This is a genomic window from Serratia sp. 2C06, from assembly GCF_050037615.1.
Classification (GTDB): Bacteria; Pseudomonadota; Gammaproteobacteria; order Enterobacterales; family Enterobacteriaceae; genus Serratia; species Serratia ureilytica.
Genome location: NZ_CP188299.1, coordinates 1,882,501 through 1,939,214, shown reverse-complemented (window position 1 = coordinate 1,939,214; position 56,714 = coordinate 1,882,501). Strand labels below are relative to the sequence as shown.

Below are 56,714 nucleotides of genomic sequence, written 5' to 3'. Positions count from 1 at the left end.
TGACAGCAATATCAGTGATATATCCAAAATACCCTTTACATCGTAGCCGAGCTTTTGCCACTTCCCAGTTTCTGCGATGTAAAGGCGCCGCCGGCCGATCCCTGAACGCCAGGTCATCTCCCGCCGGAGCATCAAAACGCGCGCCAATGCTAACCACATTGGCGTCACCGCACCATAAGACAACTACGTAGAAAGGCCAATTCTAGTGAAAATTAGCCTGATTGGAACGAGAAAACCTTATCCGCACGTGATGAAAGTGCAACAGATTTTTCAGACGGTCGAAAAATCAGACAATCGCTAGGCCAATTCGCCTTTCACCAGCGGCACAAAGCGCACCGCCTCTACCGCGTCGACCACGAAATCGTTGCCATGGCGCTGAATGCGTTTGAGGGTTTGGGCATGCTCGCCCACCGGCAACACCAAAATGCCGCCGTCGTCCAACTGCTCAACCAGCGCCTGCGGGATCTCCGGCGGCGCGGCAGTGACGATGATCGCATCGAACGGGCCGCGCGACGCCCAGCCCTGCCAGCCGTCGCCGTGGCGAGTGGAAACATTATGAAGGTCGAGCTGCTTCAGGCGGCGCTTGGCCTGCCACTGCAGCCCCTTGATGCGCTCGACGGAACAAACGTGTTGCACCAGATGCGCCAGGATGGCGGTTTGATAACCGGAACCGGTGCCGATCTCAAGCACCCGTGAAGTAGGCTTCAGATTCAGCAGCTCGGTCATCCGCGCCACCATATAGGGCTGAGAAATGGTCTGACCGGAACCGATCGGTAATGCAGTGTTTTCGTAGGCTTTGTGATCAAGCGCTTCGTCGACAAAACGCTCGCGCGGCACCGCTTCGATCGCTCGCAGCAGCTTTTCGTCCCGGATCCCTTGCTGACGCAGCTGCGTCAGCAATGTTTGCATACGCTTGTTCACCATTCCCCGCTAACCTCTGCCTTGGTTAACCATGTTTTCACGACTTCCTGCGCCGCGTAGGCGGTCAGATCCACCTGTAGCGGCGTGATCGCCACATAGCCTTGTTCCACCGCCGCAAAGTCGGTATCCGGCCCGACATCAAATTTATCACCAGGCGGCCCGATCCAGTAGAGATTTTGTCCACGCGGATCCTGCTGGCAGAAGACCTTATCGGCGGGATGGCGGCTGCCACAGCGAGTGACGCGCAGGCCTTTGATCTCCACCAGCGGCAAATCCGGCACGTTGATATTCAGGATTTTTCCGGTGCGTAACGGTTCACGTTGCAGCGCACGCAAGATGCGGCAGGTAATGGCCGCTGCAGTCGCGTAGTGTTGGTGACCGTTCAGCGACACCGCCAGCGCGGGCAGCCCCAGGTGCCGGCCCTCCATCGCCGCCGCGACGGTGCCGGAATAGATGACGTCATCGCCTAAATTCGGTCCGGCGTTAATGCCGGAGACCACTATATCCGGCGCAGGGCGCATCAATGCGTTGACGCCAAGATAAACGCAGTCGGTCGGCGTCCCCTGCAGCACCGCGATATCGCCGTTGGCCAGCGTCTGCGTGCGCAGCGGCGACTCCAGCGTCAGGGCATTGGAAGAACCGCTGCGGTTACGATCCGGCGCCACGACCTGCACCTCGGCAAACTCCCGCAGCGCCGCCGCCAGCACCTGAATGCCCGGGGCGCTGACGCCGTCATCGTTACTCAGCAATATCCGCATCACTGTTATCCTGCTGCATGATTTCGCGAACCACGCTGGTAGCAAAGCTGCCTGCCGGCAACCAGAAGCGCAGTTCCACGGTAACGTCATCCCACCAGTTCCACTGCAAATTTTGCGGCTGCAACAGCAGGGCCCGGCGAGCGGGTTCGACACGCTCGCGCTTTAAAAGCGTAAGCAATTCCGGTTGTTCCGCCAAGCATTGTTGTTCAAAAGCCAAGGCTTGGCTGGCGGTGCCTGGCTCTCCGTCGCCCGGCAAGGAGGCCGTGATCGCCAGCTCGCCGGCATCCAGCCGCTGTTGCAACGTCTCCAGCTCATCGGCTTTGGCGACGAACCAGCTACCGCGGCCGCTCAACTGCAGGGCATCCCCTTCCAGCACGGTGCGCTGCAGGCCGTCGGCCAGGCGCCGGCCGGCTATCAGATTGAACAGCGCACTGCGGCTGGCGGAAAGGTAGAAGCTGCGCTTGCTGCGCTCTTTAACGCGGATTTCGTCGTTCGCCCAGCGGCGTGCCATCACCAGATTGTTGCCGCCGCGGCCGAAGCGTTGGCTGCCGAAATAGTTTGGCACGCCCTGCGCGGCGATAGCCTGCAGGCGGCGCTCAACGTCCTGACGATCGGAAATCTGGCGCAGCACCAGCGTAAAGTGGTTGCCCTTCAGATTGCCGATGCGCATTTTGCGCAGGTGGCGGGCGAACGAGAGCACCTCGCAGCCTTCCAGCGCAAACTGTGAGAAATCCGGCGTGTCTTTGCCCGGCATATGCAGGCAGAACCACTGTTCGGTCACCGCGTGGCGATCCTTCAAGCCCGCATAGCTGACGGAACGGGCGTGAATACCGGCGAAGCGCGCCAGATAGTCGGCCACGAACTGGGTATTGCAGCCGTTTTTACGGATGTTCACCAGCACATGCTCGCCTTCGCCGTCCGGCGCAAAGCCCAGGTCTTCCACCACCACGAAGTCTTCCGGATTGGCTTTCAACACCCCGGTGCTCTGCGGCTGGCCATGCAGCCAGGTCAGATTCGCCATATCCATGCGGTTATTCCTTGATCAGCAAGGCGACCGCTTCGCAGGCGATGCCCTCGCCGCGCCCGGTGAAGCCGAGCTGCTCGGTGGTCGTGGCCTTCACGTTGACGTCATCCATATGGCACTGCAGATCTTCCGCCAGGAAGACGCGCATCTGCGGGATGTGCGGCGCCATTTTCGGCGCCTGGGCAATAATCGTGATGTCGAGGTTGCCGAGGCGGTACCCTTTGGCGCGGATGCGCTTCCAGGCTTCGCGCAGCAGCTCGCGGCTGTCCGCGCCCTTGAAGGCCGGATCGGTATCGGGGAACAGCTTGCCGATATCGCCCAGCGCCGCCGCGCCCAGCAAGGCGTCGGTCGCGGCGTGCAGCGCAACGTCGCCGTCGGAGTGGGCCAACAAGCCTTTGTCGTAAGGGATGCGAACACCGCCGATCACCAACGGGCCTTCGCCGCCGAATTTATGTACGTCAAAACCGTGACCGATACGCATGGTGCGCTCCTTAATTGTCCAACTGAGTCAAATAGAACGCCGCCAGCGCCAAATCCTCCGGCCGCGTTACTTTAATGTTATCCGCCCGGCCGGCGATCAGCAGCGGATGATAACCGCAATGCTCCAGCGCCGAGGCTTCGTCGGTGACGTTTGCGCCTTCATCCAGCGCGCGCTGCAGGCACTGCTTGAGCAGCGGCAGCGGAAACAGCTGCGGCGTCAGCGCATGCCACAGATCCTGTCGTTCAACGGTGTGGGCGATGGTGTCGCGGCCAGGTTCGGCGCGCTTCATGGTGTCGCGCACCGGCGCGGCGAGAATGCCGCCCACCTTGCTGTGTGCGGTGATCGCCAGCAGACGCTCGAGATCGTCGGCGTACAGGCAGGGGCGCGCGGCGTCGTGCACCAGCACCCAGTCCGCATCACCCGCGAGCTTCAGCCCGGCCATCACCGAATCGGCGCGCTGTTTGCCGCCCTCGGTGACGGTCACCCGCGGATCCTGAGCGATGGGCAGCCGTTCGAACTGACGATCTTCCGGGCCGATCGCCACGATCACCCGTTCAATGCGCGGGTGACGCAACAGGGCATGGATAGCGTGTTCGACGATGCTGTGCCGGCCGATGGTTAAATATTGCTTCGGGCATTCCGCCTGCATGCGGCTGCCGATACCGGCAGCGGGCAGGACGGCAATCACCGAGGGAAAGGTGCCTGCGGAGTGATTCATGCGTTATTTTTGTGCGTTATTTTGCGAGGAAGACGCCGCGTTGCGTCTGGATTGGTCAGGAACCAGACGATAGAAAGTCTCACCGGGCTTGATCATGCCCAGCTCATTACGCGCTCGCTCTTCGATCGCTTCCTGACCGCCGTTCAAATCATCGATTTCGGCAAACAGCTGATCGTTACGCGCTTTCAACTTCGCGTTGTTGCCCTGTTGGACCGCAACGTCTTCATTGACCCGCACGTAATCGTGAATACCATTTTTGCCCAGCCACAGTGAATACTGTAACCAACCGAGCAATGCCAGCAATAGCAGCGTAAGTTTTCCCATCTCCGCCCCCTGAAAAACCGACCAATCATCCCACAACTTCTCGTTGGACTCCACACTGAGAGCGGCATTTCAACGCCAAATTCAGAATACGGATGAAGGATTCCCATGTTCAGCGCCTAATTCCGCTGCGAAAGCGGCAAAAAAAGCCGCTTTAGTCCGGCGCGCGCGCCGCGTTTTCCGCTGATACACACACTGCCCTTCCCCCATTATGCAGCAAGAATCACTGCACCATCGCATCCTGACCCGTCGCTTACGCCAAGGCAAAGCAAGAAGTGAATATTTAACACCATAGAAAGAATAATCCTCATGCAGTGGTTGCACTTTCATTCATTGAAGCTTATTTTTATGCACTCATAGTGCATAAATAATTCCAATATATAACCATTCATTATCGGGGATCGCGATGTTAAAACGTTTAGTTCTGATCGGCGCCTGCCTGGCCGCCACCTTCTCCACCGCCGCGCTGGCGGCTGAACCTACCTACGTCGTCGGCTCCGGCGGCACCTATCGGCCGTTCGAGTTTGAAAACAGCCAAAAGCAGCTGGAAGGTTTCGACATCGACATTATCAAAGCGGTAGCCAAGGCCGAAGGTTTCCAGATAAAACTGATCAATACGCCGTGGGAAGGGATCTTCGCCACGCTGAATTCCGGCGATCGCGATATCATCATCTCCGGCATCACCATCACCGATAAACGCAAACAAATGGTTGATTTCTCTGCGCCTTACTTCCCGGCAGAGCAGGCCATCGTGGTGCCGCAAGACTCGAAGGTAGACTCCATTGCCGCGTTGAAAGCGCTGAAGGTCGGCGTGGTGAACTCCAGCACCGGCGACATCGTGGTGTCCGACGCGCTGGGCAAAAACAGCACCGCCATCAAACGCTTCGACAATACCCCGCTGATGCTGCAAGAGCTGTATGAAGACGGCATCGGCGCGGCGGTCGGCGACGTCGGCGTGGCCAAGTTCTACATCAAAACCCACCCTGAGAAAGCCTTCAAGCTGGTGCCCGACGCCAAGTTCGAACGTCAGTATTTCGGCATCGCCGTCGCCAAAGGCAACGATGAGCTGCGCAACAAAATCAACGCCGGCCTGAAGAAAATCATCGCCGACGGCACCTACGCCAAGATCTACCAAGCCTGGTTCGACAGCAACGTACCGACGTTGCCGGCGGAATAATGCCCTGCCGCCGGCGCCCGCAAGGCCGTCGGCGCGCCACCGTTTCAGCATACCAAGAAGGAATACCCTTTGAACTTCCGCTGGGAGATCATCCAGGAATACGCGCCGCTGTTTATGGAAGGTGCCTGGATGACCATCAAATGCACCATTATCTGCGTGCTGCTGGGCACCACCTGGGGATTGATCCTCGGTCTGGGGCGCTTGGCGCAGGCGCCGCACGGCATCTGGAAACCCATCCTGCATTACGGCGTTCAGTGGCCGGTACGTATCTACATCAGCGCCTTTCGCGGCACCCCGCTGTTCGTGCAGATCATGGTGGTGCACTTTGCGCTGGTGCCGCTGTTCATCAACCCGCGCGACGGCCTGCTGGTCACCAGCGGCCTGATGAGCGTCGACTTCGCCCGCGCGCTGCGCGCCGACTACGGCGCCTTTCTCTCCTGCGTGGTGGCGATCACGCTCAACGCCGGCGCCTATGTGTCGGAGATCTTCCGCGCCGGGATCCAATCGATCGACCGCGGCCAGATGGAAGCATCGCGCTCGTTGGGCATGAGCTACGGCAAGACCATGCGCCAGGTTATCTTGCCGCAAGCCTTCCGGCGCATGCTGCCGCCGCTGGGCAACAACGCCATCGCCATCGTCAAGGATTCGTCGCTGGCCTCCGCCATCGGCCTGGCGGATCTGGCCTATGCCGCCCGCACCGTCTCCGGCGCCTACGCCACCTATTGGGAGCCCTACCTGACCATTTCGCTGGTCTATTGGGTCATCACCTTCCTGCTCTCGCTGCTGGTGCAACACATGGAAAAGAGGTTCGGTAAAAGTGATTCGCGTACATAACCTGCAAAAACAGTTCGGTGAAAGCCACGTGCTGCGCGGCATTTCCTGCCGGATCGCCGCCAACGAAGTGGTGTGCGTCATCGGCCCCTCCGGCTCCGGTAAAAGCACCTTCCTGCGCTGCATCAACGCGCTGGAAACGCTCTCCGGCGGCGAGATAGAGGTGAATGGCTTCGCCGTCCACGATCAGAAAACCGACCTGAACAAGATGCGTGAAAGCGTGGGCATGGTGTTCCAGCGCTTTAACCTGTTCCCGCACATGACGGTGTTGGAAAACATCATCATGGCGCCGGTAAGCGTGAAAAAACTGCCGCGCGCCGAAGCCATCGCGCAAGCGGAACAGCTGCTGCGCAAGGTCGGCCTGCTCGACAAAATCGACGCCTATCCCAACAGCCTGTCCGGCGGCCAGCAGCAGCGGGTAGCGATCGCCCGCGCGCTGGCGATGGAGCCGAAAATCATGCTGTTCGACGAACCGACCTCTGCGCTCGATCCGGAGCTGGTGGGCGAAGTGTTGGCGGTGATGAAATCGCTGGCCCATGAGGGCATGACCATGGTGGTCGTCACGCATGAGATGGGCTTTGCCCGCGAGGTGGCCGACCGGGTACTGTTTATCGATCAGGGGATCATTCAGGAAGAGGGGCAGCCGCAGCAGATCTTCAGTCACCCGTCCAATCCGCGCACTCAGGCATTTTTGAGCAAAGTTTTGTAACCTTCGGCACGGCTTTGCAATCCTGCGGGCGCCGGTCTCGGCGCCCACTCTCTCACCACCCGGTCAGGAAGCTGAACACCAGCCAGAACAGGCACAGCACAACGGCGCCGGTCAGCAGCAGCGTCAAGATCAGACGGCCGCGCAGCAGCATGCTGAGGGTGATGCCGATCAGCACCGACAACGGCATTAGCGCCAGGAAGAATGGCCAGGTATAAAGCAGGAAAAACAGCGTGTTGGAACCGTAAACCAAAAACGGCAACGCGAACGCCAGCCAGTAGAAAACAAAGCCGCTGACGCCGCCCAGGAAAGAATAAGAAGGCTCCTCTTTCTCCTGTTTTGACTGCTTGGAGTCGATCAAGATAGGCGTGACATTTTGCATAGTGATCCCTGGTTATTCGGCTCGCTCTGCGGCGGCTTAGAGTAAAAAGCGCATGGCGAAAAACGCCACACGCTTTTTTTGAATTCAGGGTTTGATAATAGCCTGACCACGCAACACGTCTAACAATTGCGCAATCAAATTTGTTACCAATTGTTGGCCATCAAGGTGGATTTCCGGCTGCTGCGGCGCCTCGTAAACCGCGTCGATACCGGTGAAATTGCGCAGCTCGCCGGCGCGCGCTTTCTTATACAATCCCTTCGGATCGCGCGCCTCGCAGATCGCCAACGGCGTATCGACAAACACCTCGATAAAGCGATCGTCGCCGAGCATCTCACGCACCATCTGCCGTTCGGCGCGGTGCGGCGAAATGAATGCGGTCAGCACCACCAGCCCGGCGTCCACCATCAGCTTGGCCACTTCCCCCACCCGGCGAATGTTCTCGCGCCGATCCTCGTCGGAGAAGCCGAGATCGCGGCACAGGCCGTGGCGCACATTATCGCCGTCCAGCAGGTAGGTGCTGACGCCGAGCCCATGCAGCGCCTGCTCCAGCGCGCCGGCGACGGTGGATTTGCCCGAACCGGACAGCCCGGTAAACCACAGCACCGCGCCGCGATGGCCGTTGCGCGCTTCGCGATCCGCGCGCGTCACCGCGTGCGGATGCCAAACCACGTTCTCATCGTCCGGCCCGGTCGCCCTCAGTTCAGCGGCCACCTTATCGGCCACCGAGCAGATCGCGCGCGCCCCAGTGCGGGAAGTGCTTGCGCACCAGCGCATTCAGCTCCAGCTCGAAGGCGCTGAATTCGCCGCGCGCCGCCGATGCGGCCTGCAGCGTTTCACGCACCAGCCCGGCGCCCACCGTGACGTTGCTCATGCGATCGATGAAGATCAGCCCGCCGGTGTCGTGATTGCTCTGGTAGCTGTCCAGCACCAGCGGTTCGTCGAAGGTCAGCTCCACCAATCCGATGCCGTTGAGCGGCAACGTGTCGGCCGGATGCTGCGCCAGCGTATTGATCTCCACCTGATGACGGATGCTCTCCACGCGCGCGCGGGTCTTTTTACCGGCGATCTTGATGTCGTAGCTCTGGCCCGGCACCAGCGGCTGCTCGGCCATCCATACCACGTCTACCAGCGCGCTCTGCGCCGCCTGCAGACTTTCGCCGGCGTCGACCAGCAGATCGCCCCGGCTGATGTCCACTTCATCCTTCAGCACCAGCGTAATCGCTTCGCCCGGCACCGCCTCAGGCAGATCGCCGTCGAAGGTCACGATGCGCGCCACGCTGGACTCCACGCCGGAAGGCAGCACTTTGATGCGTTGCCCCACACGCACCACGCCGGCGGACAGCGTGCCGGCATAGCCGCGAAAATCGAGGTTCGGGCGGTTGACGTACTGCACCGGGAAGCGCAGCGGCTGGTTTTCTCGCTCGCTGACCACGTCAACGCTCTCCAGCACTTCCAGCAGCGTCGGGCCGCTGTACCACGGCATATGGGCGCTTTCGCTCGCCACGTTGTCGCCGTCCAGCGCCGACAGCGGCACAAACTTGATGTCCAGATCGCCTGGCAGCTGCTGGGCGAAGGTCAGGTAATCCTGTTTGAACTGCTCGAACACCGCTTCCTGATAGTCCACCAGATCCATTTTGTTTACCGCGACCACCAGATGGCGAATGCCCAGCAGGGTAGCGATAAAGCTGTGGCGGCGAGTCTGATCCAGCACCCCTTTACGCGCGTCGATCAGCAGGATCGCCAGATCGCAGGTAGAGGCACCGGTGGCCATGTTGCGGGTGTACTGCTCATGCCCCGGGGTATCGGCGATGATAAACTTGCGTTTTTCGGTCGAGAAGTAGCGATAGGCCACATCGATGGTGATGCCCTGCTCGCGCTCGGCCTGCAGACCGTCCACCAGCAGCGCCAGATCGAGCTTCTCGCCCTGGGTGCCGATGCGTTTGCTGTCGCTGTGCAGCGTCGACAGCTGATCCTCGTAGATCTGGCGGGTATCGTGCAACAGGCGGCCGATCAGGGTGCTTTTGCCGTCGTCGACGCTGCCGCAGGTCAGAAAACGCAGCAGGCTCTTGTGCTGCTGCGCGTGCAGATAGGACTCGACGCCGCCCTGGTCAGCGATTTGTTGTGCAATTGCGTTGTTCATCCGGCGGCTCCTTAGAAATACCCTTGACGCTTTTTCAGCTCCATCGAGCCGGACTGATCGCGATCGATCATCCGCCCCTGGCGTTCACTGGTGGTGGAGACCAACATTTCTTCGATGATCTCCGGCAGGGTTTGCGCCTGCGAGTCCACCGCGCCGGTCAGCGGCCAGCACCCGAGGGTGCGGAAACGCACCATGCGCTGGCTGATCACTTCACCCGGCTGCAGATCGATGCGATCGTCGTCCACCATCATCAGCATGCCGTCGCGCTCCACCACCGGGCGCGGTTTCGCCAGATACAGCGGCACGATGTCGATGTTTTCCAGGAAGATGTACTGCCAGATATCCAGCTCGGTCCAGTTCGACAGCGGGAAGACGCGGATGCTCTCCCCTTTGTTGATCTGGCCGTTGTAGTTGTGCCACAGCTCCGGCCGCTGGTTTTTCGGATCCCAGCGGTGGAAGCGATCGCGGAACGAATAGATGCGCTCTTTGGCGCGCGATTTCTCCTCGTCGCGCCGCGCACCGCCGAAGGCGGCGTCGAAACCGTACTTGTTCAACGCCTGCTTCAGGCCCTCGGTTTTCATGATGTCGGTATGCTTGGCGCTGCCGTGCACGAACGGGTTGATGCCCATCGCCACCCCTTCAGGGTTTTTATGCACCAGCAGCTCGAAGCCGTACTCCTTCGCGGTGCGATCGCGGAATTCGTACATTTCGCGGAATTTCCAGCCGGTATCGACGTGCAGCAGCGGGAATGGCAGCGTGCCGGGGAAGAACGCCTTACGCGCCAGATGCAGCATCACGGAAGAGTCTTTGCCGATGGAATACAGCATCACCGGGTTGGCGAATTCAGCGGCGACTTCACGGATGATATGGATACTCTCCGCCTCCAATTGCCGCAAATGAGTGAGTCGTTTTTCGTCCATAACAGGTCCTTAAAAGCCTTGCCTATGCCAAATTCACGACGGCCGGGCGCGCGGCCCCTTCCGTCTGCGATTGATGCCCGAACCAGGCGATTTGGTGGTGCAGTTCCACCACTTCGCCGATCACCAGCAGCGCCGGCAACGGCGCCCGTTGGGCCAGATATTCCAGTTGTTCCAGCGTGCCGATCTGCACCTGCTGATCGGCGCGCGTGCCGCGGCTGATCACCGCCACCGGCGTCGAGGCGTCGCGACCGTGGGCGATCAGGCGCTGGCTGATGTCCGCCGCCTTCATGGTGCCCATGTAGATAGCCAGCGTCTGCCGCGCCCGGGCCAGATCGGCCCAGTCCAAGCCATCGCCGTCGGGGCGGCAGTGGCCGGTGATAAAGGTCACGCTCTGCGCGTGGTCGCGGTGCGTCAGCGGAATGCCTGCGTAGGCGGTCGCCCCCGCGGCGGCCGTGACGCCCGGCACCACCTGGAACGGAATGCCGGCGGCGGCGGCCACCTGCAGCTCTTCGCCGCCGCGGCCGAAGATGAACGGATCGCCCCCCTTGAGGCGCACCACGCGCTTGCCCTGCTGCGCCAGTTCCACCAGCAGCCTATTGGTCTCTTCCTGGATCACCGAGTGCGCGCCGGCGCGCTTGCCCACGCAGATGCGCTCGGCGTCGCGGCGCACCAGATCGAGGATTTCGCCGCTGACCAGATGGTCATACAGCACCACGTCCGCCTGCTGCATCACCTGCAGCCCGCGCAGGGTCAACAGCCCCACGTCGCCCGGCCCGGCGCCCACCAACGCTATCTCGCCCTGGGTGCCCTCATCGCCTGTGGCGAAGCGGTGTAAATCCTGCTCCAGCTGGCGTTCCGCCTGCGCCGTCTGGCCGTTGGCCACCAGCGTGGCGAAACGGCCGCCGAAGGTGTTTTCCCAGAAACGGCGACGTTCGCCGATCGAAGCCAACCGCTGTTTGACCTGGCCACGCCAGCGGCCCGCCACCTGCGCCATCAGCCCCAAACTGGCGGGCAGCAACGCCTCCAGCTTTTCGCGCAGCAACCGCGCCAGCACCGGCGCCTGGCCGCTGGACGATACGGCCACCACCAGCGGCGAGCGATCGATGATCGACGGGAAGATGAACGAACAGCGCGGCTGATCGTCCACCACGTTGGCCAGCACCCGGCGTTTATCCGCCTCGGCGAACACCGCGGCGTTCAGCGCATTGTCGTCCGTGGCGGCGATCGCCAGAAACACGTCGTCCAGCTGCTGCGGATCAAAGGTTTTCCCCAGCCAGAGCACCCGCCCTTGCTGACGTTGTTGTTCCAGTTCCGGTGAGAGCGACTGCGCAACTATCCGTATTTCAGCCCCGGCGCGCTGAAGCAGGGAGACTTTGCGCGCCGCCACGTCCCCACCGCCAACGACCAGCACCGGACGTTGTTTCAGGTCGGCGAATATTGGTAGATAGTCCACAACAGCCTTTTCATATAACAGAAAGATAGTGTGACTATACGGGCTGAGATTTAGCCTCTGAAATGACGAAAAGGAATGATTAGTTCCTTTATGGAATATAGGCCGCAGCGCAGGAGGCAAACCATGCTCATCGCGACGGCGATTTGCGCGTTCGCGCGAAAATTAAGAGACAGGGAAATTGTGTAATGCCGCCCGTCGTCTCATACTGGGCGCCGAAGAAAAATGATCGGCAGCGCCGATAGCAAAGAAGGATTTTTCGGTATGTTTTCCCGTTTTTACCTGAAGACCAGCCTGCTGGCCCTCGCACTCGGCGGCGTCTTCAGCGTTTGTGCCGCACAGCCCGTAAAAGACGCGCCAATGGGCCGTTTCGCCGCCGAACAGACCCGCCACATCGCCACTTACTTCCCCGGCCGCATGGCGGGCAGCCCGGCAGAATTGCTCACCGCCGACTATCTCAAGCAGCAGTTCGGCAAGATGGGTTACCAAAGCGATATTCGCAGCGTCAACACGCGTTATCTCTACACCAGCAAAGACGGCAAGAAGAACTGGAATAACGTCACCGCCAGCTCGGTGATCGCCGCCCGCAACGGCGACAGCCCGAAACAGGTCGTGATCGTCGCCCACTTCGACACCTATACGCCGCAGAGCGACGAGGATCTGGATAACAATCTCGGCGGCCTGACGCTGCAGGGCGTCGACGACAACGCCTCCGGCATCGGCGTGATGCTGGAGCTGGCGGAACGCCTGAAGGATATCCCCACCGCCTACGGCCTGCGCTTCGTCGCCACCAGCGCTGAAGAGATCGGTTCGCTGGGCGCGCAGAACTACCTGCAGCGCATGAGCGCGGAAGAGAAAAGCAACACCGTGCTGGTGATCAACCTCGACAGCCTGATCACCGGCGATCGTCTGTACTTCAACGCCGGGCGCAACACGCCGCCGCAGATGGCGAAGCGCTCCCGCGATCGCGCGCTGGATATCGCCCACCGCTACGGCATCGCCGCCGCCACCAACCCAGGCAACGCGCAGCATCCGCAAGGCACCGGCTGCTGTTCCGATCAAGAGGTGTTCGACGCCGCAGGCATCCCGGTATTGTCAGTGGAGGCCACCAACTGGTCGCTGGGCGACAAGGACGGTTACCAGCAGCGCGCCGTCAGCCCGCACTTCCCGCAGGGAATCACCTGGCACCGCCCGCAGTACGACAACCTGCAATATCTGGATCGCTACCTGCCGGGGCGGATAGACAAACGCAGCCGCGACAGCGTGCAGATCCTGCTGCCCTTGATCAAAGAGCTGGCGCAGGCGCACCCGCCGAAAGCGCAAAAGAAAAAGTAGCCCGTAAAAAAACAGGGCCCAGCATTGCTGAGCCCTGTGATGTCATTCGCGTCGTTTAGCCTTCGTGCAGACCGCACTCGCGCTTCAGGCCAAAGAAGCGCGTCTCTTCCTCGCTCATGCCCGGCTCCCACTTTTGGGTGGTGTGGGTATCGCCTACCGACAGGTAGCCCTGCTCCCACAACGGGTGGTAGCTCAGCCCGTGTTCGGTCAGATACTGGTAAATCTTGCGGTTGTCCCAGTCGATGATCGGCAGGATCTTGAACACCCCACGCTGCACCGCCAGCACCGGCAGATTGGCGCGGCTGCCGGACTGTTCGCGCCGCAGGCCGGCGAACCAGCTCTGCGCGCCCAGCGTCTCCAGCGCGCGGTTCATCGGCTCGACCTTGTTGATCTGGTTGTATTTTTCAATCCCTTCCACGCCCTGCTCCCACAGTTTGCCGTAGCGCGCCTCTTGCCAGGCGGGAGACTGTTCGGCGCGGAACACCTGCAGATTCAGCTTCAGCTGGTCGGTCAGTTGATCGATAAAGCGGTAGGTTTCCGGGAACAGGTAACCGGTGTCGGTCAGGATCACCGGGATATCCGGCCGGATGCGCGTCACCAGGTGCAGACACACCGCCGCCTGAATGCCGAAACTGGACGAGAGTACGAACTCGCCGGGCAGATGCTCCAGCGCCCATTCGACGCGCTGTTCGGCGCTGAGGCTCTCCAGCTGGCCGTTGACCACCGCCAATGCCAGCGCCTGCCCGGATTTGGGCAACGCGTTCAGCGCCGCCAGATCGAATTCAGCCATGTTGTCTCTCCTGATACTTGAAATTACCTGTGCGGCCCCTCTGCCCAGGGGCCGCCCGGCCTCACTCCCAGAAATCTCGCGCCGGATCCAGCACCGGTTTGACGATGCCCGCGCGCACGGTGAAGTCGCCGAAACCCTCGCCGGCGTTACGCTCCTTCGCCCAGCGCCCCACCAACAGGTCAATCTCGCTCAGGATCTCGTCTTCGTTGATGTTTTCGCGGTACATGCGCGGAATGCGCGTGCCTTCGCGGTTGCCGCCCAAATGCAGGTTATAGCGGCCGACCGCCTTGCCCACCAGCCCCAGCTCCGCCAGCAGCGCGCGGCCGCAGCCGTTCGGGCAGCCGGTGATGCGCAGCACGATATGCTCGTCGCCCATCCCGTGCCGATGCATGATCTCCTCAACCTTGGTGACGAACTGCGGCAGGAAGCGCTCGGCCTCCGCCATCGCCAGCGGGCAGGTCGGGAACGACACACAGGCCATCGAGTTCTTGCGTTGCTCGCTGATCTGGTCGTCGATCAGGCCATGATCGCGCGCCAAGGCGTCGATCTTGGCCTTCTCGCTTTCCGGCACGCCGGCGATGATCACGTTTTGGTTCGCCGTCAGACGGAAGTCGCCTTTATGGATCTTGGCGATCTCCGCCATGCCGGTCTTCAGCGGGCGCCCCGGATAGTCCAGCAGGCGGCCGTTCTCGATAAACAGCGTCAGATGCCACTGATCGTCGATGCCCTTCACCCAACCGATGCGATCGCCACGGCCGGTGAATTCATACGGACGGATCGGCGCGAAGGTGATGCCGGCGCGCTTTTCCACTTCGGCGCGGAAAACGTCCACGCCGACGCGCTCCAGCGTGTATTTGGTCTTGGCGTTCTTGCGGTCGGTGCGGTTGCCCCAGTCGCGCTGCGTGGTGACCACCGCTTCCGCCACCGCCAACGTATGCTCGAGCGGAATGTAGCCGAACTCGCTGGCCTGACGCGCGTAGGTTTTCTTGTTGCCGTGCTCAATGGACAGCCCGCCGCCCACCAGCAGGTTGAAGCCCACCAGCTTGCCGTTTTCGGCGATCGCCACGAAGTTCATGTCGTTGGCGTGCAGATCGACGTCGTTCTGCGGCGGGATCACCACCGTGGTTTTGAATTTGCGCGGCAGGTAGGTCGGCCCCAGAATCGGCTCTTCGTCGGTGGTGGCCACCTTTTCCTGATCCAGCCATACCTCTGCGTAGGCGCGGGTACGCGGCAGCAGGTGTTCAGAGATCTTCTTCGCCCACTCGTAGGCTTCCTGATGCAGCTCGGACTCCACCGGGTTGGAGGTGCACAGCACGTTGCGGTTCACGTCGTTGGCGGTCGCCAGTGCGTCCAGCCCCAGGCGATTCAGCAACTGGTGCACCGGTTTGACGTTGCCTTTCAGGATGCCGTGAAACTGGAACGTCTGGCGGTTGGTGATGCGAATGCTGCCGTACAGCGTGCTCTCCTGCGCGAACTTGTCGATGCCCAGCCACTGCTGCGGGCTGATGACGCCGCCCGGCAGGCGGCAACGCAGCATCATGGCGTGGCGCGGCTCCAGCTTCTGCTCGGCGCGTTCGGCGCGAATGTCGCGGTCATCCTGCTGGTACATGCCGTGAAAACGGATCAGCAGGAAGTTGTCGCCGTTGAAGCCGCCGGTCAGGCCGTCGTTCAAATCTTCGGCGATGGTGCCGCGCAGGAAGTTGCTCTCCTTCTTCATGCGCTCCGCATCGGCCAGTTTGCCTTCGACCACCAAAGGCCCGGGGTGTTTATCACTCATCAGTAAACATCTCGCTGATAACGGCGCTCAAGGCGCAGCTCACTTAAAAATTCATCCGCCTGCTCGGTATCCATGCCACCGTGCTCGGCCACCAGTTCCAGTAATGTGTGTTCCACGTCTTTCGCCATGCGATTGGCATCGCCGCAGACGTAAATGTGCGCGCCTTCCTGAATCCAGCGCCACACTTCCGCGCCCTGTTCGCGCAGTTTGTCTTGTACGTATATTTTATGTTGCTGGTCGCGGGACCAGGCCAGATCGATGCGGGTCAGCAGGCCGTCTTTCACGTAGCGCTGCCATTCAACCTGGTACAGGAAATCTTCGGTAAAGTGCGGGTTGCCGAAGAACAGCCAGTTTTTGCCACCGGCGCCGTCAGCGTCGCGCTGCTGCATAAAGGCGCGGAACGGCGCGATGCCGGTGCCCGGGCCGATCATGATCACCGGCGTTTCCGGGTTGGCCGGCAGACGGAAGTTGTCGTTGTGCTCGATAAACACCCGCACGTCGCCGTCCTCCTCCAGGCGGTCCGCCAGGAAACCGGAGGCGCCGCCGCTGCGAGCGCGCCCGTCGATGTCGTAACGCACGACGCCCACGGTGATGTGCACTTCGTTCTCATTTTCCGCCTGTGAAGAGGCGATGGAGTACAGGCGCGGCGTCAGCGGACGCAGCAGCCCGACCAGCTGTTCGGCGCTCAGATCCGCCGGCGCCTGGCGCACCATGTCGACGATCGGCGTGTTGTGCGCATACTGCTGCAGCGCGGCTTTATCCGCCAACAGACCGATCAGCTTTTCGTCGCGCGACAGCGCGGCGTATTTATCGACGATCGGCGTGGTGTTCTGCGTCAGTTCGAAATGGCTGCGCAGCGCCTGCGCCAGCGGCAGGGTTTGCCCTTCCACCTCGACCGGTTCGTCGCCTTTCAGCCACAATAGCTGCACCAATTCGTCCACCAGCGCCGGATCGTTGTCGAACCATACGCCGAGCGCATCGCCAGGCTGGTAGCGCAGGCCCGAATCGCCCAAATCGATCTCGATATGGCGCACGTCTTTATCGGACGCGCGGCCGGTAATTTTCTGCTTGACCGCCAGTTGGGCGGTGAGCGGTTGTTCCTTGCTGTACGGGCTGCTGTCGATCAGGTCGACCGCGCCGCTGGCCAACGCGCCCGGCGCGGCGCTTTCCGCCGGCGCGCGCGCCTTCAGCACCGACACCACCTGTTTGCGCCAGGCGGCGGCCAGTTCCTGATACTCCACGTCGGCATCCACGCGCTCCACCAGGCGCTCGGCGCCCAGTTCGGCCAACTTGGCGTCGAAATCTTTACCGGACTGACAGAAATTCTCATAAGAGGTGTCGCCCAGCCCGAACACCGCAAACGCGGTGTCACTCAGCTTCGGCGCCTTTTTCGAGAACAGGTATTTATGCAGCGCCACCGCTTCTTCCGCCGGCTCGCCTTCCCCTTGCGTGGAGGCGACGATCACCAGCAGGCGCTCTTGCGCTATCTGTTTGAATTTGTAGTCGCCGGCGCTGATCAGCGTGGCGTTCAGATTGGCGGCCAGCAAATCGTCGCGCAGCTGCTCCGCCAGGCGGCGCGCATTGCCGGTCTGCGAAGCGGAAATGATGGTGATGCCGGCGGCGGCAGGGGCGGCGGGCGCAATGGCCACGGCTCCTGGCTGTTGATTGACCATGCCCCAAAAATAACCGGACAGCCACGCCAGCTGCGTCGGCGAATAGTCGCCGATCGTCGCCTGCAGGCGTGCCAGCTGTTCGGGCGTCAGCGGGAGCAAAGATGTTGGAGGAGCCTGAGTCGTCATTGCTGTACTTATTTCCTATACTTAGCGCCTTTCCTGCCAGGCGCGCGCCAGTGTCAGTCGCTGTCTCTTCGCTGCGTCGGGTGTGCGGAAAAGATCAGGAGAGTTTGTAAGGTTACCGAGCAGAATAGCAACGATTAAATAAGGGATAGCAATAAATCATAACCAAAATGACTAAGCTGTTTTTCTGGTAAGGGATAACGCTTAAACCGTTAAACAAAGTTTTTTATCCAGATGAAAATAAAGCACTTTTTTTCATCATTTTTTCACCGTTCAACATTTCGGCTCATAACCCCAGCCGATAGGTGCCGCAGACACCAAACAAAAAAAGTGTTAACCGGATGCGTTTGCCGTGGCGGTAGACCATAACGGTATAAATGGCAAGCAGACGCGCTTTCCGGTACTATGCGGCGGTTTTTGAGTCAATGAGGCCGTAATAATGGCAACCACGCTGTTTAAAGATTTTCAGTTTGAAGCCGCACACCGTTTGCCGCATGTGCCGGAGGGCCACAAATGCGGCCGTCTGCATGGGCATTCGTTTATGGTGCGTCTGGAAGTGACCGGTGAAGTGGATCCCCACACCGGTTGGGTGATGGATTTCGCCGAGCTCAAGGCTGTGTTTTCCCCGATCTGGGAACGGCTGGATCACCATTATCTGAACGATATTCCAGGATTGGAAAATCCCACCAGCGAAGTGCTCGCCGCCTGGATTTGGCAGCAGCTCAAGCCCCAGTTACCGGAACTGACTGCGGTGATGGTGAAAGAGACCTGTACAGCGGGATGCGTATATAAAGGTTGATGCCGTGAGGGTATGTGCAGATACCCTCACACTACCTCGCCTTGCAGATCCAAGCGCCGCGCCGTCCAGGGCCTTTCCGACAGGCTCAGCGCCATTCCCCCTCGATAGACAAACGTTTTGCTCTCGCCATCCTCAATGAACGCCGTCTCGTTTTCCATCGCCCGATAGCCGGCGCCGGTATAGTACTTTTCGCTTACCGCAAACAGTATGGAATACGCGATCCCTTTACTGCGCAAATAGTCATGCGCCTTCACCAGCATGTTTGCGGCCACGCCGCGGCGCCGATGCGTGTGTGCCACGGCCACCAGCCCGATGATGCCGATCACCTCGGCCTCACCGTCAATCAACACCGGCCGCTCATGCACCGCCAGTTGGCCAACGATCGCCTCGCCTTCCGTGGCGGTCACCAGGCAAGCCGGCACCTGCCGCCGATAAAATCCGTCGGTTATCTCGGGGAAAGCGTCGGACAACAGCGAGCGAATCGACCGCAATTCCGCTTCCGTCACCGCCTCGAATGCACGCGATACAATTTTCACCGTAACTCCCGTCCCGTTCGAAGGCCTGCGGCCAATAAAAAACTCAGGCGATATTCAGATATTTGTGGGTCTGCATCGACAGCCGCCAATTGCGCGCAATGCAGGTTTCGATGCACAGGCGGGTCGCCTCTTCTTTCTGGCTGATCGGCTGCAGCGCGATAATGCGCGCCTTATCGTCCTGCAGCGTCGCCAGCAGCGCATCCAGCGCCTCGATATCGCGCTCGCGCGCCACCGGATGCTTCACCTCGTCGGCGCGCCGCAGCGCCTGATCCAGCACCTTCATGCCGCCGCGCATATTCACCTTGGGCGAAACCGTCACCCAGGTGTTGGCGGAGCAGCGAATTTCGTGGGTGCCGCTGGTTTCAATCTGGCAACGGTAGCCGTGCTGCTCGAACAGCTCGGTCAACGGCGCCAGATCGTAGATGCAGGGTTCACCGCCGGTGATCACCACATGGCGCGCGGTGTAACCTTGTTGGCGCATCACCGCCAACAGCTGCTCGGCGCCGGCATTGCCCCAAGCGTCGCTCTCTTCTGTTTTGACCAGGATCCGTTGCAGGTCGACTTCCCGATGGGCTTCCTTTTCCCAGGTATGTTTGGTGTCGCACCAGCTGCACCCTACCGGGCAGCCCTGCAGGCGGATGAAAATGGCCGGAACGCCGGTGAAAAAGCCTTCGCCCTGCAAGGTTTGGAACATCTCGTTGATCGGGTACTGCATCGGTTTCTCAATCTGGAAAAGTAAAAAGCGATTATCGCAGATTCCGGCCCGGCGACCAAACGGCCAAAATTGTATTAAATTTTATCCTCCGCGCCGCCGTCAGCATATCTCACCGCCAAGGGCGTTCATTTAATTTGTTAACCGGTCTTTGGCCTTTCATCGGCGGTGCAACCTGCTCCACAGAAAACAACACACAGTTAACAAATAAGATAATTATATTTGACATAAAGCGCCGACGCGCAGATGTATATACAAGCAAACACAAGCCGAGCGCCAGTTTCGGCCACGTTCCATCCATCACGACTACATCTGCGTTTAGAGGGTGCCATGACTCATTCCACCAGCGAGTTAAACATTCAACAGGCCATCGACGACAGCAAGTTTTCGCTGTTTCACTGGACACTGATCATTCTCGGATTTCTGATCCTCGCCATCGACGGTTTCGATACCGCCGCCATGGGCTATATCGCCCCCTCGGTCGCCAAAGACTGGGGCATCGTGAAGCAGGATCTGGGGCCGGTGCTGAGCGCTGCGCTGCTGGGGCTGTCGCTCGGCGCGCTGATCGCCGGGCCGATCTCCGACCGCATCGGCCGCAAGCGCGTGCTGGTGTTTTCCTGCCTGTTCTTCGGCCTGTCGAGCCTGGCCACCGCCTACGCCGGTTCGCTCAACAGCCTTACGCTGTGGCGGTTCCTCACCGGTCTCGGGCTGGGGGCGGCGATGCCCAACGCCATTACCTTGATCTCCGAATACGCGCCGCAGCGCTGCCGTTCGCTGGCGATCAACACCATGTACTGCGGTTTTCCGCTGGGCGCGGCCGGCGGCGGCGCCATTTCATCGTGGCTGATCCCGAACTACGGCTGGCACAGCGTGCTGCTGCTCGGCGCCATCGCGCCGCTGGTATTGACTGTCCTGCTGATCCTGCTGCTGCCGGAGTCGGTTAAATATATGGTTAACCGCGGCCAGGATGCGGCGAAGATCAAGCGCATCGCGCAGCGCTTCGTCAGCCGGAGCCTCGACGGCGTGACGCGTTTTTATCTGTACGAAGAGAAGCTGGCGCAGACCAAGACCAGCGTCGGCCTGCTGTTCAGCCGCCCTTACCTGCTCGGCACGCTGATGCTGTGGCTGACCTACTTTATGGGGCTGGTGATCTACTACGTGTTGCTGAGCTGGATGCCAATCCTGATGCAGGGATTGGGCTATCAGTTGGAGCAATCGGCGATGCTCACCTCGCTGTTCACCTTCGGCGGCACGCTGGGCATCCTGGTGGCCGGCTGGTTGATGGACCGCTGGAATGCGCACAAAGTAGTCTCGAGCGGCTTTGTCGTCACCGCCCTGCTGATCGTGGCGATGGCCACCGAGGATAAACAGATCGTACTGCTGGGCGCCTTCATCTTCCTGATGGGCGTCACCATGAACGGCGCGCAGTCCGGGCTGCAAACGCTGGCGGCGACCTTCTACCCGACCCACAGCCGCGCCACCGGCATCGCCTGGATGCAGGGCATCGGCCGCTTCGGCGGCGTCGCCGGCACCATGATGGGTGCCCAACTGCTGGCTATGCAGTGGGAAGTGCAGAGCATCCTGATGTTCCTGTGCGTGCCGGCGCTGATCGCCGCCATCGCCACGGTGTGCAAGATGAGCCGCAAACCGACGCTGCAGCCGGCCGCCTGACCTTTGCAAGCCCGCCCACGGCGGGCTTTCTTCCTGCGGTGATAGGGCTTTTTTATCCTCCGCCGTCAACTGTAATCAGACTGTAAAAATATTGTGACTAGCCGCCCAAAAATGAGTCAACTTTAATTCATTTTTGCCGAACAGCTCACTTTTCTCCGGCTTTCCGTACCTGAGACCGGCGATAAAAAATCGCATATCAACCTGATATAAAAAGAAAATAACTTTTTCTTATGCCACTTTTCAGCGGCAACTGGTCAGTGTTGCATATGCTTGTACATACAAGTATATGTTAATAAGCCCTACGCATTGTTATGCCGTGGTACTCATCCCCACCGCGGCATGGAATCTGCACCGATACTGTTTGAGGAAACTGCTGTGACTACAAATAACAAAGTTCGCAATGTCGATGTACGCGCGCCACGCGGCACACAATTAAACGCAAAAAGCTGGCTGACCGAAGCGCCGTTACGCATGCTGATGAACAACCTCGATCCTGAAGTTGCGGAGAACCCACACGAGCTGGTGGTGTACGGCGGCATCGGCCGCGCCGCGCGCGACTGGGATTGCTACGACAAGATCGTCGAAACCCTGAAAACGCTGGAAGAAGACGAAACCCTGCTGGTGCAGTCCGGCAAACCGGTCGGCGTCTTCAAAACCCACAGCAACGCGCCGCGCGTGCTGATCGCCAACTCCAACCTGGTGCCGCACTGGGCAACCTGGGAACACTTCAACGAGCTGGACGCCAAAGGCCTGGCGATGTACGGCCAGATGACCGCCGGCAGCTGGATCTACATCGGCAGCCAGGGCATCGTTCAGGGCACCTATGAAACCTTCGTCGAAGCGGGCCGCCAGCACTACGACGGCAGCCTGCAGGGGCGCTGGGTGCTGACCGCCGGTCTGGGCGGCATGGGCGGCGCGCAGCCGCTGGCCGCGACGCTGGCGGGCGCCTGCTCGCTGAACATCGAATGTCAGCAGAGCCGCATCGATTTCCGTCTGAAAACCCGCTACGTCGATGAGCAGGCCAAAGATCTGGACGACGCGCTGGCCCGCATCAAGAAATACACCTCAGAAGGCAAAGCCATCTCCATCGCTCTGTGCGGCAACGCGGCGGAAATCCTGCCTGAGCTGGTGCGCCGCGGCGTGCGCCCGGACATGGTCACCGACCAGACCAGCGCCCACGATCCGCTGAACGGCTACCTGCCGAAGGGCTGGAGCTGGGAAGAGTATCGCCAGCGCGCTCAAACCGAGCCGGCCAAAGTGGTCGCCGCCGCCAAGCAATCGATGGCCGATCACGTCAAAGCCATGCTGGCGTTCCAGCAGATGGGCGTGCCGACCTTCGACTACGGCAACAACATTCGCCAGATGGCGAAAGAAACCGGCGTCGACAACGCCTTCGACTTCCCGGGCTTCGTGCCGGCCTACATCCGTCCGCTGTTCTGCCGCGGCATCGGGCCGTTCCGCTGGGCGGCGCTGTCCGGCGATCCGCAGGACATCTACAAAACCGACGCCATGGTGAAAGAGCTGATCCCGGATGACGAGCACCTGCACCGCTGGCTGGACATGGCGCGCGAGCGCATCAGCTTCCAGGGCCTGCCGGCGCGCATCTGCTGGGTTGGCCTCGGCCAGCGCGCCAAGCTGGGCCTGGCGTTCAACGAGATGGTGCGCCGCGGCGAACTGTCCGCCCCGATCGTCATCGGCCGCGACCATCTGGATTCCGGCTCCGTTTCCAGCCCGAACCGTGAAACCGAAGCGATGAAAGACGGCTCAGATGCCGTTTCCGACTGGCCGCTGCTGAACGCGCTGCTGAATACCGCCAGCGGCGCCACCTGGGTTTCCCTGCACCACGGCGGCGGCGTCGGCATGGGCTTCTCCCAACACTCCGGCATGGTGATCGTCTGCGACGGCACCGACGAAGCCGCCGAGCGCATCGCCCGCGTCCTGCACAATGACCCGGCTACCGGGGTCATGCGTCACGCCGACGCCGGTTACGATATCGCTATCGACTGCGCCCGTGAGCAAGGCCTGAACCTGCCGATGGTTGCCGCGCCCCAAGGAGAAAAAGCATGAAAGCGCTGACTATTCGCCCAGGCAAACTGACGCTGGCCCAGCTACGTGACGTGTATCAACACCCGGTGACGCTGACGCTGGACGACAACGCCTACGGCCCTATCCAGCAGAGCGTGGCCTGCGTGGAACGCATCGTTGAAGAAAACCGCACCACTTACGGCATCAACACCGGGTTTGGCCTGCTGGCTTCGACCCGCATCGCCCGCGACGATTTGGAAAACCTGCAGCGTTCGATCGTGCTGTCACACGCCGCCGGCGTGGGCGAGCCTACCGACGACAATCTGGTGCGCCTGATCATGGTGCTGAAAATCAACAGCCTGTCGCGCGGCTTCTCCGGCATTCGTCTGGAAGTCATCCAGGCGCTGATCGCGCTGGTCAACGCCGAAGTTTATCCGCATATCCCGCTGAAGGGCTCGGTCGGCGCCTCCGGCGACCTGGCGCCGCTGGCGCACATGAGCCTGGTGCTGCTGGGCGAAGGCCAGGCGCGTCATCAGGGCCAATGGCTGCCGGCGACCGAAGCGCTGGCCAAGGCCGGTCTGAAACCGCTGACGCTGGCGGCGAAAGAGGGCCTGGCGCTGCTGAACGGCACCCAGGTCTCCGCCGCCTTCGCGCTGCGCGGCCTGTTCGACGCGGAAGACCTGTTCGCCGCCGCGACCGTGGCGGGCAGCCTGACGGTGGAAGCGGCGCTGGGCTCCCGCAGCCCGTTCGATGCGCGTATCCATGAGGTGCGCGGCCAGCGCGGCCAGATCGACGCCGCCCTCGCCTACCGCCACCTGCTCGGTGCGCGCAGCGAAGTCTCCGACTCGCACCGCAACTGCGAAAAAGTGCAGGATCCTTACTCCCTGCGCTGTCAGCCGCAGGTGATGGGCGCCTGCCTGACGCAGATCCGCCAGGCCGCCGAGGTGCTGGAGATAGAAGCCAACGCCGTCTCCGATAACCCGCTGGTGTTCGCCGAGCAGGGTGACGTGCTGTCCGGCGGCAACTTCCATGCCGAACCGGTAGCGATGGCCGCCGATAACCTGGCGCTGGCGTTTGCCGAAATCGGTTCGCTGTCCGAACGCCGCATCTCGCTGATGATGGACAAACACATGTCGCAACTGCCGCCGTTCCTGGTGGAAAACGGCGGCGTGAACTCCGGCTTCATGATCGCTCAGGTCACCGCCGCGGCGCTGGCCAGCGAAAACAAAGCGCTGGCGCATCCGTCGAGCGTCGACAGCATCCCGACCTCCGCCAACCAGGAAGACCACGTCTCCATGGCGCCGGCCGCCGGTCGCCGCCTGTGGAGCATGGCGGACAACGTGCGCGGCATTCTGGCGGTCGAATGGCTGGCCGCCTGCCAGGGCCTGGATTTCCGCAACGGCCTGAAGACCTCGGAAGGTCTGGAGCAGGCGCGCCGTCTGCTGCGCGAGCATGTCAGTTTCTACGACAAGGATCGTTTCTTCGCCCCCGACATTGAAGCCGCCAGCCAACTCTTGGCGGCCGGTCACCTGACATCGCTGCTGCCTGCGGCGCTGCTGCCTAGCCAGGCATAATCATCACACACTGAATCACGCAGTTTGTTCTGCCCCGCCGGGTGCGTTCCACCCGGTGCGGGCAGCGCGTGCCTGTTCGGCAAACACTTAACGGGAAACAACATGCGTAACGAAACGACACAACTCAGACGCGGACTAAACGCGCGGCATATCCGTTTCATGGCTCTCGGCTCGGCGATCGGCACCGGCCTGTTCTACGGCTCCGCCGGTGCCATCCAACTGGCCGGCCCGGCGGTGCTGCTGGCCTATCTGGTGGGCGGCGCGGCGGTATTCATGGTGATGCGCGCGCTGGGTGAAATGGCGGTGCATCAGCCGGTTTCCGGCTCGTTCGGCCACTACGCCAGCCACTATCTCGGCCCGCTGGCCGGGTTCCTCACCGGCTGGACCTACACCTTTGAAATGGTGATCGTCGCCCTGGCGGACGTCACCGCCTTCGGCATCTATATGGGGCTGTGGTTCCCGGACGTCGCTCAGTGGGTTTGGGTGCTCAGCATCATCCTGTTTATCGGCGCGCTCAACCTGTGCAGCGTCAAGGTCTTCGGCGAGCTGGAGTTCTGGCTGTCGCTGGTCAAGGTCGCCGCCATCGTGGCGATGATCGTCGGCGGTGCGGCGGTGATGCTGTTCGGTTTCGGGCAAGCCCAGCACGCCACCGGCATCAGCAACCTGTGGCAGCACGGCGGCTTTATGCCTAACGGCATCGGCGGCGTGGTCGCGTCATTGGCGGTGGTGATGTTCGCCTTCGGCGGCATCGAGATCATCGGTATTACCGCCAGCGAGGCGAAAGACCCTGCCAAAGTGCTGCCGAAGGCGATCAACGCCGTGCCGGTGCGCATCCTGCTGTTTTACGTGCTGACGCTGACGGTGCTGATGGCTATCTATCCGTGGAACAGCATCGGCCAGAACGGCAGCCCGTTCGTTGAGATCTTCAGCAACCTCGGCATCAGCTCCGCCGCCAACGTGCTGAACGTGGTAGTGATCACCGCCGCCATTTCGGCCATCAACAGCGATATCTTCGGCGCCGGCCGCATGATGTACGGCATGGCGCAGGACGGCCAGGCGCCGCGCAGCTTCACCAAACTGACCGCCAGCGGCGTGCCATGGATGACGGTGCTGGTGATGTCAGTCGCCCTGCTGTTGGCGGTGGTGCTCAACTACCTGATCCCGGAGAAGGTCTTCATGATCATCGCTTCGATCGCCACCTTCGCCACCGTCTGGGTGTGGCTGATGATCCTGCTGTCGCAGATCGTCATGCGCCGCACGCTGTCGCCGGAAGAAACGCGTCAGTTGAGCTTCCCGGTGCCGTGGTGGCCGGTGGCGCCGGCATTGGCGACCGCCTTTATGGCGTTCGTCATCGGCCTGCTCGGCTATTTCGAAGAGAGCCGCATCGCGCTGTACGTCGGGCTGGTGTGGATCGCTTTACTCACCGTGGCTTACTGGCTGTGGGTGCGCAAGAAAGGCGGCGGCTCGCCGGTGACCGCGGCGACGCAACAGATGTAACGCTCGCTTCTGCTAAAACCCGCTGCGGCGGGTTTTTTATTGCGCCTGCGCCAACGCCTGCAGGATATCTGCCTGCAGATCGTCAAACGCCTCCAGCCCGGCGGACAACCGCACCAGCCCCTCGCTGATGTGGTGCCGTTTCCGCTCTTCCAGCGTGTAGGCCGAGTGCGTCATGCTGGCCGGGTGCTGCGCCAGGCTTTCGCAATCGCCCAGGCTGACCGCGCGCAAGATGAGCTGCAGCGCGTTGAGGAAACGAATGCCCGCACGCAGGCCGCCCCGCAGCTCAAACGCCAGCATGCCGCCGGGGCGCGCCATTTGCCGCTGCGCCAACGCATGCTGCGGGAAGTTCGCCAGGCCGGGGTAATATACCCGCTCGACCGCCGGATGCTCCGCCAACATCTCCGCCAGGCGCTGCGCGTTATCGCAATGACGATCCATGCGCAGCGGCAGGGTTTTCATCCCGCGCAGCACCAGCGCGGCATCCTGCGCCGACAGTACCGCCCCGGTCATGTCCTTTAGCCCCTCCAGACGGATCGCTTCGGCCAACGCCTGACGCGTCACCGCTATTCCGGCCAGGAGATCGCCGTGTCCGCCGAGGTACTTGGTCGCCGAGTGCACCACGATATCGGCGCCTAGCGCCAAAGGCCGCTGCAGATAGGGCGTGCAATAGGTGTTGTCCACCAGCAACAGCGCCTGATGCCGATGGGCAATCTCCGCCACGGCGGCGATATCGATCAAACGCATATTGGGATTGGCCGGCGTTTCGCAATACACCAGGCGGGTACGCGGTCCAATGGCCGCCGCCAGCCGCTCCGGCCGGGTCAGATCAACGTGGGTTATCTTGACGCCAAAGCGCGCCAGGCCATGATGAAAGTAGCTGAAGGTGCAGCCATACACGGTTTCGTCGACAATCAGCTCATCGCCCGGTCTGAGCAGCGTCCAGCAACAGGCGGTGATCGCCCCCATGCCGGAAGCGAACGCCACCGCCGCCTCCCCCTCCTCCAGGTTGGCGATGCGTTGCTCGAGCAGGTTTAACGTCGGATTGGCGATGCGCGAGTAAAAGTACCCCGGCTCGGTGCCGGCAAAGCAGGCGCCGCCGTATTCCGCAGTGGGAAAAGCAAACGTAGAGCTCATAAACACCGGCGGAGACAGTGCCCCCTGATACCGCTGCGGATCGTAGCCGTAATGAATAGCCCGGGTGGCAAAGTCGTGGCCAACTGCTGTAGCGGACATAACACAACTCCTTACCTGAGTGGGTAAAGCTTAATTTTTTGATTCATCCGAAAGGGCCGGCGGCAATGCGCTGTCTCGCGTGCGCTGGCCGATGATTTGTAAAGTACGCAGCAGCAGCGTCAACCCCAGCAGGGTATCCGGCTGCTTCAGCAAGGCGTACAGCGCGCGAAAACTGGCCGGCGGAGGATTCAATTGCAGCTCGCTGTGCGCCATCTGCAGCGCCGTTCCGCCTTCCCAACCGATGGTCACCAAACCTTCAAAGACGCCGGCCAGTTTCTCCACCAGCGCGTTGTCGGCGATGTCCACCGCGTCCGACAGCAGCGACAACAGATCGACCACGTTATCCAAACGGCCGCCCGCCAGCAGCGGCTGCAGTTTCTCGAGCAACGCCGCCAATGATTGCAGGTCCGCCGCGTGCACCGTGCTTTCCGTCATATCAGCCCCCTTACCGTGGCCCAGTAAAGGCCGCGGTTGAACCCGTTGCGCAGCATGCCGCCCGCCTTGGTGGCGGGCGTCGGCAGCACGTCGTGACGGTAGTCGTACACCAGCGGCATGCCGGCATTCAGCCCCATTTGCGCGACCGCCTGCACCTTGCCGTCATAATGGCTCACGGTTTGGCCCAGCCGCATTTCCGCCACGATGTTGTCGGCAATGACCGGCGCCTGATTATGGCAAGAGCCGCCGGCCTTGCTGACCGGCAAATCCACGGTATCGCCTATGACATACACCCCCTGCTGGCCGTAGACCTGCAGCGTTTGATGATCGGTCGGCAGCCAGCCTTCGCCGTTTTGGCTCTCGCTCAACCCGGTATTGCGCACCGCCTCCACTGCACGGATGGGCGGCGTCGCCATCAGAATGTCGAACGGCTGTTCTTCCCCCTCGGCGGAATAGGCGATGTTGCGCTGAACGTCCACCCGGCTGAGGGTAAACCCACGCTGGTGGCGAATGTCGCGCGCGGCAAAAATGGCGGGCAGCGCTTCGCCGGTCGGGCGCTGTAAAAACAGACAGTTGCGCAGCAGTTGAGAAATGGTTGGGTAGGTATAAACGATCTCCACCGCCTTGCGCACGCCGCGCCGCCGCAGGTAGTCGTCCAGCATCAGGGTGGTTTCAATCGGCGCGATGCCGCACTGATGGGGCACATTAGGCGTTTCAGGGAAGGACACGGTGATGAAAATGCGGCCTTTCTCGATCGTCGCCAGCTTATGCGCCAACCGTCGCGCGGCCTGATACTGGTAGAAATGATCGCCCGCCTGCGCCAACCCTTCGATTCGCTCTGGCCAGGGCACGCAGCCGGTGGCGAAAACCAGGAAGTCATACGGATAATGCTTGCCGCTTTGCGTAATGATATACCGCTGTTTTAAATCAAAAGATTCCGCTTTATCGACGACAAACTGTATTTCCGGCCGCAATAAACTCCGCTGTGAACGCGTGAGCTCCTGCTTGAAAAAATTATTGAATGCAACATACATAAACGCCGGCTTGTAATAATGCAGCGGCGAATCCGAAATCATTAATAACTCAACTTTATTATTGAGAATTTCCCAGTGCAATTTCACGGCCAGCAGATTGGCTAGCATGGTGCCGCCGGTTCCACCGCCGACAATGACGACTCGCTGTCGCATCTGGCCCTCCCCCAGCCGAAACCCGGCAGTATGAAAGAACGCATTACGATGATGGCGATATTTAACGGCAAGAAAAAAATAACGCCGCCTTATTGGCAGTCTAGTAACGAATAATTATAAAGCAAATAAAAACGGAATATAAAAACCGGCAAGAAAACTGCACAATAAATTTATTAGGGTAAACGCAGCGATTGTTAATAAATAAAACAGGATTAACATCGGGACGTCAGCCATAAAAAAACCCGCCGCGGCGGGTTTTTATTTAGCAACCGAATCGGTCGAACTTACTGGCCTTTAACTTCTTTCAGGCCGTTGAACGGCGCACGGTCACCCAGCGCTTCTTCGATGCGGATCAGTTGGTTGTACTTGGCAACGCGGTCAGAACGGCTCATGGAACCGGTTTTGATCTGGCCAGCTGCAGTCCCTACCGCCAGGTCGGCGATGGTTGCGTCTTCGGTTTCACCGGAACGGTGAGAGATCACCGCAGTGTAGCCCGCGTCTTTCGCCATCTTGATAGCCGCCAGCGTTTCGGTCAGAGAACCGATCTGGTTGAACTTGATCAGGATGGAGTTAGCGATGCCTTTCTCGATGCCTTCTTTCAGGATCTTGGTGTTGGTCACGAACAGATCGTCGCCCACCAGCTGGATTTTGTCGCCCAGCACTTTGGTCTGGTAAGCGAAGCCCGCCCAGTCGGATTCATCCAGGCCGTCTTCGATAGACACGATTGGGTACTGTTTGGTCAGCTCTTCCAGGAAGTGAGTGAACTCTTCGGAAGTGAAGGCTTTGTTGCCTTCGCCGGCCAGCACGTATTTACCGTCTTTGTAGAATTCGGAAGCCGCGCAGTCCATCGCCAGAGTGACGTCTTTGCCCAGCTCGTAGCCCGCCGCTTTTACCGCTTCAGCGATAACCGCCAGCGCTTCGGCGTTGGAACCCAGGTTTGGCGCGTAGCCGCCTTCGTCGCCCACGGCGGTGTTCATGCCTTTGGCTTTCAGAACTTTCGCCAGGTGGTGGAACACTTCGGAACCGATGCGCACCGCTTCTTTCAGGGTCTTCGCGCCAACCGGCTGAATCATGAATTCCTGAATGTCGACGTTGTTGTCAGCGTGCTCGCCGCCGTTGATGATGTTCATCATCGGCAGTGGCATGGAGAATTTGCCTGGGGTGCCGTTCAGTTCAGCGATGTGCTCGTACAGCGGCATGCCTTTAGAGGCTGCGGCCGCTTTCGCTGCTGCCAGGGAAACCGCCAGAATGGCGTTGGCGCCGAAGTTGGATTTGTTTTCGGTGCCGTCCAGCTCGATCATGATCTTGTCGATGTTCGCCTGGTCTTTGGCATCTTTACCCAGTACTGCCTGAGCAATCGGACCGTTTACTGCAGCAACGGCTTTCAGTACGCCTTTACCCAGGAAACGAGACTTGTCACCGTCACGCAGTTCCAGCGCTTCGCGGGAACCGGTAGAAGCACCTGACGGCGCAGCAGCCAGGCCGACGAAACCGCCTTCCAGATGAACTTCGGCTTCAACAGTCGGGTTACCGCGGGAGTCGATGATTTCACGACCGATGACTTTAACGATTTTGGACATTAGGTTTTCCTCAGTACAAGTTAAACTAAAACTCCAGACAAACAGCGCGCGGTTCTCACCGCGCGCCGCCTACCAAATATTTTATTTCACCTGGCGCTTCTGATGCTCGCCTGCGGCTTTCACGAAGCCGGCGAACAGCGGATGCCCATCACGCGGCGTCGATGTAAATTCCGGGTGGAATTGACAGGCCACAAACCACGGGTGATTCGGCAGTTCAATGATCTCGACCAGCTTGTTGTCGGCGGAACGACCGGCGACAAGCAGCCCTGCGGCTTCGATCTGCTTCAACAGCATGTTGTTAACTTCGTAACGGTGACGATGACGCTCGACAATGGTCGGTTCGCCGTACAGCTGACGCACCAGGCTGTTGTCGCTCAGGTTGCACTGTTGGCCACCTACGCGCATCGTGCCGCCCAAATCGCTTTCTTCGCTGCGCACTTCGACGTTGCCGTCTTCATCGCGCCATTCGGTGATCAACGCCACCACCGGGTACTTACAGTCTGGCATAAACTCGGTGGAGTTGGCGTTCTCCATCCCCGCCACGTTGCGAGCGAACTCCATCAACGCCACCTGCATGCCCAGGCAAATGCCCAGGTAAGGAATGTTGTTCTCGCGCGCATAGCGTGCGGTCATCACTTTGCCTTCCACGCCGCGGTAGCCGAAGCCGCCCGGGATCAGGATCGCGTCCAGCCCTTTCAGCACTTCCACGCCGCGGGTTTCCACGTCCTGCGAGTCGATCAGCTTGATGTTCACGGTCAGACGGTTTTTCAGCCCGCCGTGCTTCAGCGCTTCGATCACCGACTTGTAGGCGTCCGGCAACTCAACGTATTTGCCGACCATACCGATGGTCACTTCGCCGCCCGGATTGGCTTCTTCGTAGATCACCTGTTCCCATTCGGCCAGGTTGGCTTCCGGCGCGTTCAGGCTGAATCGTTTACAAATATAATCGTCCAGCCCCTGAGATTTCAATAGGCCTGGGATTTTATAAATAGAATCAACGTCTTTCAGAGAGATAACCGCTTTTTCCGGCACGTTGCAGAAAAGCGCGATTTTCGCGCGTTCGTTAGCAGGAACCGCGCGGTCGGAACGGCAAATCAGCACATCAGGCTGAATACCGATGGAAAGCAGCTCTTTTACGGAATGCTGGGTCGGCTTGGTTTTCACTTCGCCCGCCGCCGCCATGTACGGCACCAGCGTCAGGTGCATGTACAGGGTGTGCTCGCGGCCCACTTCCACCGCCATCTGACGGATGGCTTCGAGGAACGGCAGCGATTCGATATCGCCGACGGTGCCGCCGATTTCCACCAGCACCACATCATGGCCTTCGCCGCCTTCGATGATGCGTTCTTTGATCGCGTTGGTGATGTGCGGAATGACCTGCACGGTCGCGCCCAGATAGTCGCCGCGGCGTTCTTTACGCAGCACGTCGGAGTAGATGCGGCCGGTGGTGAAGTTGTTGCGACGCGACATTTTGGTGCGGATGAAGCGCTCGTAGTGACCCAAATCCAGATCGGTTTCTGCGCCGTCTTCGGTGACGAAAACTTCCCCATGCTGAATCGGGCTCATGGTGCCCGGATCCACGTTGATGTACGGGTCCAGTTTCATGATGGTAACGTTGAGGCCACGGGCTTCAAGAATAGCCGCCAGAGAGGCTGCGGCAATGCCTTTACCCAGAGAGGATACGACCCCGCCGGTCACAAAAATATAATTAGTTGTCATGCTGAACCTGAGAGTTTAGGTTTAAAGACGATGGAAGAACCAGGACGGGAAAGTAGTATACCCGAACCTCTCCTGACCTACAAACGATCGTTTTGCTGTCCATCATCTCGGCCGCCCTCCCGTGTTCATCAGGGTTTACTCCGCCGGCGCGCCCAAAACCCTCCAGGAAATACAAAGAGTTAGCGGAGAAAATTTCTTTTTACCGCCCCTCTCGAGCGATAAAACACCTTAGATTTCAGTTTGTTGGCCTTTTGCTGCCGACGGCAGCCCTGCGCCTGTGACCTGACCGTAAGCTTAACCGTTTCAGCTTGAGTGAACCTTGTTTGTGATCAACATTCAACATTGTCGTTGCAGCGATTCAACTTTCCTGGCGTTTCACCTGCTGCCAGGCGTCTTCCATCTGCTCCAGCGTGGCGTCTTCAAGCCGCAGCCCGCGTTGCTTGACGATCGCCTCCACCTCGCGGAAGCGGCGTTCGAACTTGCGGTTGGCCGCCTGCAATGCGTTCTCGGCCTTGTGGCCCAAATGGCGCGAGAGGTTCACCGTGGCGAACAGCAGATCGCCGATCTCCTCTTCCAGTTTACGCTCATCGACCACCGCCTGGCGGGCTTCGTGCATCACTTCGTCGATCTCTTCATACACTTTGTCCAGCACCGGCCCCAGCGTGTTCCAGTCGAAGCCGACCGAGGCGCAGCGTTTTTGGATCTTGTGCGCCTTCATCAACGCCGGCAACGCCTGCGGAATGTCGTCCAGCACTGAGTGCAGCGCTTTTTCGGCGCGCTCGCCGGCCTTGAGCTGCTCCCAGCGCGCCGCCACGGCTTCGCTGTCTCCGCCCTCGGCGTCGCCGAAGATGTGCGGATGACGGCGCTCCAGCTTGTCGCTGATGGCGGTACACACCTCATCAAAATCGAACAGCCCCTGTTCCTGCCCCATCTGGGCGTAGAACACCACCTGGAACAGCAAGTCGCCCAGTTCGTCGCGCAGATCGGCGTAGTCCTGCCGTTCGATGGCGTCCAGCACTTCGTAAGTCTCTTCCAGCGTGTAGGGCGCGATGGTGGCGAAGGTTTGCTTACGGTCCCATGAGCAACCGTTCTGCGGGTCGCGCAGCGTTTTCATGATGTTCAGCAGGCGCTGCAGCGAAGTGGATTGAGTCATAAAAAATCTCTGAGAAAATGGGGGCGCACGGACATGTCCGCCGGAACTGATGGAGTTCGGGCCGCATCAACCTCGGATGCGGCCCGAAAGGCGCAGGAGTTAGTTGCCGTGCAGACGCTTGGCGTCTATCACGTCCGGGAGCTGGTTCAGCTTCGCCAGCACCCGGCCCAGCACCTGCTGGTTATAAATTTCAATGTCCATATCGATGGTGGCCAACTGCTTCTTGGTATCGCTGCGGCTGGCGACGCCCAGCACGTTGACCTTTTCGTTGGCCAGAATGGTGGTGATATCGCGCAGCAGCCCGCTGCGATCGTTGGCCATCACGCGCACCACCAGCGAATAACCGCTGGAGTAGCTTTCTCCCCACACCGCATCGACGATGCGCTCCGGCGCATGCGATTGCAAATCGGCCAGCTGATCGCAGTCCGCACGGTGGATCGAGATGCCGCGCCCCTGGGTGATAAAGCCGACGATGTCGTCGCCCGGGATCGGCTGGCAGCAGCGGGCGATGTGGTGCATCAGGTTGCCCACGCCCTCCACCACCACGCGGCCGTTATCCTTGTTGCGGGCCGGCGGCGGCGCTTTCTGCTGCACCAGCTGGCGCAGCGCCTCGCGATCCTGCTCTTCGGCGCTCGGCTTGTTGAACTTGCCCTGCAGGTAATTCACCATCTGGTTCAGGCGAATGTCCCCGCCGCCGATCGCCGCCAGCACCTCGTCCAGCGAGTTCATGTTGTAGCGCGGGATCAGCAGCTTCTCGGCCTCTTTCAGGCTGATGCCGAGGTGTTCCAGCTCGTTGTCCAGCATCTGGCGGCCGGCAAGAATGTTCTTGTCGCGATCCTGCTTGCGGAACCAGTTGTGGATCTTCGAGCGCCCGCGGCTGGTGGTCACGTAGCCCAGGTTCGGGTTCAGCCAGTCGCGGCTCGGGTTCGGCTGTTTCTGGGTGATGATCTCAATCTGATCGCCCATCTTCAGCTGATAGGTAAACGGCACGATGCGGCCGCCGATCTTGGCGCCGATGCAGCGGTGACCAACGTCGCTGTGAATGTGGTAGGCGAAATCGAGCGGCGTGGAGCCGGCCGGCAGATCGACCACGTCGCCTTTCGGGGTAAATACATAGACCCGATCGTCGAACACCTGGCTGCGCACTTCGTCGAGCATCTCGCCGGAGTCCGCCATCTCTTCCTGCCAGGCGATCAGCTTACGCAGCCAGGCGATGCGCTCTTCATAGCCGGAGCGCACGGTAACCCCCGCGCCCTCTTTGTACTTCCAGTGTGCGGCCACGCCCAGCTCGGCGTCTTCATGCATTTGCCGGGTGCGGATCTGAATCTCGACGGTTTTGCCGCGCGGCCCCAGCACCACGGTGTGGATCGACTGGTAGCCGTTGGGTTTCGGGTTGGCGACGTAGTCGTCGAACTCGTCCGGCAGGTGGCGGAAGTGGGTATGCACGATGCCCAACGCCGCGTAGCAATCCTGTAGACGCTCCGCCACGATGCGCACCGCGCGCACGTCGAACAGTTCGTCGAACGCCAGGTGCTTTTTCTGCATCTTGCGCCAGATGCTGTAGATGTGTTTCGGCCGGCCGTAAATCTCCACCCGAATGCCTTCTTTGGCCATCTCGGCGCGCAGCCCGGCGACGAAATCGTCGATGAACTGTTCGCGATCGATGCGGCGCTCATGCAGCAGCTTGGCGATGCGCTTGTATTCTTCCGGGTGCAGGTAGCGGAAGCAGAAATCCTCCAGCTCCCACTTCAGCTGGCCGATGCCGAGCCGGTTAGCCAACGGCGCATAGATGTTGGAACACTCTTTCGCCGCCAGCACGCGTTCGTCTTCCGGCGCGTCTTTCACCTCGCGCAGGTGGGCGATGCGCTCCGCCAGCTTGATGACGACGCAGCGGAAATCCTCCACCATCGCCAGCAGCATGCGGCGCACGTTGTCGACCTGTTCGGAGGCCATCGAGTCGTTTTGGGTGGCTTTCAGTTGGCGAATAGCGTCCATGTCCCGCACGCCATGCACCAGGGCGACGATGCCCTTGCCGAACGTTTCCGTCAGGATCTCTTCCTGCACGATGCCGGCATCCACCAGCGGGAACAGCAGCGCGGCGCGCATGCTGTCGTTGTCCATGCTCAGCGTCGAGAGGATTTCCACCATCTCCAGGCCGCGCCACAACAGCAGCGAGGCGTCGGGATGGTTTTGGGTCTGCTGCTCACAATAACGCCAGGTTGCGGCCAATCGCTCACATGACTGCGGGTTGGGTAGCCCCAAGCCGGCGATCCACTCATCGAGAGCGAACTCACCCGCCGTATTCAGATGTGCACTTCTTACCGCAACCATAACTTCTCCCTACTTTGCAGCGACCTCTGGCGCGCGCTCGTTGATAAACAGCGCCATTGATTCAAGATGCCCCGTGTGCGGAAACATATCCAACATCCGCACGCGCGCAAGACGATAACCGGCGTTCAACAGCACTTTGCTGTCGCGAGCCAGCGTGGTGGGGTTACAGGAAACATACACCACCCGCGCCGGCGCCAGTTTTACAATGTGTGACATCACCCCGGCCGCACCGGCGCGGGCGGGATCCAGCATCACCTTATCAAACCCTTGTGCTGCCCAAGGTTGCCGCTCAACGTCGTCCTCCAGATTCTCATGGAAGAACGACGCATTATTCAGCTTATTCTTATGTGCATTATATTGCCCATTCGCTACCAGCGTGGCAACACCTTCGATGCCCACCACCGCAGCGGCGCGGCGCGCCAGCGGCAGGGTGAAATTCCCCATGCCGCAGAACAGGTCCAGCACCCGATCATTGGGTTGAATGTCGAGCCATTCAAGGGCCTGCGCCACCATTTGTTGGTTTACGGCGTCATTGACCTGAATAAAGTCGCGCGGACTGAAGTCTAAGCGTAGCCCGTCAACCTGATAATACGGCGTTTCACCGCACAGTTTTTCCACCCGATCGCTGTCCGGCGCCAGATAAACGGCGACCTTTTCCCGCTCGCCAAACGCCAACAGCGCCTGGCGATCCGCCTCTTTCAGGGCATCGAGATGGCGCAGCACCAGCAGCGGACCATTATCCGCCAGCACCAGCTCCACATGCCCCAGCCGCCGCACCGCCTGCAGCCCGCTCAGGCAGGCGCGCACCGGCGCCAGCAGCTGTTCCAGCTCCGGGCGCAGCACCGGGCAGTGCTCCACCGCCACCAGCTCGCTGGAGGCCGCCTGTCGAAACCCCATCATCAGGCGCTGCAGCTTCGGCTGCCACGCCAGGCTCAGGCGGGCGCGGCGGCGATAGCCGTATTCCGGGCCGGCGATCACCGGTTCCTGTTGCGGGGTTACTCCGGTTTCGCGGGCGATCATGCGCACCAGCGCCGCCGCCTTGCTCTGCTGTTGCAGCGCCTCATCCGCATGTTGCTGCTGGCAGCCGCCGCACACGCCGAAATGCGGGCAGCGCGGCTCCACCCGCTGCGGGCTGCGGCTCAGCAGGCGCTTGAGCTTGCCTTTGGCGAACTGGCGCTTGTCTTCGGTCAGCTGGATTTCCGCCTGCTCGCCCGGCAATACGCCCGGCACGAACACCGCTTTGCCGTCGTGGCGCGCCACGCCCTGGCCGAAAGTATCGAGATCGCTCACCGTCACGGTGAAGATTTGTGAGCTCTGCCGGGTCGTCACGCGGCGTTTGGGAGAGTAGAATTGCGCCATATTTGTCGATTGTGTGCTGGTTCATTAAGCTAGTGTCAGCTGTCAATTCTCCCACATTGGAATCCCATGACCAAATACAGCCTGCGTGCGCGCATGATGATCCTGATTCTGGCCCCGACCTTGCTGATTGGTTTGCTGCTCAGCACCTTCTTTGTGGTGCACCGCTATAACGAGCTGCAGGAGCAATTGGTCGATGCCGGCGCCAGCATCATCGAGCCGCTGGCGGTAGCCAGCGAGTACGGCATGACGTTCCGCAGCCGCGAATCGGTCAGGCAACTGGTCAGCCTGCTGCACCGCCGCCATTCGGACATCGTGCGTTCGATCACCGTGTTCGATGCGCAGAACAACCTGTTCGTCACCTCCAATTATCACCACAACTTCGCTCAGCTGCAGTTGCCGAAAGGCGTGCCGTTGCCCACCGAACTGATGCTCACCCGGCGCGGCGATTCGCTGATCCTGCGCACGCCGATCCTGTCGGAAAATCAGTATCCGGATGAAACCGCCGACGGCGGCAGCCACCCCGACAACAACCTGGGCTATGTGGCGATCGAGCTGGATCTGCAGTCGGTGCGGCTGCAGCAGTATAAAGAGGTGTTCGTCTCCACCCTGCTGCTGCTGCTGTGCATGTGCATCGCCATCCTGTTCGCTTACCGCCTGATGCGCGACGTGACCGGCCCGATCCGCAACATGGTGAACACCGTCGATCGCATCCGCCGCGGCCAGCTCGACAGCCGCGTGGAGGGCTACATGCTCGGCGAGCTGCACATGCTGAAGAACGGCATCAACTCGATGGCGATGTCGCTCACCGCCTATCACGAAGAGATGCAGCAGAACATCGATCAAGCCACGTCTGACCTGCGTGAAACGCTGGAGCAGATGGAGATCCAGAACGTCGAACTGGATCTGGCGAAAAAACGCGCGCAGGAGGCGGCGCGCATCAAGTCCGAATTCCTGGCCAACATGTCACACGAGCTGCGTACCCCGCTCAACGGCGTGATCGGTTTTACCCGCCAGATGCTGAAAACCGATCTGAGCGCGACCCAAACCGACTATTTGCAGACCATCGAGCGCTCGGCCAACAACCTGCTGACCATCATCAATGACGTGCTGGACTTCTCCAAGCTGGAGGCCGGCAAACTGGTGCTGGAGCATATTCCGTTCGCCCTGCGCGAAACGCTGGACGAAGTGGTGGTGCTGCTGGCCCCCAGCGCCCATGACAAAGGGTTGGAGCTGACGCTGGATGTGCACAACGACGTGCCGGAGCAGGTGATCGGCGACTCGCTGCGCCTGCAGCAAATCATCACCAACCTGCTGGGCAACGCCATCAAGTTCACCGAAACCGGCAATATCGATATTCGCGTCGAGCTGCGCAAACAGCTGGAGCGCCGGGTGGAAGTGGAAGTGCAGATCCACGACACCGGCATCGGCATCTCCGAACGCCAGCAGTCGCAGCTGTTCCAGGCGTTCCGCCAGGCGGACGCCAGCATCTCCCGCCGCCACGGCGGCACCGGGCTGGGGTTGGTGATCACGCAAAAGCTGGTGAAGGAAATGGGCGGCGACATCTGCTTCCACAGCCAGCTGAATCGCGGCTCGACCTTCTGGTTCCACATCACGCTGGATCTGAACGAGGGCATGCTGTCGCTGGCGCCGAACCTGCCGGACCTGAACGGCAAAACGCTCGCCTACATCGAGTCCAACCCGACGGCGGCACAGGCGACGCTCAACATGCTCAGCGTCACGCAGCTGGTGATCACCCACTCGCCGACGCTGGGCCAGCTGCCGTCAGGCCATTACGATTTCCTGCTGGCCGGCGTGCCGATCCCGTTCCGCGACAACATGGCGCAGCATCAGGACAAATTGTTGGCCTCGCTGAAGCTGGCCGATCGGGTCATTCTGGCGCTGCCGTGCCAGGCGCAGATCGACGCCGAGCTGCTTAAGCAACAAGGCGCGCTCGGCTGCCTGATCAAGCCTATCACCAGCACGCGTCTGTTCCCGCTGCTGAGAATGGAAACGCCCGATCGGCTCGCCGCCCCGCCTGAGCGTAAACGTCTGCCGCTGACGGTGATGGCGGTCGACGACAACCCGGCCAACCTGAAGCTGATCGGCACGCTGCTGGGCGAACAGGTGGAAAAAACGCTGCTGTGCGAGAGCGGTGAGGAAGCGCTGGCGCTGGCGCGCAACAACGTGCTGGATCTGATCCTGATGGACATTCAAATGCCGAAGATGGACGGCATTCACGCCAGCGAACTGATCCGCCAACTGCCGCACCACAACTCCACGCCGATCGTCGCCGTCACTGCCCATGCCGCCAGCGGCGAACGCGAGCATCTGCTGCAGGCGGGGATGGACGACTACCTGGCCAAGCCGATCGACGAGAAAATGCTGACCCGCGTGCTGTCGCGCTACCACAGCGGCGACGTGGAAAGCGCCGTCGCCGACGATGCCCCGCTGTCGCTCGACTGGCCGCTGGCGCTGCGCCAGGCGGCCAATAAACCGGATCTGGCGCGCGATCTGCTGCAAATGCTGCTCGATTTCCTGCCGCAGGTGCGCGAACGGGTGCAGGCGCTGCTCGAGGGGCAACACGACGACGAGATCCTCGACCTGGTCCATAAGCTGCACGGCAGCTGCAGCTACAGCGGCGTGCCGCGCCTCAAGCAGCTGTGTTTCTACCTCGAGCGGCAGCTGCGCCAGGGCATCACCAACGACGAGCTGGAGCCGGAGTGGCTGGAGCTGTTGGATGAGATTGAACTGGTGATCCACGCGGCGCGTGCGCATCTGGCGCAACCGGCCTGAATCCTCAGGCCATAATGCAAAAAGGCACGCCGTAGCGTGCCTTTGTTGCTTTTAGCGCCTGACGTTTATCACTGCGCCAGCAGGTACAGTTGGCTATCGCCGCGCTGAATATTCAACGCCAGCACCGACGGTTTGCTGTCGAGGATTTTACGCAGCTCGCCCAGGTTCTGGATCGGCTGTTGGTTCACGCCCAGGATCACGTCGCCCTTTTTCAGGCCGATGCGTGCGGCGGCGCTGCCGGCTTTCACGCTGTCGACCTTGACGCCTTTCACGTTGCCGACCTGGGTATTGCTCAGCTCGGCGCCTTCAATGCCGGTGTAGATATTGCCCGAGGCCACCTGGGTCTGCGCGCTTTGCTCCAACGTGACGTCAATCGTTATCGGCTTGCCGTCGCGAATAATGCCCAGCGACATCTTGCTGCCGACCGGCAACGTGCCAATCTCTGCCCGGAACGAGGCGAAGCTGGAGATGGCCTTGCCGTTCATGGTGACGATCACGTCACCGGCCTTGATGCCCGCCTTCGCGGCGGAAGATTTCGGCATTACCTGGCTGACGAAGGCGCCGCGCTGCGCGTCGACCTTCATCGCCTTGGCCAGCTCAGAGTTCAGCTCGGTGCCCATGATGCCCAGCTCGCCGCGTTTCACCTGGCCATACTCGACCATTTGCGCCGTCAGGTTTTTCACCATATTGCTCGGAATGGCGAAGCCGATGCCGATGTTGCCGCCGTCCGGCGCCAGGATCGCGGTGTTGATGCCGATCAGCTCGCCGTTCAGGTTAACCAGCGCGCCGCCGGAGTTGCCGCGGTTGATTGCCGCATCGGTCTGGATAAAGTTTTCGTAGTTTTCGATGTTCAGGCCGCTGCGCCCCAGGGCGGACACGATGCCCGAGGTGGCGGTTTCACCCAGCCCGTACGGGTTGCCGATCGCCACGGTGTAATCGCCGACGCGCAGCTGATCGGAGTCCGCCATCTTGATCGCCGTCAGGTTCTTGAAGTCTTTCAGCTGGATCAGGGCGATGTCGGAACGCGGATCCTTGCCGATCACTTTGGCGTCGAAACGGCGGCCGTCGCTCAGTTGCACCTGGATCTTGTTGGCGTTGTCCACCACGTGATTGTTGGTCACCACATAGCCCTTGGCGGCATCGATAACCACCCCAGCGCCCAGCGCCTGGAATTTCTGCTGCGTGCCCTGCGGCTGCTGGCCATCCGGTCCGGGCTGTTCAGCGCCCTGACACATCGGCGAGCCCTGGAACGGTGAACCGTCCTGGCAGAACGGCGAATCTTCACCGAAGAACTGTTGGAACTGTTGCGGCATGCGCGGCGTATTGACCGTGGTGCTGCCCTCAACGTTAATGCTCACGACGGAAGGCATCACCTTCTCCAGCATCGGCGCCAGGCTCGGCAACTGCTGGGTGCTGGAAGACGCGGTTTCAGCGGCGCTGGCCGTAACCGGGCCCATCGCCATACCGATGCTGAATGCCAGTGCGCTCAGAACTAATGCGGTTTTTTTCATCTGTGTGTCTCTTATAAAGTCGTTCAAAAAAGAATGGCTGTCTTGCGTGCTTATTCAGAGTTAATTAATAGCCCGAAGTTCCGGCACAGATGATTGGCAATAGTAAACAAATATTGTTCGTCTTTACAAAACTCGAGACAGCCAACCGGTTGGAATTGCTGATAATTATTCCTCCGCTTAATTATTCCGCCGCCATTAATCGACGATATTCATCATAGGCATAAAGGTCGGTCATTCCGCTGATATAGTCCTGCAATAAACGCGCGCGGAAATAATATTCCCGAATGGTTTGCTGCTCCGGCGATAAATGCTGCAGCCCTTCTACCGCTTCCACATAAGCCAGCCGATGCTTGGTGGACAGCTTGTGGAACAGGCGCGTTTCGATCGGGTAAGCGCGATGGCTGTCCTCGCGCACCAACCGGCTGAAGTCCGCCAGCGACATCGCCAGCAGCGGGCTGTAAATGTCCAGCAGGCCGCTGATCACCCGGTAGCCTTGCAGCTCGAGCTGCTCGACCTCCGGGTGGTTGAACACGTGCTTGAACGCCACATTTTTAAATATTTTCAGTAGCTGATAGGCAGGGCTGGAATCTTCCAGCAGCGCCTGATTGAAACTGCCCTGATAAACCGCGTCAAGATTGTCGATAAAGCGCTGCGCCGCGTGCGGCACCAGCCGCGCCACGGTAAACACCCGCAGATACATGAAGAACTGATCTTCCGCGCTGCGCCGCGCGCCGCCGCGGTCGATCTTGCGAAACGCGCTGGCGACGGTCTTGTCGAACAGATCGCCCGGCGCCACCTCGCCCCACTCCTGAATCAGGTGCTGATACAGCTGCTCGACGGTGAAAATGCTCTTCTCCACCGCGTCTTCCAGATCGGCCACGCAGTATGAGATATCGTCGGCGGCCTCCATGATGTAGGTCAGCGGAAAACGATCGAACTCGCCCATGTGCAGCTCGCGCCGCAGCCGATCGACAAAGGCTTCTTCCGCCAGATAATAGCCGGGCTTTTTCATCAAATAGCTGTGGCTGGCGGGGATGTCGCCCGCCCAATAAGCCGGGCGGGTGTATTTCAAAATGCAGCCGACCTGCGCGTAGGTCAGATTGAGTTTCAGCAGGCTGTACACCATGCGGATCGCCTGGGCGTTGCCCTCGAAATGGCTGAGATCCTGACGGATCCGGCTGCGCAGCCGGTTCAGATCGCTCTCCCCTTCATGCAGCCGCAGCGACGCGACCTGGCAGCGATCGTGACTGCCCGGCTCGCTGCCGCAGCTGGCAGGATCGAGCCGCTGGGCGAACCAGTCGTTGATCGCCGACTCGCCGAAGTGACCGAACGGCGGATTGCCGATATCGTGCATCAGACAGGCCATTTCCACGATGCTCTCAAACGGATCGAGTAGCCGGGTCAGGCCGAATTCATCGATCTTACCCGCCTGTTTGAAGCGGTTGAGGATCTCTTTGGCGATATGGCGCCCGACCTGCTGCACCTCCATCGAGTGCGTCAGGCGGCTGCGCACCGCCGCGTTGCGCTCCAGCGGAAACACCTGGGTTTTTTGCTGCAAACGGCGAATGGCGGCCGAGTTGACGATGCGCCCGCGATCGCTCTCGAACTGCCGCACGATGTCGTACTCTTCCTCGGCCTCGATCGGTTTGCTGAAAGGCCGTTGGAAGCTGATTTTTTGCTTGAAGTCGATCCCGGACATCTGTTTCTCCGCCGTTGCGCCCTGCCCCCGTGATAACAATTCCCGGCGGCGGATGCAACGCATTATCTCTGATACACAGCCATGATAGACTATGCCGCAATTCTCACGGCCAATCAGCGAGTGTTATTTATGAAAGTAGGCATCATCGGCGCAATGGAGCAGGAAGTCACCCTGCTGCGCGATCAAATCGAAAACCGTCAAACCATCCAGCGCGCGGGCTGCGAAATCTACACCGGCCAGATCGGCGGCGTTGAAGTGGCCCTGCTGAAATCCGGCATCGGCAAAGTCTCCGCAGCCATGGGCACCACCCTGCTGCTGGAGCACTGCAGCCCGGACGTGGTGATCAATACCGGCTCCGCCGGCGGCCTGGCCAGCACGCTGCGCGTGGGCGACATCGTGGTGTCCGAAGAAGTGCGCTACCACGACGCCGACGTCACCGCCTTCGGCTACGAGCCGGGCCAGATGGCCGGCTGCCCGGCGGCGTTCGTCGCCGACGACGCACTGATCGCGCTGGCGGAAAGCTGCATCAAACAGCTGGATCTGCACGCGGTGCGCGGCCTGATCTGCAGCGGTGACGCCTTCATCAACGGCGCCGAGCCGCTGGCGCGCATCCGCGCCACCTTCCCGCGCGTCGCCGCCGTGGAAATGGAAGCCGCGGCGATCGCCCACGTCTGCCATCTGTTCGGCACGCCGTTCGTGGTGGTGCGCGCCATTTCCGACGTCGCCGACAGCGAGTCGCACATGAGCTTTGACGAGTTCCTGGTGGTAGCGGCCAAGCAGTCTACGCTGATGGTCAACGCCATGCTGCAAACCCTGGCCAAGCGCGGTTGATGTGAGGCTGCGCTTCACCTCGGCGCTCTGGCTGCTGGCGTTCTGGCTAGCCCTGCCGGCCGGGGCCGCCCAGCGAGTGATCAGCCTGGCGCCCAATGCGACCGAACTCGCCTATGCCGCCGGCATGGGCGAGGTGCTGGTGGCGGCGAGCGCCTATTCCGATTATCCGCCGCAGGCCGCCAGGCTGGAGCAGGTGGCCTCCTGGCAGGGCATCAACCTGGAGCGGGTGCTGGCGCTCAAGCCGGATCTGATCCTCGCCTGGCGCGGCGGCAATCCGCAGCGCGTGCTGGATCAGCTCGCCGCATTCGGCATCCCGATCTTCTATGCGGACGCCGATAATCTCGAAGGGATCGCCGGCTTGCTGGATAAGCTGGCGCAATACAGCCCGCACCCGGACCAGGCGCATCAGGCCGCCGCCGGCCTTCGCCGTCAGTTCGCTGCTCTCAGACAACAGTACGCCGATAATCCTCCGCGACGCGTGTTGCTGCAGTTCGGCACCCAGCCGCTGTTCACCAGCTCCGGCGCCACGCTGCAGAGCCAGGTGTTGGCGCTGTGCGGCGCGCAGAACGTCTTCGCCGACAGCCGCACGCCTTGGCCGCAGATCAGCCGCGAGCAGGTGCTGGCGCGCCAACCCCAGGCCATCGTCATCACCGGCGGCGCGAAAGAGGCCGCCAATGTGAAAGCCTTCTGGGCGCCGCAGCTGCAGGTGCCGGTGATCGCGCTGAATGAAGACTGGTTCAATCGCGGCGGGCCACGGCTGCTGTTGGCGGCGCAGCAACTGTGCCGCCAGCTGGCGGAGATCCGCTGATGCTGGTGTTCTGGCTGGATATTCTCGGCACCGCGGTGTTCGCCGTCTCCGGTGTATTGCTGGCCGGCAAGCTGCGCATGGATCCGTTCGGCGTGCTGGTATTGGGCGTGGTTACCGCGGTCGGCGGCGGCACCATCCGCGATATGGCACTGGCCAACGGACCGGTATTCTGGGTCAAGGATCCCACCGATCTGGTGGTAGCGATGATCACCTGCATATTGACGCTGCTGCTGGTGCGCCAGCCGCGCCGTCTGCCGAAGTGGGTGCTGCCGGTGCTGGACGCCGTCGGGCTGGCGGTGTTCGTCGGCATCGGCGTCAACAAAGCCTTCGCGGCCGGCACCGGCCCGCTGGTGGCAATCTGCATGGGGGTGATCACCGGCGTCGGCGGCGGCATTATCCGCGACGTGCTGGCACGCGAGATCCCGATGATCCTGCGCACCGAAATTTACGCCACCGCCTGCATCATCGGCGGCATCGTACACGCCACGGCGTTTTACACCTTCCACATGCCGCTGCAACAGGCCATGATGCTGGGCATGATCATCACGCTGGCCATTCGGCTGGCGGCCATCCGCTGGCACCTCAAGCTGCCCGCCTTTATTCTCGAACGCTGAGCCGCCGCCCTGCGGGGCGAATGCAGCAACGCGACGGCGCAGCCGAAGATCATCCGCACCCCACCGACGCAGCAGAATGGTGCGGAAGTGATCCTCGTAGAGTGGTAGGCATAAAAAAACCCGCCGGCTGGAAAGCGAGCGGGTTGATGTTCTGACAGGCAAACTCAGATGCTGAACGACGAACCGCAACCGCAGGTAGTTTTGGCATTCGGGTTGGTCACCACGAAACGCGACCCTTCCAGCCCTTCGGTGTAGTCCACCGAACCGCCAACCAGATACTGCAGGCTCATCGGATCGACCACCAGCGCCACGCCCTGCTTCTCGATGGTCATGTCGCCATCGTTGACCTTGTCGTCAAAAGTGAAGCCGTACTGGAATCCGCTGCAGCCGCCGCCGGTAATGTAAACCCGCAACTTCAGGTTAGGATTTTCTTCGTCAGCAATCAGGAACTTAACCTTGTTTGCTGCTGCCTCGGTAAATTGCAGGGGCAGTGCCGTTTGATCACTCATACTCTTTACTCCCAACATTGTTCAGCATCAGAGCGCTACTATGGCTGCCTGATTAATATTAACGATTATCCGATACCTGAGTGTTGCGTTCAAGTATTCACCGCATTTGTTGTATTTTCCTTACCTGTTTTCTCCGCCGCTTCCCGTGCCAGCTGCGCCTCCTGCCGTTGCAGCGTGCGAGCCAGGATCGACGAATACAGCGGCTTGCCGCCGAGCAGTTGCGCCACTACCGTGGCGCCGAGGCAGGTGATAATCATCGGTAAAATCAGCTGGTAGTTGTCGGTCATTTCCAGCACCAGCACGATGCCGGTCAGCGGGGCGCGCACGGTGGCGGCGAACAGCGCCCCCATACCGGCGATGGCGAAAGTGCCCGCCTCGATGCCGTATTGCGGGAAAAGATGCGCCCCCGCCAGCCCGAAGGCGGTGCCGAACAGCGTGCCCAGCGCCAGCATCGGCGCAAAGATACCGCCCGGCGCGCCGGAACCGAAGCACAGCAGCGTGGTGAAGATGCGGGTAATGAAAATGAACATCAACATGCCGACGCTGTAATTGCCCGCCGCGGCGATCGGGATCAGCCCAAAGCCGCCGCCCGCCGCCTCTGGCTGAATCAGCCCCAGAATGCCGCACACGCCGCCGAGCAGCCCGCCCATCAGCAGGACATTGCGCATTCGGCCGCCGTGCAGGCGCGCGAACATGTCCTGGGTGCGGAAGATAAGCGCGTTGAATCCCACGCCCACCGCGCCGAATATCGCCCCCAGCACCAGATAGAGCCACAGGGTGTTGATGGGCGCCGAGGAAAGTTTGCCGACCGCGATCACCGAGCCCTGGCCGTTAAACAGCTGGAACACCACGCTCGACATGATAACGCCGATAAACACCGCTTTAATCGAGATCAGGTTGTAGCGAAATTGCGGCCGCATCTCTTCGATGATGAACAAGATGCCGGCCAGCGGCGCGTTGAACGCGGCGGACAGCCCGGCGGCGGCCCCGGTCGCCAGCAGCGAATGGCGCGCCTCGGCGCCGCGAATGCGCAGCACGTCCAATACCATGCGCCCGACGTTGCCGCCCATCTGTACCGTAGGCCCTTCGCGCCCCAGCACCATGCCCGCCCCCAGCGTTCCCATGCCGCCGATGAATTTCACCGGTATCACGCGCCACCAGCGCACCGGCCGCAGCTCCTCCAGCGCGCCTTCGATCTCCGGAATGCCCGAACCGCCCGCCTCAGGCGCAAAGCGCCGCACCAGGTAATAACCCAGCGCCGCCAGCGCGGCGGACAAGATAAACGCCAGCGGCCACACCAGGATCCAGAAGTCGGCGACCTGCGCCAGCGAAGCCAGCCGCTGCTGCTGCACCCACTCAACCGCTTTATCGAAGGCCACGCCGAGCAAACCGGCCAGCGTCCCCACCAACGCGGCCATCAACAGGATCGCCACCGGCGTTTTATCGCGGCGGATAAACTGGCGCACCGCATCGCTGCGGCTAAGACGCGGGCTCAACGTCCCGACTGGCTGTGATTGTGATTCTGTCATCGCGAGTGATTCGTCAGGTAATTTGTAATACAAATAGGCAGGGCGATAATTCTACCCCAACCCGGCGGCGGGCGCTGCCGTTAATGGTATCTGACTGTGATCGTTTCATAACGCGGCGCTCTCCTCTAGAATAGCGCGGTCAAATCATTCAAAAGAGAATCCAGGAGCCGATTTATGAGCCTACACAGCAAGTCCGAAAGTCTGTACGCCCAGGCGCAACAGTTGATCCCCGGCGGGGTAAACTCTCCGGTGCGTGCATTCACCGGCGTGGGCGGTGTGCCGCTGTTTATCGAGCGCGCAGACGGGGCTTACCTGTTCGATGCCGACGGCAAGGCCTATATCGACTATGTCGGTTCCTGGGGACCGATGGTGCTGGGGCATAACCACCCGGCGATCCGCGACGCGGTGATTGAAGCGGCGCAGCGCGGCCTGAGCTTCGGCGCGCCGACCGAGATGGAAGTCAAAATGGCGCAGCTGGTCACCGAGCTGGTGCCGACGATGGATATGGTGCGCATGGTGAACTCGGGCACCGAAGCCACCATGAGCGCTATCCGCCTGGCGCGCGGCTACACCAACCGCGATAAAATCATCAAGTTCGAAGGCTGCTACCACGGCCACGCCGACTGCCTGCTGGTGAAAGCCGGCTCCGGCGCGCTGACCCTCGGCCAGCCGAACTCACCGGGCGTGCCGGCCGACTTCGCCAAACACACCCTGACCTGCACCTATAACGATCTGGATTCGGTGCGCGCCGCCTTCGAACAGTACCCGTCCGAGATCGCCTGTATCATCGTCGAGCCGGTCGCCGGCAACATGAACTGCGTGCCGCCGCTGCCGGAATTCCTGCCGGGCCTGCGCGCCCTGTGCGACAAGTACGGCGCGCTCTTGATCATCGACGAAGTGATGACCGGCTTCCGCGTCGCGCTGGCCGGCGCACAATCCTATTACGGCGTCGAGCCGGATCTGACCTGCCTCGGCAAAATCATCGGCGGCGGCATGCCGGTGGGCGCCTTCGGCGGCCGTCGCGAGGTGATGGACGCGCTGGCACCGACCGGCCCGGTCTACCAGGCGGGCACCCTGTCCGGCAACCCGATCGCCATGGCGGCGGGCTATGCTTGCCTGACCGAAGTGTCGCAGGTTGGCGTGCACCAGACGCTGACCGAACTGACCGAGATGCTGGCCGCTGGCCTGCTGCACGCGGCGCAGGAAGAGAATATTCCGTTGGTGGTCAACAACGTCGGCGGCATGTTCGGCCTGTTCTTCACCGACGCGCCGGCGGTCACCTGCTACCAGGACGTGATGCAGTGCGACGTGGAACGCTTCAAGCGCTTCTTCCACCTGATGCTGGAAGAGGGGGTGTATCTCGCGCCGTCCGCCTTCGAAGCGGGCTTCATGTCCGTGGCGCACAGCAAGGAAGACATCCAGCGCACCATCGACGCCGCGCGTCGCTGCTTCGCCAAGCTGTAATCCCGGCCGGATGGCCAAAAAGAAACGGGCGCCGAGGCGCCCGTTTTGTTTTTCACGGCGGTTTACAGCAGCGTGCCGTAAATGGTCAACAGCGCCACCACCACCACGATGATCATCGTCACCTTGCGCGCCAGCGTCACCGCCGCCCGCGGCGTTTGCACCGGGTCCATATGCGGATCGCGCGCCAGCGAGAACTGCGCCAGCCGCGTCAACACCTGATACGACGACGAATGCCGATCGCCGAGTGAGGCGAACCAGGCCGGCAACGCGCGCTCGCCGTGGCCGAACAACGCATAGGCCACCCCGGCCAAACGCACCGGGATCCAGTCCAGCCAGTTCAGCAGATGATCGATGCCCGACTGCGAACGCTCCAGCGGCGTATTGTGGCGCGCCAGCCAGGTTTGATAGGCGCGCAGGAAGGCATATCCCGCCAGCGCGATCGGCCCGTACGGCCCAAAGACCACGAACCAGAACAGCGGCGCCAGGTAATAACGGAAGTTGATCCACAGCAGCGCGTTTTGCAGCTCGCGCAGACGCAGCTCTTCACTGCAGTCCACCGGCAAACCGTGGATCAACGCCAGCTCTTCCGCCATCTGATCGCTGGCATGGGTATCCCCCTGCCGCGCCGCTTTCAGGTAGGCGCGATAGTGTTTGCGCTTGATGCCGGCGCCGACGCACAGCAGATCGATGACGATCCACAGCAGCAGCGTCACCACGCCGAAGAATAACCCGTGCGACAACCACAGAACGCCCCAGACGATCACCATCCAGGCGGCGGTCATCGCCAGCGTCTGCGCCAGCGAAACCCGATGCAGCCGCTGAAATACCACTTCGAGGCGATGATCCAGCTGCCAGTGTTCCCCCAGCTTGAACAGGCGCTCCCAGGCCAAAACCAGCAACAGCGTAAACAGCGTCATTAGCGATTCCTCTCCCTTTTTCTTGTCTCAAGCATAGCGTCGGCGGGCGCGCCGCGTTGTTCCAGAGATGCCAGATAGCGATCCCAATCGAACGCCGGCCCGGGATCGGTTTTGCGGCCGGGGGCGATATCGCAATGCCCGGCGATATGCGCCGCCAACGGCGGATAATGTTCGGCCAGCAGCGCGGTGACCGCCTGCAGCGTGCGATATTGCGCCTCGGTGTAGGCTAACTGGTCGGTGCCTTCCAGCTCGATGCCGATGGAGAAATCGTTGCACCGTTCGCGCCCCTGATACAGAGAAACGCCCGCGTGCCACGCGCGCTGGTCGAAGGGCACATACTGCACGATCTCCCCGTCGCGGCGGATCAGGCAGTGCGCAGACACTCGCAGCTGATGGATCTCGGCGAAATAAGGGTGCTGCGCGGGATCGAGCGTGCCGGTGAACAGCTGGTCGATATAGGGGCCACCGAATTCGCCGGGCGGCAGGCTGATGTTATGGATGACCAGCAGCGAGGGCGGCTCGTCATCCGGGCGCCGATCGCAGTGCGGCGAAACCACTCGCGTCACCCCGACAATCCAGCCATTTTCCAACTGCATCAGACACCTCTCTGCGGTGGTACTTATTCCTGCAACAGAGTAGCATGTTCCCCTACGAACTAACCGTCCATTTCGGAGTTTTCCATGCCGACACGCCGCTACAGTGCCGACCGTCGCCGCACCGAGCTTCTTGAACGTATTGAAAGTGATATTCCCTATTCCGTCGCCCAGGCGCTGCGCGAAGACCTAGGAGGTGAAGTTGACGCCGGGCGCGATATTACCGCGCAATTGTTACCGGCGGACAAGCAGGCCGAAGCCACCGTCATTACCCGCGAAGCCGGCGTGTTCTGCGGCCGCCGCTGGCTGAACGAAGTCTTTATTCAGTTGGGCAACCAGGTGCAGGTGGAGTGGCTGGTGGCAGACGGCGACCGTCTGATACCGAACCAACCGCTTTGCCGGCTGCGCGGCCCTGCGCGGGTGCTGTTGACCGGCGAGCGCACCGCGCTGAACTTCGTGCAGATGCTCTCCGGCGTGGCGACCGAGGTCAGCCGCTACGTGGCTCTGCTGGAAGGCACCCAGACTCGCCTGCTCGATACCCGCAAGACCTTGCCCGGCCTGCGCACCGCGCTGAAATACGCCGTGCTGTGCGGGGGCGGCAGCAACCACCGGCTGGGGCTGTCCGATGCCTTCCTGATCAAGGAAAACCACATCATCGCCTCCGGCTCGATCAAAAACGCGGTGGAAAAAGCCTTCTGGCTGCACGCCGACGTGCCGGTGGAAGTGGAAGTCGAGTCGCTCGATGAGCTGCAGCAGGCGCTGGACGCCGGCGCCGACATCATCATGCTGGACAACTTCAGCGTCGAGATGATGCGTCAGGCGGTCGCCCAAACCCAGGGCCGCGCCCAGCTGGAGGTGTCCGGCAACGTCACCAGCGAGACGCTGCGCACCTTCGCCGAGACCGGCGTGGATTACATTTCGGTCGGCGCGCTGACCAAACATGTGACCGCGCTCGATCTGTCGATGCGCTTCAAATGATCCCCTCGCCCCCGGCCGCCGCCGGGGGCGTTAACGCAGATTTGCGAAGCCCCTCGCACCGTTTTTCCCTCCGCTGCAAACGACATCAATACTGATGGAAGCACGCCGAGAAACGCGTAAAACCCGCTCGCCGTTCCCCCGCGCAAACCGCTACCGTTGTTTTCCACACCCTTATGGAGGAAACAACGCATGGAAACGCAACGCGGCTTTAGCCTGATCGAACTGATGGTGGTGATCGCCATCATCGCCATCCTCAGCGCCATCGGCATTCCCGCCTACCAGCGCTACATCCAGAAAGCGGCGATGACCGACATGCTGCAAACCATGGCGCCGTATAAGCTGGCGGTCGAGCTGTGCGTACTGGATGAAGGCGCGCCCGCCGGCTGTGAAGCCGGCAGCAAAGGCATTCCCACCGGCGGCGCGTCGCGTTACGTCAGCGGGGTGAAAGTCGTTAAAGGCGTCATCACGTTGACCGGCACCCAAACGCTGCAGGGGCTGGCGGTGGCGTTAACCCCCAAGTCGAACGCCGATGGGCTGACCCGCTGGACCCGGCTGTGCAGCAGCGAAAACGCGACGCTGGTTGAGGTGTGCCGGGAAGTCTTCCGCTTCGACGACGCGGCGGAGTAACGGCGATGAACGCGCAAATCAGCGAAGAGGTTCACACCCTGTGTCGGCGCTATCAGGCGCTGGCGCTGAGCGAGGACCCGACCACCCTGACGGTCGCGCTCAGCGAAGAAGCGCCGCAGGGGCTGCTGGCGGCGCTGCGTTTCGCCACCGGTAAACGCATCCATCTGGAACAATGGCCGGCGGCCAGGTTGGAGCTGGCGCTTAACCAGCGCCACGAACCGCTCTCGGCGCCGCTGGCGGCCGAAGAGGACACGACCGACATCGCCTACCCCGACGACGGCGATGCGCCGGTGGTGCAATTCATCAACCAGACGCTGCGCCTGGCCATCCAGCGCCGCGCCTCTGACATCCACTTCGAGCCTTTTCGGCAGCATTTTCGCATTCGTCTGCGTATCGACGGCGTGCTGCAAACCCTCGCCTCACCGCCGCCGCAGCTGACCGCGCGCCTCATCGCCCGGCTGAAGATCCTCGGCCAGTTGGATATCGCCGAGCGCCGTCAGCCTCAGGACGGGCAGCTCAGCCTGACGCTGGACAGCGCGCGCTATGCCATGCGTATCGCCACTCTGCCGACGCTGCACGGCGAAAAGGTGGTGCTGCGCGTTCAGCAGGGCGAGCAACAAGAACTGCCGCTGGATCAGTTAGGCATGAGCCGGGCGGATCTGGCGCACTACGCGACGGCGCTGGCCTGCCCGCAAGGGTTGATCCTGGTGACCGGCCCGACCGGCAGCGGCAAAACGGTGACGCTGTACAGCGGTCTGCGCCAGTTGAACGATGCGCAGAGCAACCTGTGCAGCGTCGAGGATCCGGTCGAGATCCCGCTGTTCGGCGTTAATCAGACCCAGATCAACGCAAAAACCGAGCTGAGCTTCGCCCGGGTGCTGCGCGCCCTGCTGCGCCAGGATCCAGACGTCATCATGATCGGCGAGATCCGCGATGCGGAAACCGCCGAGATCGCGGTCAAGGCCGCGCAAACCGGCCACCTGGTGCTGTCGACGCTGCATACCAACTCTACCGGCGAAACCCTGACGCGGCTGATGCACATGGGGATCCCCGGCTACCTGCTCGCCGGCTGTCTGAAGCTGATCGTCGCGCAGCGGTTGGTGCGCAGACTGTGCCGCCACTGCCGCTATCCGCACAGCCAGCCGACGCATTTTCCCAGCGCGATCTGGCCGGAACCGCTCACTGTCTGGCGCGCCGATGGCTGCGAGCATTGCTTCGGCGGTTACTATGGGCGCATCGGCGTGTATGAACTGTTGGCCATTACGCCGGAAATACAGGCGGCATTGCTGGCGAACGCCGCTCCCAGTCTGCTGGCGGATATCGCCCGCGAACAGGGGCAGCTTTCGCTGCTGCACGCGGGCCTGGCGCTGGCCGCCGAAGGCACGACCTCGCTGGAAGAACTGTACCGCGTGATCGACGTCGTCCAGCCTGGCATAGCCGCGCCATGAAAGCGCGCCGGCTGTTTCTTTGGCAGGCTTTCGACGCACAGGGCGCCTTACGCCGCGGCGAACTGATGAGCGAGGAAAAACGGCAGGTGAGCCGGTTGCTGATCGAACAAGGCCTGCAACCGTGCCGAATCGGGCACGGCAAACGCGTTACGCCCGGCCAATGGCGTGGAGAACCGTTAATCCACTTCACCCGCCAGCTCGCCACTCTGCTGCAGGCGGGGTTGCCGCTGGTCAATGCGCTGCAGTTGCTGGCAGCAGAGCATCCTTCGGCAGCCTGGCGCTGCCTGTTGCGCCAGCTGGCCGACCAGGTGCGCGAAGGGCAACCGCTTTCCGAAACCCTCGCCGAACAACCGGGGATTTTTCCCCTGATCTATCGCCAGCTGATCGCCATCGGTGAACTGACCGGCAACCTCGATCGCTGCTGCCTGCAGCTGGCGCAACAACAGGAGGCCCAGTTGCTGCTGCGCCGCAAGGTGACCAAAGCGCTGCGTTATCCCCTCTTCATCTGCGCGGTGGCGCTGATGGTCAGCGTGTTGATGCTGGTGATGGTGCTGCCGGAATTCGCCAAGGTTTATCAATCGTTCGATGCGCCGCTGCCCTGGTTTACCCAAGGGTTGCTGGCATTGTCTGCGCAGTTGATCGCCACCGGCCCCTATCTGGCGCTGCTGCTGGGCGCGTCGCTGTTCGGCTATGGCCGCTGGCTGCACCCGCGCCCGCCGTGGCGCAGACGTGAACAGGCTCTCTTGCTGCGCCTGCCGCTGATCGCCCGGCTGGTGAGCGGCGGCGCGCTGAGCCAAACATTTCGCATCCTGACCATGACCCAACGCGCCGGGCTGACGCTGGTGGAAGGGTTGAACGCGGCGGCGTTGGCGGCTGACCATCTGCTGTACAAACAGGCGCTGGAGCAGGTGCAACGGCAGATCGCCGAAGGCGAAGCCTTTCATCATGCCCTGGGCCTGCAACCGCTGTTTCCGCCGCTGTGCCGGCAGCTGGTGCGGGTGGGCGAAGAGTCCGGTTCACTGGACGCCTTGCTGGATAAATTGGCGCAGTGGTATGAACGGCAGACGCACGAGCTGGCCGATACGCTGGCGCAAACGCTGGAGCCGCTGCTGATGCTGGTGGTAGGTGGGATTGTCGGCGCTTTGGTGATCGCCATGTATCTGCCTATCTTTCAACTGGGCAGCGTGTTGGGATAAGGGTAAAAGGATAGCGGGCGCCGCGGTGCGCTGCGCCCGAATGCAAGGTGCGGCTTATTTGCTGCCGAAGACGCGGTTTTCCTGCTCCGCCACGCGGATAAAGGTGGTGCGCTTGGTCAGCTCTTTCAAACGCTCGGCGCCGACGTAGGTGCAGGCGGAACGCAGGCCGCCGAGGATATCACGCACGGTGAACTCCACCTCGCCTCGCAGCGGCAGCTTGACGGTTTTGCCTTCGGCCGCGCGATACTCCGCCACGCCGCCGACGTGGCGCTTCATCGCTGACTCGGAGCTCATGCCGTAGAACAGCATGAATTTCTCGCCGTTCTCTTCCACCACGGTGCCTTCGCACTCGTCGTGGCCGGCCAGCATACCGCCCAGCATCACGAAGTCCGCGCCGCCGCCGAAGGCTTTGGCGACATCGCCCGGCACCGAGCAGCCGCCGTCGCTGACGATTTGGCCGCCCAGCCCGTGGGCCGCATCGGCGCATTCGATCACCGCCGACAGCTGCGGATAGCCCACGCCGGTCTTCACGCGGGTGGTGCATACCGATCCCGGCCCGATGCCGACTTTAACGATGTCGGCGCCGGAGAGGATAAGCTCCTCCACCATCTCGCCGGTCACTACGTTGCCGGCGCAGATGACGTGATTCGGGCAGGCTTCGCGCGCTTTCTGCAGGAAGGCGACGAAGTGTTCAGAGTAGCCGTTGGCCACGTCGATACAGATGAATTTCAGCGCCGGAGACAGGGCCAGGATCTGCTGCATTTTGGCGAAGTCGGCTTCTGAGGTGCCGGTGGACACCATCACGTGGCGCAGCACCGATTCCGGCATGCGCTGCACGAAGTCAGCCCATTGCTCGACGCTGTAATGTTTGTGTACGGCGGTGAGAACGTCGAAAGAAGCCAGGGCCTCAGCCATGCGGAAGGTGCCCACCGTGTCCATGTTGGCGGCGATAATCGGCACGCCGGACCAGCTGCAACCTGAATGCTTGAAGGTAAACTGACGTTCCAGTTCAACCTCGGAACGGCTTTTCAACGTGGAACGCTTAGGGCGGATCAACACGTCTTTAAAGCCTAACTTCAAATCTTCTTCAATACGCATGACTTATGATTTCCTGGTTAATGGCGACGGATCGCAAGGAGGATATTCGAACCTCTGCCCGACCGCTTTCCCGTGGCGCGGAAAGATGACGGCGAGATTAATGCCAGTTCCAGTGACGTTATAATACGCGCTAATAATCGCCGAACAAGACTGCGAATTCGCCTTTATTTACGCTACAATCCGACAAATTTACCTGCATAATCGCAGTGTGATTGCCCGCTCATTTCTGCCGTGCCGCTGCGCTTTTTCTCGCCGTCCAAACGGGGCCGAGGCGCAAGCGCCGCCTGCCGACTTGCACTTCTGCGCGATCGCTTTATGATTCGTCTATTATTTTTTTATGAACATCGGATGCACCTAACACCATGGCCTACATTGTTGCGTTGACCGGGGGCATAGGCAGCGGCAAAACGACCGTTGCGAACGCCTTTGCGCGCCACGGCGCAGCCATTGTCGATGCCGACGTGATCGCCCGTCAGGTCGTTGAGCCGGGCACCCCTGCTCTGGCCGCGATCGCCGAGCGATTTGGTAATGAAATGTTGCTGCCGGACGGCGCGCTCAACCGCGCTGCTCTGCGTCAGCGCATCTTCAGCCACCCCGATGATAAAACCTGGCTGAACCAACTGCTGCATCCGCTGATACACCGCGAGACCCAACGCCAACTGGCGCAGGCGGCCAGCCCGTACGCGCTGTGGGTCGTGCCGCTGCTGGTGGAAAACGGCCTGCAGGATCGCGCCGCTCGGGTGCTGGTGATCGACGTCGAC

50 protein-coding genes (1 of these 50 running past the window's edge) are annotated in these 56,714 nt (G+C 61.1%); 19 read left to right on the top strand and 31 right to left on the bottom strand.

Annotation, left to right across the window (positions count from 1 at the left end):
* Window positions 1-297: 297 nt before the first annotated feature.
* The 6 genes from ACP3TA_RS09510 to ftsB are packed head-to-tail and all read right to left on the bottom strand — an operon-like array spanning window position 298 to window position 4,226.
* Window positions 298-924: a protein-L-isoaspartate(D-aspartate) O-methyltransferase gene (locus ACP3TA_RS09510; RefSeq protein ID WP_033641890.1), complete on the bottom strand. Its 627-nt coding sequence runs from the start codon at window positions 922-924 to the stop codon at window positions 298-300.
* Entirely contained in the window at window positions 918-1,679 is a 762-nt protein-coding gene (gene surE, locus ACP3TA_RS09505; protein ID WP_060659942.1) for a 5'/3'-nucleotidase SurE, read from the bottom strand. The genes ACP3TA_RS09510 and surE overlap by 7 nt, the downstream gene beginning before the upstream one ends.
* Entirely contained in the window at window positions 1,660-2,706 is a 1,047-nt protein-coding gene (gene truD / locus ACP3TA_RS09500) for a tRNA pseudouridine(13) synthase TruD (RefSeq protein WP_060659943.1), read from the bottom strand. Before truD ends, surE begins: the two co-directional genes overlap by 20 nt.
* Before the next feature lie 4 nt (window positions 2,707-2,710).
* Complete coding sequence (ispF, locus tag ACP3TA_RS09495; RefSeq protein WP_004932594.1) at window positions 2,711-3,184, bottom strand: 2-C-methyl-D-erythritol 2,4-cyclodiphosphate synthase; 474 nt, start codon at window positions 3,182-3,184, stop codon at window positions 2,711-2,713.
* Window positions 3,185-3,194: 10 nt separating this feature from the next.
* A complete protein-coding gene (gene ispD / locus ACP3TA_RS09490; protein ID WP_060659944.1) occupies window positions 3,195-3,902 on the bottom strand; it encodes a 2-C-methyl-D-erythritol 4-phosphate cytidylyltransferase in 708 nt (235 codons plus the stop codon).
* Between the two features lie 3 nt (window positions 3,903-3,905).
* A complete protein-coding gene (ftsB, locus tag ACP3TA_RS09485; RefSeq protein WP_016929043.1) occupies window positions 3,906-4,226 on the bottom strand; it encodes a cell division protein FtsB in 321 nt (106 codons plus the stop codon).
* A gap of 403 nt (window positions 4,227-4,629) precedes the next feature.
* Between ftsB and ACP3TA_RS09480 the strand changes: the two genes are divergently transcribed.
* From ACP3TA_RS09480 to ACP3TA_RS09470, 3 genes are all read left to right on the top strand, one after another.
* On the top strand, window positions 4,630-5,400 hold the full coding sequence (locus ACP3TA_RS09480; protein WP_033651644.1) for a basic amino acid ABC transporter substrate-binding protein: 771 nt from the start codon (window positions 4,630-4,632) through the stop codon (window positions 5,398-5,400).
* A gap of 114 nt (window positions 5,401-5,514) precedes the next feature.
* Window positions 5,515-6,234, top strand: a complete 720-nt coding sequence (locus ACP3TA_RS09475; RefSeq protein ID WP_042706788.1) for an amino acid ABC transporter permease — start codon at window positions 5,515-5,517, stop codon at window positions 6,232-6,234.
* Window positions 6,218-6,940 carry an amino acid ABC transporter ATP-binding protein gene (locus ACP3TA_RS09470; RefSeq protein ID WP_042783703.1) on the top strand — a complete coding sequence of 241 codons (723 nt, stop codon included), beginning with the start codon at window positions 6,218-6,220 and terminating at the stop codon, window positions 6,938-6,940. The genes ACP3TA_RS09475 and ACP3TA_RS09470 overlap by 17 nt, the downstream gene beginning before the upstream one ends.
* Before the next feature lie 52 nt (window positions 6,941-6,992).
* Here the strand turns inward: ACP3TA_RS09470 and ACP3TA_RS09465 are convergent, their stop codons facing one another.
* The 5 genes from ACP3TA_RS09465 to cysG all read right to left on the bottom strand — a co-directional run bounded on the left by ACP3TA_RS09465 (window position 6,993) and on the right by cysG (window position 11,832).
* Window positions 6,993-7,319 carry a DUF3561 family protein gene (locus ACP3TA_RS09465; RefSeq protein ID WP_033641885.1) on the bottom strand — a complete coding sequence of 109 codons (327 nt, stop codon included), beginning with the start codon at window positions 7,317-7,319 and terminating at the stop codon, window positions 6,993-6,995.
* Between the two features lie 84 nt (window positions 7,320-7,403).
* A complete protein-coding gene (cysC, locus tag ACP3TA_RS09460; RefSeq protein ID WP_079656228.1) occupies window positions 7,404-8,093 on the bottom strand; it encodes an adenylyl-sulfate kinase in 690 nt (229 codons plus the stop codon).
* A complete protein-coding gene (cysN, locus tag ACP3TA_RS09455; RefSeq protein WP_033641884.1) occupies window positions 8,032-9,459 on the bottom strand; it encodes a sulfate adenylyltransferase subunit CysN in 1,428 nt (475 codons plus the stop codon). Before cysN ends, cysC begins: the two co-directional genes overlap by 62 nt.
* 11 nt (window positions 9,460-9,470) lie before the next feature.
* Window positions 9,471-10,379 (bottom strand): sulfate adenylyltransferase subunit CysD, encoded by a 909-nt coding sequence (gene cysD, locus ACP3TA_RS09450; RefSeq protein WP_033641883.1) that lies wholly within the window; start codon window positions 10,377-10,379, stop codon window positions 9,471-9,473.
* A gap of 22 nt (window positions 10,380-10,401) precedes the next feature.
* Entirely contained in the window at window positions 10,402-11,832 is a 1,431-nt protein-coding gene (gene cysG / locus ACP3TA_RS09445) for a siroheme synthase CysG (protein WP_060659945.1), read from the bottom strand.
* A gap of 261 nt (window positions 11,833-12,093) precedes the next feature.
* On the opposite strand from cysG, the gene ACP3TA_RS09440 reads away from it, so the two are divergent.
* On the top strand, window positions 12,094-13,164 hold the full coding sequence (locus ACP3TA_RS09440) for an aminopeptidase (RefSeq protein ID WP_042785639.1): 1,071 nt from the start codon (window positions 12,094-12,096) through the stop codon (window positions 13,162-13,164).
* Window positions 13,165-13,219: 55 nt separating this feature from the next.
* On the opposite strand, the gene ACP3TA_RS09435 is transcribed toward ACP3TA_RS09440, so the two are convergent.
* The 3 genes from ACP3TA_RS09435 to cysJ all read right to left on the bottom strand — a co-directional run bounded on the left by ACP3TA_RS09435 (window position 13,220) and on the right by cysJ (window position 17,530).
* Window positions 13,220-13,954, bottom strand: a complete 735-nt coding sequence (locus ACP3TA_RS09435; RefSeq protein WP_033641881.1) for a phosphoadenylyl-sulfate reductase — start codon at window positions 13,952-13,954, stop codon at window positions 13,220-13,222.
* 61 nt (window positions 13,955-14,015) lie between these two features.
* Window positions 14,016-15,731: an assimilatory sulfite reductase (NADPH) hemoprotein subunit gene (gene cysI, locus ACP3TA_RS09430; RefSeq protein WP_033641880.1), complete on the bottom strand. Its 1,716-nt coding sequence runs from the start codon at window positions 15,729-15,731 to the stop codon at window positions 14,016-14,018.
* Window positions 15,731-17,530, bottom strand: a complete 1,800-nt coding sequence (gene cysJ / locus ACP3TA_RS09425; RefSeq protein WP_033651649.1) for an NADPH-dependent assimilatory sulfite reductase flavoprotein subunit — start codon at window positions 17,528-17,530, stop codon at window positions 15,731-15,733. The genes cysI and cysJ overlap by 1 nt, the downstream gene beginning before the upstream one ends.
* A gap of 436 nt (window positions 17,531-17,966) precedes the next feature.
* On the opposite strand from cysJ, the gene queD reads away from it, so the two are divergent.
* Window positions 17,967-18,326 carry a 6-carboxytetrahydropterin synthase QueD gene (queD, locus tag ACP3TA_RS09420; protein WP_004932638.1) on the top strand — a complete coding sequence of 120 codons (360 nt, stop codon included), beginning with the start codon at window positions 17,967-17,969 and terminating at the stop codon, window positions 18,324-18,326.
* Between the two features lie 26 nt (window positions 18,327-18,352).
* On the opposite strand, the gene ACP3TA_RS09415 is transcribed toward queD, so the two are convergent.
* Both ACP3TA_RS09415 and queE read right to left on the bottom strand, forming a co-directional pair.
* Window positions 18,353-18,862 (bottom strand): GNAT family N-acetyltransferase, encoded by a 510-nt coding sequence (locus ACP3TA_RS09415; protein WP_049866645.1) that lies wholly within the window; start codon window positions 18,860-18,862, stop codon window positions 18,353-18,355.
* 43 nt (window positions 18,863-18,905) lie between these two features.
* Entirely contained in the window at window positions 18,906-19,577 is a 672-nt protein-coding gene (gene queE, locus ACP3TA_RS09410; protein ID WP_033641878.1) for a 7-carboxy-7-deazaguanine synthase QueE, read from the bottom strand.
* A gap of 327 nt (window positions 19,578-19,904) precedes the next feature.
* Between queE and ACP3TA_RS09405 the strand changes: the two genes are divergently transcribed.
* The 4 genes from ACP3TA_RS09405 (at window position 19,905) to ACP3TA_RS09390 (ending at window position 26,341) form a co-directional block, all read left to right on the top strand.
* Window positions 19,905-21,245, top strand: coding sequence for an MFS transporter (locus ACP3TA_RS09405; RefSeq protein WP_033641877.1), 1,341 nt, complete (start codon window positions 19,905-19,907; stop codon window positions 21,243-21,245).
* Between the two features lie 375 nt (window positions 21,246-21,620).
* Entirely contained in the window at window positions 21,621-23,312 is a 1,692-nt protein-coding gene (hutU, locus tag ACP3TA_RS09400) for a urocanate hydratase (RefSeq protein WP_122004204.1), read from the top strand.
* Window positions 23,309-24,844, top strand: coding sequence for a histidine ammonia-lyase (gene hutH / locus ACP3TA_RS09395; RefSeq protein WP_025301604.1), 1,536 nt, complete (start codon window positions 23,309-23,311; stop codon window positions 24,842-24,844). The genes hutU and hutH overlap by 4 nt, the downstream gene beginning before the upstream one ends.
* A 102-nt stretch (window positions 24,845-24,946) precedes the next feature.
* The gene (locus tag ACP3TA_RS09390) at window positions 24,947-26,341 is read left to right on the top strand and encodes an amino acid permease (protein ID WP_033652933.1); all 1,395 of its coding nucleotides are present in this window, start codon (window positions 24,947-24,949) and stop codon (window positions 26,339-26,341) included.
* A gap of 36 nt (window positions 26,342-26,377) precedes the next feature.
* On the opposite strand, the gene ACP3TA_RS09385 is transcribed toward ACP3TA_RS09390, so the two are convergent.
* The 8 genes from ACP3TA_RS09385 to rlmD form a co-directional block, all read right to left on the bottom strand.
* Complete coding sequence (locus ACP3TA_RS09385; protein WP_193159689.1) at window positions 26,378-27,574, bottom strand: methionine gamma-lyase; 1,197 nt, start codon at window positions 27,572-27,574, stop codon at window positions 26,378-26,380.
* A 30-nt stretch (window positions 27,575-27,604) separates the two neighbouring features.
* Window positions 27,605-28,009 (bottom strand): hypothetical protein, encoded by a 405-nt coding sequence (locus ACP3TA_RS09380; protein WP_080280870.1) that lies wholly within the window; start codon window positions 28,007-28,009, stop codon window positions 27,605-27,607.
* Window positions 28,006-29,196, bottom strand: coding sequence for an NAD(P)/FAD-dependent oxidoreductase (locus ACP3TA_RS09375; protein WP_160203969.1), 1,191 nt, complete (start codon window positions 29,194-29,196; stop codon window positions 28,006-28,008). The genes ACP3TA_RS09380 and ACP3TA_RS09375 overlap by 4 nt, the downstream gene beginning before the upstream one ends.
* Window positions 29,197-29,480: 284 nt before the next feature.
* Window positions 29,481-30,776: a phosphopyruvate hydratase gene (gene eno / locus ACP3TA_RS09370; RefSeq protein ID WP_004932670.1), complete on the bottom strand. Its 1,296-nt coding sequence runs from the start codon at window positions 30,774-30,776 to the stop codon at window positions 29,481-29,483.
* 81 nt (window positions 30,777-30,857) lie between these two features.
* Window positions 30,858-32,495, bottom strand: coding sequence for a glutamine hydrolyzing CTP synthase (gene pyrG, locus ACP3TA_RS09365; RefSeq protein ID WP_122016513.1), 1,638 nt, complete (start codon window positions 32,493-32,495; stop codon window positions 30,858-30,860).
* A gap of 358 nt (window positions 32,496-32,853) precedes the next feature.
* On the bottom strand, window positions 32,854-33,648 hold the full coding sequence (gene mazG, locus ACP3TA_RS09360) for a nucleoside triphosphate pyrophosphohydrolase (RefSeq protein WP_096241897.1): 795 nt from the start codon (window positions 33,646-33,648) through the stop codon (window positions 32,854-32,856).
* A gap of 99 nt (window positions 33,649-33,747) precedes the next feature.
* A complete protein-coding gene (gene relA, locus ACP3TA_RS09355; protein ID WP_033641872.1) occupies window positions 33,748-35,979 on the bottom strand; it encodes a GTP diphosphokinase in 2,232 nt (743 codons plus the stop codon).
* Between the two features lie 9 nt (window positions 35,980-35,988).
* Complete coding sequence (gene rlmD / locus ACP3TA_RS09350; RefSeq protein WP_046688236.1) at window positions 35,989-37,338, bottom strand: 23S rRNA (uracil(1939)-C(5))-methyltransferase RlmD; 1,350 nt, start codon at window positions 37,336-37,338, stop codon at window positions 35,989-35,991.
* Between the two features lie 66 nt (window positions 37,339-37,404).
* Here rlmD and barA point away from each other — a divergent pair, with 66 nt between their 5' ends.
* Window positions 37,405-40,131, top strand: a complete 2,727-nt coding sequence (barA, locus tag ACP3TA_RS09345) for a two-component sensor histidine kinase BarA (protein WP_033641870.1) — start codon at window positions 37,405-37,407, stop codon at window positions 40,129-40,131.
* Between the two features lie 68 nt (window positions 40,132-40,199).
* On the opposite strand, the gene degP is transcribed toward barA, so the two are convergent.
* Both degP and dgt read right to left on the bottom strand, forming a co-directional pair.
* Entirely contained in the window at window positions 40,200-41,642 is a 1,443-nt protein-coding gene (gene degP / locus ACP3TA_RS09340; RefSeq protein ID WP_033641869.1) for a serine endoprotease DegP, read from the bottom strand.
* Between the two features lie 181 nt (window positions 41,643-41,823).
* Complete coding sequence (gene dgt, locus ACP3TA_RS09335; RefSeq protein WP_033651661.1) at window positions 41,824-43,341, bottom strand: dGTPase; 1,518 nt, start codon at window positions 43,339-43,341, stop codon at window positions 41,824-41,826.
* Window positions 43,342-43,470: 129 nt separating this feature from the next.
* Here dgt and mtnN point away from each other — a divergent pair, with 129 nt between their 5' ends.
* The 3 genes from mtnN to ACP3TA_RS09320 are packed head-to-tail and all read left to right on the top strand — an operon-like array spanning window position 43,471 to window position 45,594.
* Window positions 43,471-44,172 carry a 5'-methylthioadenosine/S-adenosylhomocysteine nucleosidase gene (gene mtnN / locus ACP3TA_RS09330; protein WP_019455094.1) on the top strand — a complete coding sequence of 234 codons (702 nt, stop codon included), beginning with the start codon at window positions 43,471-43,473 and terminating at the stop codon, window positions 44,170-44,172.
* 1 nt (window position 44,173) lies between these two features.
* Window positions 44,174-44,980: a vitamin B12 ABC transporter substrate-binding protein BtuF gene (gene btuF, locus ACP3TA_RS09325; protein ID WP_046688235.1), complete on the top strand. Its 807-nt coding sequence runs from the start codon at window positions 44,174-44,176 to the stop codon at window positions 44,978-44,980.
* Complete coding sequence (locus ACP3TA_RS09320; protein ID WP_169539897.1) at window positions 44,980-45,594, top strand: TRIC cation channel family protein; 615 nt, start codon at window positions 44,980-44,982, stop codon at window positions 45,592-45,594. The genes btuF and ACP3TA_RS09320 overlap by 1 nt, the downstream gene beginning before the upstream one ends.
* Before the next feature lie 164 nt (window positions 45,595-45,758).
* On the opposite strand, the gene erpA is transcribed toward ACP3TA_RS09320, so the two are convergent.
* Window positions 45,759-46,103, bottom strand: coding sequence for an iron-sulfur cluster insertion protein ErpA (erpA, locus tag ACP3TA_RS09315; RefSeq protein ID WP_004932708.1), 345 nt, complete (start codon window positions 46,101-46,103; stop codon window positions 45,759-45,761).
* 89 nt (window positions 46,104-46,192) lie between these two features.
* Entirely contained in the window at window positions 46,193-47,632 is a 1,440-nt protein-coding gene (gene clcA, locus ACP3TA_RS09310; protein WP_206196072.1) for a H(+)/Cl(-) exchange transporter ClcA, read from the bottom strand.
* A gap of 174 nt (window positions 47,633-47,806) precedes the next feature.
* On the opposite strand from clcA, the gene hemL reads away from it, so the two are divergent.
* Window positions 47,807-49,096, top strand: coding sequence for a glutamate-1-semialdehyde 2,1-aminomutase (hemL, locus tag ACP3TA_RS09305; protein ID WP_015376661.1), 1,290 nt, complete (start codon window positions 47,807-47,809; stop codon window positions 49,094-49,096).
* Window positions 49,097-49,158: 62 nt separating this feature from the next.
* On the opposite strand, the gene ampE is transcribed toward hemL, so the two are convergent.
* Entirely contained in the window at window positions 49,159-50,013 is an 855-nt protein-coding gene (gene ampE, locus ACP3TA_RS09300; protein WP_033631795.1) for a beta-lactamase regulator AmpE, read from the bottom strand.
* Window positions 50,013-50,609 carry a 1,6-anhydro-N-acetylmuramyl-L-alanine amidase AmpD gene (ampD, locus tag ACP3TA_RS09295; protein ID WP_025301585.1) on the bottom strand — a complete coding sequence of 199 codons (597 nt, stop codon included), beginning with the start codon at window positions 50,607-50,609 and terminating at the stop codon, window positions 50,013-50,015. Before ampD ends, ampE begins: the two co-directional genes overlap by 1 nt.
* An 84-nt stretch (window positions 50,610-50,693) precedes the next feature.
* Between ampD and nadC the strand changes: the two genes are divergently transcribed.
* The 4 genes from nadC (at window position 50,694) to hofC (ending at window position 54,855) form a co-directional block, all read left to right on the top strand.
* Window positions 50,694-51,584, top strand: coding sequence for a carboxylating nicotinate-nucleotide diphosphorylase (nadC, locus tag ACP3TA_RS09290; protein ID WP_025301584.1), 891 nt, complete (start codon window positions 50,694-50,696; stop codon window positions 51,582-51,584).
* Window positions 51,585-51,773: 189 nt separating this feature from the next.
* Entirely contained in the window at window positions 51,774-52,211 is a 438-nt protein-coding gene (ppdD, locus tag ACP3TA_RS09285) for a prepilin peptidase-dependent pilin (RefSeq protein ID WP_033641862.1), read from the top strand.
* Between the two features lie 5 nt (window positions 52,212-52,216).
* Window positions 52,217-53,659 carry a type II secretion system protein GspE gene (gspE, locus tag ACP3TA_RS09280; protein ID WP_206196070.1) on the top strand — a complete coding sequence of 481 codons (1,443 nt, stop codon included), beginning with the start codon at window positions 52,217-52,219 and terminating at the stop codon, window positions 53,657-53,659.
* The gene (hofC, locus tag ACP3TA_RS09275; RefSeq protein WP_033651666.1) at window positions 53,656-54,855 is read left to right on the top strand and encodes a protein transport protein HofC; all 1,200 of its coding nucleotides are present in this window, start codon (window positions 53,656-53,658) and stop codon (window positions 54,853-54,855) included. The genes gspE and hofC overlap by 4 nt, the downstream gene beginning before the upstream one ends.
* A gap of 54 nt (window positions 54,856-54,909) precedes the next feature.
* Here hofC and ACP3TA_RS09270 read toward each other — a convergent pair whose 3' ends face one another.
* A complete protein-coding gene (locus ACP3TA_RS09270; RefSeq protein ID WP_015376656.1) occupies window positions 54,910-55,953 on the bottom strand; it encodes a GMP reductase in 1,044 nt (347 codons plus the stop codon).
* Between the two features lie 362 nt (window positions 55,954-56,315).
* Between ACP3TA_RS09270 and coaE the strand changes: the two genes are divergently transcribed.
* On the top strand, window positions 56,316-56,714 hold the 5' portion of the coding sequence (gene coaE, locus ACP3TA_RS09265) for a dephospho-CoA kinase (RefSeq protein WP_164120091.1). The gene runs 216 nt beyond the window's last position; 399 of the gene's 615 nt are visible here — the first part of the coding sequence; the start codon lies at window positions 56,316-56,318; its stop codon lies beyond the right edge, outside the window.

What these genes read in the sequence shown, in the direction of transcription:
- ACP3TA_RS09510 (WP_033641890.1), bottom strand. Translation starts at nt 924, where the DNA reads ATGGTGAACAAGCGTATGCAAACATTGCTGACGCAGCTGCGTCAGCAA.
- surE (WP_060659942.1), bottom strand. Translation starts at nt 1,679, where the DNA reads ATGCGGATATTGCTGAGTAACGATGACGGCGTCAGCGCCCCGGGCATT.
- truD (WP_060659943.1), bottom strand. Translation starts at nt 2,706, where the DNA reads ATGGATATGGCGAATCTGACCTGGCTGCATGGCCAGCCGCAGAGCACC.
- ispF (WP_004932594.1), bottom strand. Translation starts at nt 3,184, where the DNA reads ATGCGTATCGGTCACGGTTTTGACGTACATAAATTCGGCGGCGAAGGC.
- ispD (WP_060659944.1), bottom strand. Translation starts at nt 3,902, where the DNA reads ATGAATCACTCCGCAGGCACCTTTCCCTCGGTGATTGCCGTCCTGCCC.
- ftsB (WP_016929043.1), bottom strand. Translation starts at nt 4,226, where the DNA reads ATGGGAAAACTTACGCTGCTATTGCTGGCATTGCTCGGTTGGTTACAG.
- ACP3TA_RS09480 (WP_033651644.1), top strand. Translation starts at nt 4,630, where the DNA reads ATGTTAAAACGTTTAGTTCTGATCGGCGCCTGCCTGGCCGCCACCTTC.
- ACP3TA_RS09475 (WP_042706788.1), top strand. Translation starts at nt 5,515, where the DNA reads ATGGAAGGTGCCTGGATGACCATCAAATGCACCATTATCTGCGTGCTG.
- ACP3TA_RS09465 (WP_033641885.1), bottom strand. Translation starts at nt 7,319, where the DNA reads ATGCAAAATGTCACGCCTATCTTGATCGACTCCAAGCAGTCAAAACAG.
- cysC (WP_079656228.1), bottom strand. Translation starts at nt 8,093, where the DNA reads ATGCGCTGGTGCGCAAGCACTTCCCGCACTGGGGCGCGCGCGATCTGC.
- cysN (WP_033641884.1), bottom strand. Translation starts at nt 9,459, where the DNA reads ATGAACAACGCAATTGCACAACAAATCGCTGACCAGGGCGGCGTCGAG.
- cysD (WP_033641883.1), bottom strand. Translation starts at nt 10,379, where the DNA reads ATGGACGAAAAACGACTCACTCATTTGCGGCAATTGGAGGCGGAGAGT.
- ACP3TA_RS09440 (WP_042785639.1), top strand. Translation starts at nt 12,094, where the DNA reads ATGTTTTCCCGTTTTTACCTGAAGACCAGCCTGCTGGCCCTCGCACTC.
- ACP3TA_RS09435 (WP_033641881.1), bottom strand. Translation starts at nt 13,954, where the DNA reads ATGGCTGAATTCGATCTGGCGGCGCTGAACGCGTTGCCCAAATCCGGG.
- cysI (WP_033641880.1), bottom strand. Translation starts at nt 15,731, where the DNA reads ATGAGTGATAAACACCCCGGGCCTTTGGTGGTCGAAGGCAAACTGGCC.
- cysJ (WP_033651649.1), bottom strand. Translation starts at nt 17,530, where the DNA reads ATGACGACTCAGGCTCCTCCAACATCTTTGCTCCCGCTGACGCCCGAA.
- queD (WP_004932638.1), top strand. Translation starts at nt 17,967, where the DNA reads ATGGCAACCACGCTGTTTAAAGATTTTCAGTTTGAAGCCGCACACCGT.
- queE (WP_033641878.1), bottom strand. Translation starts at nt 19,577, where the DNA reads ATGCAGTACCCGATCAACGAGATGTTCCAAACCTTGCAGGGCGAAGGC.
- ACP3TA_RS09405 (WP_033641877.1), top strand. Translation starts at nt 19,905, where the DNA reads ATGACTCATTCCACCAGCGAGTTAAACATTCAACAGGCCATCGACGAC.
- hutH (WP_025301604.1), top strand. Translation starts at nt 23,309, where the DNA reads ATGAAAGCGCTGACTATTCGCCCAGGCAAACTGACGCTGGCCCAGCTA.
- ACP3TA_RS09390 (WP_033652933.1), top strand. Translation starts at nt 24,947, where the DNA reads ATGCGTAACGAAACGACACAACTCAGACGCGGACTAAACGCGCGGCAT.
- ACP3TA_RS09385 (WP_193159689.1), bottom strand. Translation starts at nt 27,574, where the DNA reads ATGTCCGCTACAGCAGTTGGCCACGACTTTGCCACCCGGGCTATTCAT.
- ACP3TA_RS09380 (WP_080280870.1), bottom strand. Translation starts at nt 28,009, where the DNA reads ATGACGGAAAGCACGGTGCACGCGGCGGACCTGCAATCATTGGCGGCG.
- ACP3TA_RS09375 (WP_160203969.1), bottom strand. Translation starts at nt 29,196, where the DNA reads ATGCGACAGCGAGTCGTCATTGTCGGCGGTGGAACCGGCGGCACCATG.
- eno (WP_004932670.1), bottom strand. Translation starts at nt 30,776, where the DNA reads ATGTCCAAAATCGTTAAAGTCATCGGTCGTGAAATCATCGACTCCCGC.
- pyrG (WP_122016513.1), bottom strand. Translation starts at nt 32,495, where the DNA reads ATGACAACTAATTATATTTTTGTGACCGGCGGGGTCGTATCCTCTCTG.
- mazG (WP_096241897.1), bottom strand. Translation starts at nt 33,648, where the DNA reads ATGACTCAATCCACTTCGCTGCAGCGCCTGCTGAACATCATGAAAACG.
- relA (WP_033641872.1), bottom strand. Translation starts at nt 35,979, where the DNA reads ATGGTTGCGGTAAGAAGTGCACATCTGAATACGGCGGGTGAGTTCGCT.
- rlmD (WP_046688236.1), bottom strand. Translation starts at nt 37,338, where the DNA reads ATGGCGCAATTCTACTCTCCCAAACGCCGCGTGACGACCCGGCAGAGC.
- barA (WP_033641870.1), top strand. Translation starts at nt 37,405, where the DNA reads ATGACCAAATACAGCCTGCGTGCGCGCATGATGATCCTGATTCTGGCC.
- degP (WP_033641869.1), bottom strand. Translation starts at nt 41,642, where the DNA reads ATGAAAAAAACCGCATTAGTTCTGAGCGCACTGGCATTCAGCATCGGT.
- dgt (WP_033651661.1), bottom strand. Translation starts at nt 43,341, where the DNA reads ATGTCCGGGATCGACTTCAAGCAAAAAATCAGCTTCCAACGGCCTTTC.
- mtnN (WP_019455094.1), top strand. Translation starts at nt 43,471, where the DNA reads ATGAAAGTAGGCATCATCGGCGCAATGGAGCAGGAAGTCACCCTGCTG.
- ACP3TA_RS09320 (WP_169539897.1), top strand. Translation starts at nt 44,980, where the DNA reads ATGCTGGTGTTCTGGCTGGATATTCTCGGCACCGCGGTGTTCGCCGTC.
- erpA (WP_004932708.1), bottom strand. Translation starts at nt 46,103, where the DNA reads ATGAGTGATCAAACGGCACTGCCCCTGCAATTTACCGAGGCAGCAGCA.
- clcA (WP_206196072.1), bottom strand. Translation starts at nt 47,632, where the DNA reads ATGACAGAATCACAATCACAGCCAGTCGGGACGTTGAGCCCGCGTCTT.
- hemL (WP_015376661.1), top strand. Translation starts at nt 47,807, where the DNA reads ATGAGCCTACACAGCAAGTCCGAAAGTCTGTACGCCCAGGCGCAACAG.
- ampE (WP_033631795.1), bottom strand. Translation starts at nt 50,013, where the DNA reads ATGACGCTGTTTACGCTGTTGCTGGTTTTGGCCTGGGAGCGCCTGTTC.
- ampD (WP_025301585.1), bottom strand. Translation starts at nt 50,609, where the DNA reads ATGCAGTTGGAAAATGGCTGGATTGTCGGGGTGACGCGAGTGGTTTCG.
- nadC (WP_025301584.1), top strand. Translation starts at nt 50,694, where the DNA reads ATGCCGACACGCCGCTACAGTGCCGACCGTCGCCGCACCGAGCTTCTT.
- ppdD (WP_033641862.1), top strand. Translation starts at nt 51,774, where the DNA reads ATGGAAACGCAACGCGGCTTTAGCCTGATCGAACTGATGGTGGTGATC.
- gspE (WP_206196070.1), top strand. Translation starts at nt 52,217, where the DNA reads ATGAACGCGCAAATCAGCGAAGAGGTTCACACCCTGTGTCGGCGCTAT.
- hofC (WP_033651666.1), top strand. Translation starts at nt 53,656, where the DNA reads ATGAAAGCGCGCCGGCTGTTTCTTTGGCAGGCTTTCGACGCACAGGGC.
- ACP3TA_RS09270 (WP_015376656.1), bottom strand. Translation starts at nt 55,953, where the DNA reads ATGCGTATTGAAGAAGATTTGAAGTTAGGCTTTAAAGACGTGTTGATC.